The 44,629-nt window shown below is 70.3% G+C and carries 39 protein-coding genes and 1 pseudogene; 23 read left to right on the top strand and 17 right to left on the bottom strand.

Annotation, left to right across the window (positions count from 1 at the left end; genetic code table 11):
- The 3 genes and pseudogenes from LQ326_RS48970 to LQ326_RS42310 all read right to left on the bottom strand — a co-directional run.
- A pseudogene (locus LQ326_RS48970) lies at positions 1-108 on the bottom strand (hypothetical protein); the annotation flags it as partial.
- A 15-nt stretch (positions 109-123) separates the two neighbouring features.
- The gene (locus LQ326_RS42315) at positions 124-798 is read right to left on the bottom strand and encodes a response regulator transcription factor (protein WP_234544408.1); all 675 of its coding nucleotides are present in this window, start codon (positions 796-798) and stop codon (positions 124-126) included.
- Between the two features lie 97 nt (positions 799-895).
- A complete protein-coding gene (locus LQ326_RS42310) occupies positions 896-2,101 on the bottom strand; it encodes a sensor histidine kinase (protein ID WP_234544407.1) in 1,206 nt (401 codons plus the stop codon).
- Between the two features lie 118 nt (positions 2,102-2,219).
- Between LQ326_RS42310 and LQ326_RS42305 the strand changes: the two genes are divergently transcribed.
- The gene (locus LQ326_RS42305) at positions 2,220-3,242 is read left to right on the top strand and encodes an SAM-dependent methyltransferase (RefSeq protein ID WP_234544406.1); all 1,023 of its coding nucleotides are present in this window, start codon (positions 2,220-2,222) and stop codon (positions 3,240-3,242) included.
- A 52-nt stretch (positions 3,243-3,294) separates the two neighbouring features.
- Here the strand turns inward: LQ326_RS42305 and LQ326_RS42300 are convergent, their stop codons facing one another.
- Positions 3,295-4,446 carry an NADH-quinone oxidoreductase subunit D gene (locus LQ326_RS42300; protein WP_234544405.1) on the bottom strand — a complete coding sequence of 384 codons (1,152 nt, stop codon included), beginning with the start codon at positions 4,444-4,446 and terminating at the stop codon, positions 3,295-3,297.
- A gap of 31 nt (positions 4,447-4,477) precedes the next feature.
- Between LQ326_RS42300 and LQ326_RS42295 the strand changes: the two genes are divergently transcribed.
- Positions 4,478-4,981, top strand: coding sequence for a PH domain-containing protein (locus LQ326_RS42295; RefSeq protein ID WP_234544404.1), 504 nt, complete (start codon positions 4,478-4,480; stop codon positions 4,979-4,981).
- Positions 4,978-6,306: a PH domain-containing protein gene (locus LQ326_RS42290; RefSeq protein ID WP_372497102.1), complete on the top strand. Its 1,329-nt coding sequence runs from the start codon at positions 4,978-4,980 to the stop codon at positions 6,304-6,306. Before LQ326_RS42295 ends, LQ326_RS42290 begins: the two co-directional genes overlap by 4 nt.
- A 79-nt stretch (positions 6,307-6,385) precedes the next feature.
- Here LQ326_RS42290 and LQ326_RS42285 read toward each other — a convergent pair whose 3' ends face one another.
- Together LQ326_RS42285 and LQ326_RS42280 are read right to left on the bottom strand one after the other, a co-directional pair.
- Positions 6,386-7,576: a prolipoprotein diacylglyceryl transferase gene (locus tag LQ326_RS42285; RefSeq protein ID WP_234544403.1), complete on the bottom strand. Its 1,191-nt coding sequence runs from the start codon at positions 7,574-7,576 to the stop codon at positions 6,386-6,388.
- Positions 7,577-7,673: 97 nt separating this feature from the next.
- On the bottom strand, positions 7,674-8,801 hold the full coding sequence (locus LQ326_RS42280; protein WP_234544402.1) for an alpha/beta hydrolase: 1,128 nt from the start codon (positions 8,799-8,801) through the stop codon (positions 7,674-7,676).
- 225 nt (positions 8,802-9,026) lie between these two features.
- Between LQ326_RS42280 and LQ326_RS42275 the strand changes: the two genes are divergently transcribed.
- The 6 genes from LQ326_RS42275 (at position 9,027) to LQ326_RS42250 (ending at position 14,141) form a co-directional block, all read left to right on the top strand.
- Entirely contained in the window at positions 9,027-10,838 is a 1,812-nt protein-coding gene (locus LQ326_RS42275; RefSeq protein WP_234544401.1) for a phosphatidylglycerol lysyltransferase domain-containing protein, read from the top strand.
- A 100-nt stretch (positions 10,839-10,938) separates the two neighbouring features.
- Positions 10,939-11,874, top strand: coding sequence for a dihydropteroate synthase (gene folP / locus LQ326_RS42270; RefSeq protein WP_234544400.1), 936 nt, complete (start codon positions 10,939-10,941; stop codon positions 11,872-11,874).
- Entirely contained in the window at positions 11,871-12,374 is a 504-nt protein-coding gene (locus tag LQ326_RS42265; RefSeq protein WP_234544399.1) for a nuclear transport factor 2 family protein, read from the top strand. The genes folP and LQ326_RS42265 overlap by 4 nt, the downstream gene beginning before the upstream one ends.
- Positions 12,375-12,631: 257 nt before the next feature.
- A complete protein-coding gene (gene folB / locus LQ326_RS42260; protein ID WP_234544398.1) occupies positions 12,632-12,991 on the top strand; it encodes a dihydroneopterin aldolase in 360 nt (119 codons plus the stop codon).
- Positions 12,988-13,599 (top strand): 2-amino-4-hydroxy-6-hydroxymethyldihydropteridine diphosphokinase, encoded by a 612-nt coding sequence (folK, locus tag LQ326_RS42255; RefSeq protein ID WP_234544397.1) that lies wholly within the window; start codon positions 12,988-12,990, stop codon positions 13,597-13,599. The genes folB and folK overlap by 4 nt, the downstream gene beginning before the upstream one ends.
- A 50-nt stretch (positions 13,600-13,649) precedes the next feature.
- The gene (locus LQ326_RS42250; RefSeq protein WP_234544396.1) at positions 13,650-14,141 is read left to right on the top strand and encodes a DUF3180 domain-containing protein; all 492 of its coding nucleotides are present in this window, start codon (positions 13,650-13,652) and stop codon (positions 14,139-14,141) included.
- A 31-nt stretch (positions 14,142-14,172) separates the two neighbouring features.
- On the opposite strand, the gene folE is transcribed toward LQ326_RS42250, so the two are convergent.
- From folE to dacB, 6 genes are all read right to left on the bottom strand, one after another.
- Positions 14,173-14,778, bottom strand: a complete 606-nt coding sequence (folE, locus tag LQ326_RS42245) for a GTP cyclohydrolase I FolE (protein ID WP_234544395.1) — start codon at positions 14,776-14,778, stop codon at positions 14,173-14,175.
- A 134-nt stretch (positions 14,779-14,912) separates the two neighbouring features.
- A complete protein-coding gene (gene ftsH, locus LQ326_RS42240; protein ID WP_234544394.1) occupies positions 14,913-16,952 on the bottom strand; it encodes an ATP-dependent zinc metalloprotease FtsH in 2,040 nt (679 codons plus the stop codon).
- A gap of 208 nt (positions 16,953-17,160) precedes the next feature.
- A complete protein-coding gene (hpt, locus tag LQ326_RS42235) occupies positions 17,161-17,721 on the bottom strand; it encodes a hypoxanthine phosphoribosyltransferase (RefSeq protein ID WP_181806860.1) in 561 nt (186 codons plus the stop codon).
- 66 nt (positions 17,722-17,787) lie between these two features.
- Positions 17,788-18,918, bottom strand: coding sequence for a tRNA lysidine(34) synthetase TilS (gene tilS, locus LQ326_RS42230; protein WP_234544393.1), 1,131 nt, complete (start codon positions 18,916-18,918; stop codon positions 17,788-17,790).
- Positions 18,919-19,109: 191 nt separating this feature from the next.
- Positions 19,110-20,243 carry a zinc-dependent metalloprotease gene (locus LQ326_RS42225; RefSeq protein WP_234544392.1) on the bottom strand — a complete coding sequence of 378 codons (1,134 nt, stop codon included), beginning with the start codon at positions 20,241-20,243 and terminating at the stop codon, positions 19,110-19,112.
- Positions 20,244-20,433: 190 nt separating this feature from the next.
- On the bottom strand, positions 20,434-22,092 hold the full coding sequence (gene dacB, locus LQ326_RS42220; RefSeq protein WP_234544391.1) for a D-alanyl-D-alanine carboxypeptidase/D-alanyl-D-alanine endopeptidase: 1,659 nt from the start codon (positions 22,090-22,092) through the stop codon (positions 20,434-20,436).
- A gap of 79 nt (positions 22,093-22,171) precedes the next feature.
- Between dacB and LQ326_RS42215 the strand changes: the two genes are divergently transcribed.
- A complete protein-coding gene (locus LQ326_RS42215; RefSeq protein WP_234544410.1) occupies positions 22,172-22,663 on the top strand; it encodes an inorganic diphosphatase in 492 nt (163 codons plus the stop codon).
- A 178-nt stretch (positions 22,664-22,841) separates the two neighbouring features.
- Positions 22,842-24,500 (top strand): threonine/serine exporter family protein, encoded by a 1,659-nt coding sequence (locus tag LQ326_RS42210; protein ID WP_234544390.1) that lies wholly within the window; start codon positions 22,842-22,844, stop codon positions 24,498-24,500.
- A 124-nt stretch (positions 24,501-24,624) separates the two neighbouring features.
- Here the strand turns inward: LQ326_RS42210 and LQ326_RS42205 are convergent, their stop codons facing one another.
- Complete coding sequence (locus LQ326_RS42205; RefSeq protein WP_234544409.1) at positions 24,625-25,623, bottom strand: DedA family protein; 999 nt, start codon at positions 25,621-25,623, stop codon at positions 24,625-24,627.
- A gap of 156 nt (positions 25,624-25,779) precedes the next feature.
- Here LQ326_RS42205 and LQ326_RS42200 point away from each other — a divergent pair, with 156 nt between their 5' ends.
- Positions 25,780-26,145 (top strand): YbjQ family protein, encoded by a 366-nt coding sequence (locus tag LQ326_RS42200; RefSeq protein WP_234544389.1) that lies wholly within the window; start codon positions 25,780-25,782, stop codon positions 26,143-26,145.
- A gap of 27 nt (positions 26,146-26,172) precedes the next feature.
- Here the strand turns inward: LQ326_RS42200 and LQ326_RS42195 are convergent, their stop codons facing one another.
- Entirely contained in the window at positions 26,173-26,943 is a 771-nt protein-coding gene (locus LQ326_RS42195; protein ID WP_234544388.1) for a MerR family transcriptional regulator, read from the bottom strand.
- Between the two features lie 118 nt (positions 26,944-27,061).
- Between LQ326_RS42195 and LQ326_RS42190 the strand changes: the two genes are divergently transcribed.
- The 7 genes from LQ326_RS42190 to LQ326_RS42160 all read left to right on the top strand — a co-directional run bounded on the left by LQ326_RS42190 (position 27,062) and on the right by LQ326_RS42160 (position 39,455).
- Positions 27,062-28,348, top strand: coding sequence for an ion channel protein (locus LQ326_RS42190; RefSeq protein ID WP_234544387.1), 1,287 nt, complete (start codon positions 27,062-27,064; stop codon positions 28,346-28,348).
- A 95-nt stretch (positions 28,349-28,443) separates the two neighbouring features.
- Positions 28,444-29,853 carry a glutamate decarboxylase gene (gene gad / locus LQ326_RS42185; protein ID WP_234544386.1) on the top strand — a complete coding sequence of 470 codons (1,410 nt, stop codon included), beginning with the start codon at positions 28,444-28,446 and terminating at the stop codon, positions 29,851-29,853.
- A gap of 324 nt (positions 29,854-30,177) precedes the next feature.
- The gene (locus tag LQ326_RS42180; RefSeq protein WP_234544385.1) at positions 30,178-30,852 is read left to right on the top strand and encodes a hypothetical protein; all 675 of its coding nucleotides are present in this window, start codon (positions 30,178-30,180) and stop codon (positions 30,850-30,852) included.
- Between the two features lie 7 nt (positions 30,853-30,859).
- Positions 30,860-33,148 (top strand): N-6 DNA methylase, encoded by a 2,289-nt coding sequence (locus LQ326_RS42175; RefSeq protein ID WP_234544384.1) that lies wholly within the window; start codon positions 30,860-30,862, stop codon positions 33,146-33,148.
- A gap of 105 nt (positions 33,149-33,253) precedes the next feature.
- Positions 33,254-34,903 carry a class I SAM-dependent DNA methyltransferase gene (locus tag LQ326_RS42170; RefSeq protein WP_234544383.1) on the top strand — a complete coding sequence of 550 codons (1,650 nt, stop codon included), beginning with the start codon at positions 33,254-33,256 and terminating at the stop codon, positions 34,901-34,903.
- Positions 34,903-36,108: a restriction endonuclease subunit S gene (locus LQ326_RS42165; protein ID WP_234544382.1), complete on the top strand. Its 1,206-nt coding sequence runs from the start codon at positions 34,903-34,905 to the stop codon at positions 36,106-36,108. Before LQ326_RS42170 ends, LQ326_RS42165 begins: the two co-directional genes overlap by 1 nt.
- Positions 36,105-39,455, top strand: coding sequence for a type I restriction endonuclease subunit R (locus tag LQ326_RS42160; RefSeq protein WP_234544381.1), 3,351 nt, complete (start codon positions 36,105-36,107; stop codon positions 39,453-39,455). Before LQ326_RS42165 ends, LQ326_RS42160 begins: the two co-directional genes overlap by 4 nt.
- Positions 39,456-39,467: 12 nt before the next feature.
- Here LQ326_RS42160 and LQ326_RS42155 read toward each other — a convergent pair whose 3' ends face one another.
- The gene (locus LQ326_RS42155) at positions 39,468-39,689 is read right to left on the bottom strand and encodes a DUF397 domain-containing protein (protein WP_234544380.1); all 222 of its coding nucleotides are present in this window, start codon (positions 39,687-39,689) and stop codon (positions 39,468-39,470) included.
- Positions 39,640-40,476 (bottom strand): helix-turn-helix domain-containing protein, encoded by an 837-nt coding sequence (locus LQ326_RS42150; protein WP_234544379.1) that lies wholly within the window; start codon positions 40,474-40,476, stop codon positions 39,640-39,642. The genes LQ326_RS42155 and LQ326_RS42150 overlap by 50 nt, the downstream gene beginning before the upstream one ends.
- A gap of 170 nt (positions 40,477-40,646) precedes the next feature.
- Between LQ326_RS42150 and LQ326_RS42145 the strand changes: the two genes are divergently transcribed.
- The 4 genes from LQ326_RS42145 to LQ326_RS42130 all read left to right on the top strand — a co-directional run bounded on the left by LQ326_RS42145 (position 40,647) and on the right by LQ326_RS42130 (position 43,560).
- Complete coding sequence (locus LQ326_RS42145; protein WP_234544378.1) at positions 40,647-40,964, top strand: hypothetical protein; 318 nt, start codon at positions 40,647-40,649, stop codon at positions 40,962-40,964.
- The gene (locus LQ326_RS42140; protein ID WP_234544377.1) at positions 40,961-41,296 is read left to right on the top strand and encodes a hypothetical protein; all 336 of its coding nucleotides are present in this window, start codon (positions 40,961-40,963) and stop codon (positions 41,294-41,296) included. Before LQ326_RS42145 ends, LQ326_RS42140 begins: the two co-directional genes overlap by 4 nt.
- A gap of 90 nt (positions 41,297-41,386) precedes the next feature.
- On the top strand, positions 41,387-42,763 hold the full coding sequence (locus LQ326_RS42135; RefSeq protein ID WP_234544376.1) for an AAA family ATPase: 1,377 nt from the start codon (positions 41,387-41,389) through the stop codon (positions 42,761-42,763).
- Complete coding sequence (locus tag LQ326_RS42130; protein WP_234544375.1) at positions 42,760-43,560, top strand: HNH endonuclease family protein; 801 nt, start codon at positions 42,760-42,762, stop codon at positions 43,558-43,560. Before LQ326_RS42135 ends, LQ326_RS42130 begins: the two co-directional genes overlap by 4 nt.
- A 42-nt stretch (positions 43,561-43,602) precedes the next feature.
- Here the strand turns inward: LQ326_RS42130 and LQ326_RS42125 are convergent, their stop codons facing one another.
- Positions 43,603-44,151 (bottom strand): DinB family protein, encoded by a 549-nt coding sequence (locus LQ326_RS42125; protein ID WP_234544374.1) that lies wholly within the window; start codon positions 44,149-44,151, stop codon positions 43,603-43,605.
- Positions 44,152-44,629 lie beyond the last annotated feature (478 nt).

The raw sequence follows: 44,629 nt of genomic DNA, 5'->3' as shown, positions 1-44,629 counted from the left end.
GCAGCGCCCCGTCAGGGGCAGCGCCCCGTCAGGGGCGCGGGGAACTGCGCGGGCAACCACACACAACCCGCACCCGCCCCCACCACACGCACCCGGCACCCCAGTAGGCGCCCGGCCCCCACCTCACCCGTGTCCGCCGCCCGCCCGCACCAGCCCCGTCTCATAGGCCAGCACGACCACCTGCACGCGGTCCCGGAGCCCCAGCTTGGTCAGGATGCGGCCCACATGGGTCTTGACGGTCGCCTCGGACAGCACCAGCCGGGCAGCGATCTCGCCGTTCGACAGCCCCTGCGCGACCAGCACCATCACCTCGCGTTCGCGGTCGGTGAGCCGGCCCAGCTCCTGGTAGCGGGGCTCCTGGCCGGCGGAGGGCAGCATCGGCGCGAAGCGGTCGAGCAGGCGCCGGGTGGTGGACGGCGCGACGACGGCGTCCCCGCTGTGCACGGCACGGATGGCGGCCAGCAGCTCGCCCGGGGGCACGTCCTTGAGCATGAAGCCGGAGGCGCCCGCCTTCAGCCCCGAGAAGGCGTACTCGTCGAGGTCGAAGGTGGTCAGGATGAGCACCTTGGGCGCGTCGGGCTCCGCACAGATGCGCCGGGTGGCCTCCACGCCGTCCAGCTTGGGCATGCGCACGTCCATCAGGACGACGTCCACGGCGGTGGCCTTCAGCACCTGGAGGGCCTCGACGCCGTCGCCCGCCTCCGCGACGACCTCCATGTCCGGCTGGGCCGCGAGCACCATCCGGAAACCGGTGCGCAGCAGCACCTGGTCGTCGACGAGCATCACGCGGATCGTCATCGGGTCCTCTTCCGTTTCCGTTTTCGTCCGTCTGCCAGTGGTCACCCGGGGATTTTCCGGGCGCATGACAGGTGTCAACCGGGGGCGTGCGTCTGCGTCAGTGCGCCGGTTTGAGCGGGAGCAGGGCGCTGATGCGGAATCCTCCGCCAGGGCGGGGGCCCGCGTCGAGGGTGCCGCCCACCATGCCGACCCGTTCGCGCATGCCGATGAGGCCGTGCCCCTGGCCGTCGGCGCCGCCCTCCTCGTACATCTCGTGCGGGGCGCCCTTGCCGTCGTCCTCCACCAGCAGGCCGAGTCCGTCGTCGAAGTAGACCAGCCGCACGCTGGCACCCGTGTTGGGGCCACCGTGCTTGCGGGTGTTGGTGAGCGCCTCCTGCACGATCCGGTAGGCCGTGAGCTCGACGCCGCTGGGCAGCGGGCGCGGGGTGCCCTCGACCTTGAAGTCGACGGGCAGGCCGGAGCTGCGGCACTGCTCGACGAGCTGGTCGATCTGCTCGACGTCGGGCTGCGGGACGTACTCGCCGACCTCCCTGTGCTCGCCGGTGCGCAGCACGCCCAGCAGGCGGCGCATCTCGGCGAGGGCCTGGCGGCCGGTGGAGGAGATCGTCTCCAGGGCCTTCTTCGCCTGGTCGGGTGCGGCGTCCAGGACATAGGCGGCGCCGTCGGCCTGGACCACCATCACGGACACGTTGTGCGCGACCACGTCGTGCAACTCGCGGGCGATCCGGGCGCGCTCGGCGGCGACCGCGACCTTGGCCTGCGCCTCGCGCTCCTTCTCCAGCCTGGCGGCGCGCTCCTCAAGCTGCGCGAAGTAGGCGCGACGGGTGCGCATGGAGTCGCCGAGCACCCAGGCGAACACGAACGGCACCGTCTGGAACAGCACGATCGCGACCTGCCCCAGGAAGGACACCTCCCGCTGCGGCCACCGGATCTCCGCCAGGGGCGCCGCGCACAGCCCGGCGTACAGACCGAGCCGGGACGCCCAGCGCGCGCCGACGGCGGCGTTCGTGCAGACGATCACCAGCATGGCGAAGTTGGCGACGGTCGTCTCCGCGTCCAGCACCAGCTGGGCCAGGCCGGTGGCCGCGGCCAGCAGCAGCATCGGCTCCGGGAACCGGCGGCGCAGCGCGACGACGACGCTCATCACGACGGCCACGGCCAGCAGGACGGCCCTGGGTCCGTGGTGCCCCCGATCCCCGCCGAGCTTCCAGATGCTCGCGCCGGAAATCCCGAGCAGGACGACAGCCCAGAAGATGTCGACCCATATCGGGTGCCTGCGGAGGAAGTCATAGAGGCGCTGCACGTAACCCAGCGTAGGGAAGCGTGATAGGTGCAGGGGTCAACCGGAGGGCCGATCCCTGTTACGCACGCGTACTCCCCAAGGTGGAGAAGGTGATCACCTGTGCGCCTAGTCTGGGCCGGTGACGGATGAGGCGAGGCGAGAGACGGCCGGTGACGCACACGGCTGGCGTGCGGCCACCGAGGCGGCCCTGTACGGCCCCGGCGGCTTCTACCGCCGCCCGGAGGGCCCTGCCGGGCACTTCCGCACGTCGGTGCACGCCTCGCGGCTGTTCGCCGAGGCCGTGGCCGAGTTGCTGTGCCGGGTCGACGAGGCCCTGGGCCGCCCCGAGACGCTGGACTTCGTCGACATGGGCGCCGGCCGGGGCGAGCTGGTCAGCGGAGTGCTCGCCGCGCTGCCCGCGGACGTGGCGGCACGCGCGCGTGCGTACGCCGTGGAGCTCGCCGACCGCCCGCCGGGCCTGCCCGACCGGATCACCTGGCTGACCGAACTCCCGCGCACGATCACCGGACTGCTCTTCGCCAACGAGTGGCTGGACAACGTGCCGGTCGAGGTCGCCGAGGTGGACGCGGCCGGGGTGGCCCGGCTGGTGCTGGTCCGGCCGGACGGCACCGAACTGCTCGGCGAGCGCGTGTCGGGCGCGGACGCGCAGTGGCTCGCACGGTGGTGGCCGCTGGGTACGGAGCCGGGGCTGCGGGCGGAGATCGGGCTGCCCCGGGACCAGGCGTGGGCGTCCGCCGTCACCAGCCTGCAGAGGGGACTCGCGGTGGCCGTGGACTATGCGCACACCCTGACCACGCGCCCCCCGTTCGGGACGCTGACCGGCTTCCGCGACGGACGGGCCACCGCCCCCGTGCCGGACGGGACGCGCGACATCACGGCGCACGTCGCGCTGGACGCGTGCACGGCGCTCGACCCGGCGCTCAGGCTGCCCGAAGCGTCGCTGTGCACCCAACGCGACGCCCTGCGCGCCCTCGGCCTGATCGGCCCGCGCCCTCCGCTCACGCTCGCCTCCACGCACCCCGCCGGATACGTGCGCGCCCTCGCGATCGCCGGAGAGGCCGCCGAACTCACCGCCCCCGGCGGCCTGGGCGACTTCCTCTGGCTGCTCCAGCCGGTGGGCATCAAGGACGCGCTGCTCTAGGGAAGCCCGTGGCGGACGGCCCGGCCGGACGCGCCCCTGGCTCTGCTTGTCTCTACTTGTCGATGTCGCCCACGACGAAGAACATCGACCCGAGGATCGCGACCATGTCCGCCACCAGCGTTCCCGGCAGCAGTTCGGTCAGGGCCTGGATGTTGTTGTAGGACGCCGAGCGCAGTTTCAGCCGGTACGGGGTCTTCTCGCCCTTGCTGACGAGGTAGTAGCCGTTGATGCCGAGCGGGTTCTCGGTCCAGGCGTAGGTGTGGCCCTCGGGCGCCTTGAGCACCTTGGGGAGCCGCTGGTTGATCGGTCCCGGCGGCAGGTCGGCGAGCCGGTCCAGGCAGGCGTCGGCCAGGTCCAGGGCGTTGTGGGTCTGCTCCAGGAGGCACTCGAAGCGGGCCAGACAGTCGCCCTCGACGCGGGTGACGACCCTCAGGGTGTCCTGGAGCTCGCCGTACGCCAGGTAGGGCTCGTCGCGGCGCAGGTCGAAGTCGACGCCCGAGGCGCGCGCGATGGGCCCGCTCACGCCGTACGCGTGCACGGCCTCCGGCGCGAGGGCGCCGACGCCACGGGTGCGGCCGCGGAAGATCTCGTTGCCGAGGACCAGGTCGTCGAAGACGTCCATGCGGGAGCGCACGGCGGCCACGGCCGCACGCGCGCGTGCGGTCCAGCCGGCCGGCAGGTCCTCCTTGAGGCCGCCGACGCGGTTGAACATGTAGTGCATGCGGCCGCCGGAGACCTCCTCCATGACGTTCTGCAGCACCTCGCGCTCGCGGAACGCGTAGAACACCGGGGTGATCCCGCCGAGCTCCAGCGGATAGGAGCCGAGGAACATCAGGTGGTTGAGGACCCGGTTCAGTTCGGCGAGCAGGGTACGCGTCCACACCGCGCGGACGGGCACCTCCATGCCGAGCATGCGCTCCACGGCGAGGACCACGCCCAGCTCGTTCGAGAAGGCCGACAGCCAGTCGTGGCGGTTGGCGAGCATGATGATCTGCCGGTAGTCGCGGGCTTCGAAGAGCTTCTCCGCGCCGCGGTGCATGTAGCCGATCACCGGCTCCGCGGCGACGATCCGCTCGCCGTCCAGTACCAGCCTCAGCCGCAGCACGCCGTGCGTGGAGGGGTGCTGGGGGCCGATGTTGAGCACCATGTCGGTGCTCTCCGCGGCGCCGCCGATCCCGACCGTGGTCTCCGTCGTAGGAGTCATGGACCCAGTCTCTCCTACGTACGCTGGCCTCATGGAGACGGGGAGCCCGGCCGGCGCCGGGACGATGGGGACCGAACCGGCCTGGACGGGGCTGCCGCCCGGCCTGCTGCGGATGCGCCGGCTGCTGCTGGTCGTGTGGCTGGGGCTGGCCGCCCTCGCCGTGGGTCTGCTGCTCAGCCTGCTGGCCGGCCCGGTGTGGGCGGCCTTCGCGCTGCTGCCGCTGGCCGCGCTGGCCTGGGGCTGGGTGCTGCTGGGCCGCAACTGGCGGTCCTGGCGCTACGCGGAGCGCGCCGACGACCTGCTGATCACCCGCGGGGTGCTGTGGCGCCAGGAGACCGTGGTGCCGTACGGGCGGATGCAGCTGGTGGAGGTGACCTCGGGGCCCGTCGAGCGGCACTTCGGGCTCGCCAGCGTGCAGCTGCACACCGCCGCGGCGGCCACCGACGCGACGATCCCCGGTCTCGACCCGGCCGAGGCGGAACGGCTGCGCGACCGGCTCACCGAGCTCGGCGAGGCACGATCGGCGGGGCTGTGACCGCCCCGGGCGTGGAAAGCGCCATGGGGGCGGGCAAGGCCGCGGGCGAGCGGCGGCTGCACCCGGTGACGCCGTTCCGGCGGGCGTGGGCTCCGGTCGCGGTGCTCACCGGCTGGGCGATGCACGACCCGAACCAGGCCCAGGAGCAGCTGACGAGGCTGACCACGACGATGGCCCTGGGCGGGCTCGCCGGCCTGGTCACGGCGGGGGCCCTCTACGGCTTCCTCACCTGGTGGTTCACCTACTTCGCGGTGACCGACAGCGAACTGCGCATACGCACCGGCCTGTTGTTCCGGCGCACCGCGCACATCCGGCTGGAGCGGATCCAGGCCGTCGACGTCACCCAGCCGCTCCTCGCGCGCGTGGCGGGAGTCGCCAAGCTGCGCATAGACGTCGTCGGCACCGAGAAGAAGGACGAACTGGCCTTCCTGGGCCAGGGCGAGGCTCGCCGGCTCCGCGCGGAGCTGCTCGCGCGCGCCGCCGGGTTCGCGCCCGAGACGGCGCACGAGGTCGGGGAGGCGCCGGCGCACGAGCTGATGCGCGTGCCGCCGAACAAGCTCGCCGTCTCGATCATGCTGACGGGTGCCACCTGGGGTTCCCTGGCCGCCGCCCTGGTCGCCCCGCCGTTCCTCTGGCTGGCCACCCACAGCGTGTGGACGGTCCTCGCCACCGCGGTGCCGCTGCTCGGCGCGGCGGCCACGACGAGTGTGGGGCGGTTCGTCGGGGAGTACGACTGGACGGTCGGGGAGTCCCCGGACGGGCTGCGCATCGACCACGGGCTGCTCGACCGCACGCACGAGACGGTGCCGCCGGGGCGGGTGCAGACCGTGCGGATCGTGGAGCCGCTGCTGTGGCGGCCGCTGCGCTGGGTGCGGGTGGAGCTGGACGTGGCCGGGTCGGCGAACTCGGTGCTGGTGCCGGTCGCTCCGCGCGCGGTCGCCGAGTCGGTCGTCGCGCGCGTGCTGCCAGGTGTCACCGTCCCCGGTGAGCTGCTTCGGCCGCCGGGGCGGGCCCGGTGGTGCGTGCCGCTGTGGTGGCGCGGGTACGGGCTCGCGGTCACGGACGCGGTGTTCGCGGCGCGGCACGGGCTGCTGCGCCGGCGCCTCGCACTCGTCCCGCACGCCAAGGTCCAGAGCGTTCGGCTGACCCAGGGGCCCTGGGGGCGGCTGTGGCGGCTCGCGGCCGTTCATGTGGACACGGGGGCCGACAAGACCGTGACGGCCCGTCTGCGGGACGCCGAGGAGGCCGCGGCACTGCTGCGGGAGCAGGCCGAGCGGTCCCGGACGGGGCGCCGGACCGCGCGGCCGGACCGCTGGATGGCCTGACCCCCTGAACGGCCCGGGCCGGGGCACCCGTCGGGTGTCCCGGCCCGCAGTCGCCGCGTGTTCAGGGGGCGGCGGTGTCTCAGGAGGCGGCGCTGCGCAGGCCGCCGAGGTTGATCTGTTCCGTCTCGTCGTGCGCGGTCAGGTCGATGACCTGGCCGACGCCCCGGGCGCGTGCGTCGGCAGGCTTGAACTCGGCCTCGGACTCGGTCTTGTGAAGCGCGAGCGCCTCCTGGCCGACGACGTCCGCGAGGTCCTCGTTGTGCATGGCGTCCAGCCCGCCCGCCGGCGAGCCCTTCTGGGTGCCGAAGAAGTCGAAGCCGCCGGTGACCAGCGGGCGCGGGATCGGCGCGGCCGGCAGGACCGCCACCGCGGTCGGGACCGTGAAGTGGCCCGAGGGCTGAACGGAGTTGGCGGACGGTGCCGTCGAGGGGCGGGCGTCCTGCTCCGCCGCTGCCGGGGTGCCGTCCTGCGGCTCCGCCGTGGTGGTGGCGGCGGCCGCGCGCGCGTGCCCGTCGGCCGCCTCGGGCTGCCCCTGCGCCTCGTCCTCCGGCGCGGTCTCGCCCTTGGGTGCCTCGGGCTCGGCGGCCGTCTCCGCCGTGCCCTCGACGGACGCGTCGGCCTCGGCCGCCGGGGTGTCCTTCTCGTCGAACCGGGCCAATGCCACCTTGGCCCGCAGGAACAGCTTGGAACCCTCCGGCGAGAAGACGGCGGGAGCCGTCTCCTCGACCGCCGGCTCCTCGGCCTTCTCCTCGACGGCCGCCGGCTTCTCAGCCTCGTCCGCGCTCCGGGGGGCCGGCAGCCCGTCCGACGGCGCGGTGGCCTCGATCTCCAGCAGGCGCCGGCCCTCCAGCGCGCTGGCACGCTCGGTCTCGGCGGTGGCGTAGCGGCGCAGCAGGGCCGCGTGCTCGTTGCGCAGTCCGGCCAGCTCCGACCGCTTCGCGCGCAGCCGCTGCTCCAGCTTGGCGCGCAGCTCGCGCGACTCCTCCAGGTCGGTCTCCAGCTCGGCTGTCCGCTCCTCGTGGCGCCACTCGTCGCTCGCACGCGCGCGTGAGAGGTCGGCCACCTGCTTGCCCGCCTCGCTGTCCCAGCGCCGCATGACGGCGGCACCGACGGTCGCGGTGGCCGCGGCTATCGCGGCCAGCGTGCGCAGCGCCGTCGGTTGGGAGAACAGCCAGGGGCCCAGGGCGCAGACGAGGGAGACACCGGCGATCGCCGAAGGAGGCAACAGCCTGTGCAAAGGTGGGGAATGACGGTGGCGTCCACGTGGCATGGCCAGAAACTTACCGCGCGTAGGCGAATCGTGGTGCCCCGGGCCGTAAAAACACAGCGACAACGGAGCCTTCACACGGTATCGGCGGGGCCGGGACTCAGCTGCCGTTCAATCGGCCGCTGAGCCACTGGAGGGTCGCGGGGATCTCGCGGCGCCAGGTATTGAAGTTGTGACCGCCGCTGCCGAGGATGATCGACGAGATCCGGGTCAGCTTCGTGGCCTCCACACTCGCGATGAATTTCAGCGTGGCCTTGTAGTTGGTTTCCCCGACTTTGCTGCTGGTGACCAGCAGGGAGGTGTCCGGGGCGGGCTCGTGCTTCAGGAACCACCAGAGGTTCGCGCGGTTCTCGAGATTCCGGTCGCCCTGGAAGAGGTCGCCGGTCGTGGCGTCCAGCGGGGCCTTGTACGACGGGGAGAGTCCGGCACCGGCCGCGTACACGCCGGGGTGGTGCATCGCGAGCTTGAGCGCGCAGTACCCGCCCGTCGAGTCGCCGACGATTCCCCAGCCGCCCGGCTTCACGGCGGCCCGGTAGTGCGCGCGTACGGCCGCGGGCAGGTCCCTGGCGAAGAAGGTCTCGGTCTGCGGGCCGTGCGGGATGTCCACGCACTCGGTGTCCCGGGGCGGCGCGACCGTGGGCCGCAGCATCACCAGGATCGTCGGCCGCATCTTCCCGGCCCGGACCAGGTGCTGGGCGGTTCGCGGGTAGTTCAGCTTGTCCACCAGCGCCCGCGCGGTGCCCGGATAGCCGCTGAGGACGACCACCACGGGGAACGTACGGGTGCGGTACTGCTGCTGGAAGTACTCCGGCGGCAGGTACACGTACGCGGGCGTGGCGATGTGCGTCGTACGGCCGACGATGCCGACCTGCTGGATCTGACCGGCCGTGCGGGGCAGCGAGCCGCCCATGCCGTGCACCTCGGAGGTGGACACCACGCGGAGCGGAGCACCGGCCGCGGCGCCCGCCGTGTGGTCGACGACGACGCCCTGGTCGGTCTCCGTGCCGAGCAGGTCGCCCCAGCTCGCATAGAAACCGAAAGCCTGGTTGACGGCTATCCCGAGGCATGCGAAGAGCGCCAGCTGGGTGGCCAGCAAAAGGCCGGCGCGGCCAGTGACGGCCCGCCAGTTCCGGCGGGCGAGCCGGGGCCACAGCCACAGCGTGCCTACGAACAGCAGTACGGCGAACAAGATCGCCATTGCCAGCATTTTATCGCTCGTGAGACCCATGAGGTGCTTCCTGCCTGCGCTTTCCCCCGGTGGCCACCGCTGCTTTCAGCGAGGCTTGCCCCGGACTTTCCCTGGCCTTTGAACCGGCTTTCCGGTGGGGAGTGAACCTCTCCCCCCGAGACACCGTCCTAGAGGGCGCAATGTCGCCGGATGCCCGAATCGGGCCCGGATCCAAGGTCTCTCGCAGAACTACGGGATGCGATGTCTGTCAGGATAGATGGGGAAATGTCGGGCGAGGTTCCGAGCCGATCAGGCTGGGCGCGGCGCGTAGTCCGTGGCCCGCGCCCCGAGGCCGCCCCCGCTCTGGTGGGCAGGGCGTGCGCGGGCGTAGGCGTCCTGGACATCGCGGCGGGCGTGTTCCCGCGCTTCCGTCACAGCCGCATGCACGCCCTGGCGGAAGTGCTGCCCGGCTCGCTCGGCCCGTTCGCCGCCGCGCTCTCGCTCAGCGTCGGCGTGCTGTTGCTGCTGCTCGCGCACGGGCTCAAGCGGCGCAAGCGCCGGGCCTGGCGGGCCGCGGTCGCACTGCTGCCGGCCGGCGCCGTCTCGCAGTTCGTGTACCGGCACTCGGTCATCGGCGCGCTGATCTCACTGGCGCTGTTCGTACCGCTGGTGCTGCACCGCGACGAGTTCAAGGCGTTGCCCGACCCGCGCAGCCGGTGGCGCGCGCTCGCCAACTTCGTCCTCATGAGCGCCGGTTCGCTCGCGCTCGGCCTGGTCATCGTCAGCGCCCATCCGGAGCGCACCATCGGCGACCCGAGCCTGGCCGACCGCATCACGCACGTCCTGTACGGCCTGTTCGGCTTCGAGGGCCCCGTCGACTACGAGGGCTCCACCTCCTGGACGGTCGCCTTCTCGCTCGGCGCCCTCGGTCTGATCACCGCGGTCACCACCATCTACCTGGCCTTCCGCCCCGAACACCCCGCCGCGCACCTCACCGAGGAGGACGAGACGCGGCTGCGCGCCCTCCTGGAGAAGCACGGCGCCCGTGACTCCCTCGGTCACTTCGCGCTCCGCCGCGACAAGGCGGTCGTCTTCTCTCCCAGCGGCAAGGCGGCGGTGACCTACCGCGTCGTCTCCGGCGTGATGCTCGCCAGCGGCGACCCGATCGGCGACGTCGAGGCCTGGCCCGGCGCCATCGAACGCTTCATGGACGAGGCGAAGGCCCACTCCTGGACCCCCGCCGTCATGGGCTGCTCGGAGACGGGCGGCGAGGTGTGGACCCGCGAGACCGGCCTGGACGCCCTCGAACTGGGCGACGAGGCGGTGGTGGACGTGGCGGATTTCTCGCTCGCCGGACGCGCGATGCGCAACGTGCGCCAGATGGTCAAGCGCATCGAGCGGGCCGGCTACGAAACCCGGGTACGGCGCATCCGTGACGTCGGCGAGGCAGAGCTCGACCGGATCCGCCGGGCCGCCGAGGACTGGCGCGGCACCGACACCGAGCGCGGCTTCTCGATGGCGCTCGGCCGCATCGGCGACCCCGCCGACGGCGACTGCCTGATCGCCACCGCCCACAAGGCCGAGGACGAGCCCGGCGCGTACGGCGACCTCAAGGCGATCCTGCACTTCGTGCCCTGGGGCACCGACGGCGTCTCCCTCGACCTGATGCGCCGCGACCGCTCGGCCGACCCCGGGATGAACGAACTGCTCATCGTGGCCGCCCTCCAGGCCGCCCCGAAGCTCGGCGTCACCCGGGTCTCGCTCAACTTCGCGATGTTCCGCTCGGCCCTCGCGCGCGGCGAGAAGATCGGCGCGGGACCGGTGCTCCGCGCCTGGCGCGGACTGCTGGTGTTCCTCTCGCGCTGGTTCCAGATCGAGTCGCTGTACAAGTTCAACGCGAAGTTCCAGCCGCGCTGGGAGCCGCGGTTCGTGGTCTACCGGGCCTCCGGGGACCTCCCGCGCATCGGCCTCGCCGCCATGCAGGCCGAGGGCTTCGTCAGCCTCGCCCTGCCGCTGCCGCGCTTCCTGCGCCGCCAGCCGCCCGCCCCCCGCCCGTGCGCCCACAGCCTGGCCGAACAAGAGGTACGGGCCGCCTGACCCCATGACCGGTCCGAGCGGACGCCCCTCCCCCTCCGGCCCGGGGGCGCCGCTCGGGCCACGGGGGCTGGCCACGGGCCCCTGGGCCTACGCTGAACGTATGAGCAACCACAGCGGACGTGGCCAGGTGACAGGGCTTCCGGCATGGGACCGGTGCGCCGTCATGGGGGTGGTGAACGTCACCCCCGACTCCTTCTCCGACGGCGGCCGCTGGTTCGACACGACCGCCGCGGTCAAGCACGGCCTCGTCCTCGTCTCCGAGGGCGCCGACCTCGTCGACGTCGGCGGCGAGTCCACCCGCCCCGGCGCCACCCGCGTCGACGAGGACGAGGAACTGCGCCGGGTCGTCCCGGTCGTCCGCGGCCTGGCCGCCGAAGGCGTCCTCGTCTCCGTCGACACCATGCGCGCCTCCGTCGCCCGGCAGGCCCTCGCCGCCGGCGCCGCCCTCGTCAACGACGTCAGCGGCGGCCTCGCCGACCCCGACATGATCCCCGTCGTCGCCGAGTCCGGCGCCCCCTTCGTCGTCATGCACTGGCGCGGCTTCCTGGAAGGCGGCAACGTCAAGGGGGTGTACGGCGACGTCGTCGGCGAGGTCCTCGACGAACTGCACGCGCGCGTGGACGCCGTCCTGGCCGGCGGCATCTCCCCGGACCGGGTCGTCGTCGACCCCGGCCTCGGCTTCTCCAAGGACTCCGGGCACGACCTGACTCTGCTCGCCCACCTCGACCGGCTGCACGCCCTGGGCCACCCGCTGCTCGTCGCCGCCTCCCGCAAACGGTTCCTCGGCCGGGTCCTGGCCGGACCCGAGGGGGCGCCTCCGCCGGCCCGGGAGCGCGACGCGGCGACGGCCGCCGTCTCGGCGCTCGCGGCGCACGCCGGCGCGTGGGCGGTACGTGTCCACGAGGTGCGCGCCACGGCGGACGCGGTCCGGGTCGCGCGCGCCATCGAGGGGGCGCGCGCAGGGACGGACGCGCCGGGCGCGCAGGCCCCCCAGGCCGCGCGGAACACTCCCCACCGCGCAGAAGGAACCCGGTGAGCGCCCCCCACACCGACGTCGAGCAGGTCGAGGCCGCCAACACCGCCTTCTACGAGGCACTGGAGAACGGCGACTTCGAGACCGTCTCCTCCCTCTGGCTCACCCCCGCCGACCTGGGCGTCGACGAGCAGTACCACGATCCGGCCGACAGCGGCGTGATCTCCTGCGTGCACCCCGGCTGGCCGGTGCTGACCGGCCGCGGCGAGGTCCTGCGGTCGTACGCGCTGATCATGGCGAACACCGACTACATCCAGTTCTTCCTCACCGACGTGCACGTCTCCGTCACCGGCGACACCGCCCTGGTGACCTGCACCGAGAACATCCTCAGCGGCGGTCCGGCCCCCGAGGGCGGCCAGGAGCTCGGCCCGCTGGTCGGACAGCTGGTCGTCGCCACGAACGTGTTCCGGCGCACCCGGGACGGCTGGAAGCTCTGGTCCCATCACGCCTCCCCCGTGCTGTCCGAGACCGACGAGGACGAGGAGGACGACACGCCCTCCTGAGCGCGCGACACCCCACCGGCTCCGCGCGGACCAAGAAGTGGCCGGGATCACGAACTCGCAGGCGGGTACGGCTACCGGCCCATGATCCGCCGGGTTCTCCGGGGGAAACACGCGATGAACCCTGACATGCCCTCCCCGACCCTCACGCCCCGTACCCCTGCTCTGTCAGTGCCCGCAGGTAGATTCGTGTAGAGCCGGTCCATTGCCCGCACCCGGCGCGGCCGGCCGCCACACCGACGATTGCAGGAGTGATTCGCGTGGATCGTGTCACGCTGCGCGGCCTGAAGGCCCGCGGGCACCACGGTGTCTTCCCCAAGGAGCGCGAGGAGGGCCAGACCTTCGTCGTGGACCTCGTCCTCGGCCTGGACACCCGGCCGGCGGCGGCCGACGACGATCTGGCGAAGACCGTGCACTACGGCATCGTGGCCGAGGAGGTCGTCGCCGTGGTCGAGGGGGAGCCGGTGAACCTGATCGAGACGCTCGCCGAGCGGATCGCCCAGGTCTGCCTCAAGCACGAAGGGGTAAGAGAGGTCGAGGTCCAGGTCCACAAGCCGGACGCGCCCATCACCGTCCCCTTCGACGACGTCATCGTCACCATCACCCGGAGCCGTGTATGACCGCATCCTCCCTGCGGGGACCCAGCGACCCGACCGTACAGCCGGTGCCCGCCTCCGTCGTCGAGCAGGTCGACGCCGCCGACACCACCCTGTCCAACCCCAAACGAGCCGTGGTGGCCCTCGGCTCCAACCTCGGCAACCGCCTGGAGACCCTCCAGGGCGCCGTCGACGCCCTGGAGGACACCCCGGGGGTCCGCATCAAGGCCGTGTCACCGGTGTACGAGACGGAGCCGTGGGGCGTCGAGCCCGGCAGCCAGCCCACGTACTTCAACGCGGTCGTGGTGCTCAAGACCACCCTCCCGCCGTCCTCGCTGCTGGAGCGGGCGCATGCGGTCGAGGAGGCGTTCAACCGGGTGCGGGACCAGCGCTGGGGCCCGCGCACCCTCGACGTCGACATCGTCGCCTACGCCGACGTCGTCTCCGACGACCCGCGGCTCACCCTCCCGCACCCGCGCGCCCACGAACGCGCCTTCGTGCTCGCGCCCTGGTACGACGTCGACCCCGAGGCCCTACTGCCCGGCCGGGGCCCGGTCGCGGAGCTGCTGGCCGCCGTCACCCGGCACGGCGTGGAAGCACGCGGGGATCTGGAACTCCGACTGCCCGAGTAGTCGTTAAGGTCGAGACGACCACATCGCTGCGGGGGAGCTGAAGGAACACAGTGAAAGAGCTGCGGATCAGGGTGCTGGCCGGCGTCTTCGTCGTGGCCGGAGTGCTGTCCTGGGCGGGCGCCCGCCTGTGGAACGCGGTGGGGACCCTGCCGAGCGTGCCGGTGGCCGCCCCGATCGTCCTCGCGCTGATCGCCGTGGTCCTGCTCTCCACGGCGCTCTCGCTGCGCGCCCGGCTCAAGGCCCAGCGCGAGCGCCGCCCCGGCGCCAAGGGCGTCGACCCCCTGATGGCGGCCCGCGCCGTCGTCTTCGGACAGGCGAGCGCCCTGGTAGCGGCCCTGGTCGCCGGCATGTACGGCGGCACGGGCGTCTTCCTGCTGGAACTCCTCGACCTCCCCACCCGCCGCGACCAGGCCCTCTACGCGGCCTTCTCCGTCGTCGCCGGCGTCGCCGTGATAGCGGCGGCCCTGTTCCTGGAACGGGTGTGCAAGCTCCCGGAGGACGACGACAACAACAACCACAGCGGGGCCGAGCCGGTCGCCTGACCCCTGACCGCGGCGGCCCGCCCTCGGTGGGTCAGCGCGCCAGTATCAGGCTCATCGCCTCGGCCCGGGTCGTGGCGTCCCTGAGCTGACCGCGGACCGCCGACGTGGTCGTCTTGGCTCCCGGCTTACGGATCCCGCGTACCGACATGCACATGTGCTCGGCCTCGACCACGACGATCACGCCCCGGGCCTCCAGGATCCGCATGAGCGAGTCCGCGACCTGCGTGGTGAGTCGTTCCTGCACCTGGAGACGGCGGGCGAACACCTCGACCAGCCGCGCGAGCTTCGACAGACCCGTGATCTTGCCGGTCTCCGCCGGGATGTACCCGACATGGGCCACCCCGTGGAACGGCAGCATGTGGTGCTCGCACAGGCTGACGATCTCGATGTCCTTGACCAGGACCATCTCGTCGTGGCCGAGATCGAACGTCGTCGTCAGGACCTCTTCGGGCGACTGCCGATTCCCCGCCAGAAGCTCGCGATACGCCCGCGCCACCCGTGCCGGAGTCTCCCTCAGGCCCTCGCGGTCCGGGTCCTCGCCGACCGCGATGAGGAGTTCACGGACGGCGTTCTCGGCGCGCTTCTCGTCGAACTCGCCGACGGTGCCGTCGCCGTCCAGGGTCACGGGGTCGGTCATCTGAGGTGCCTCGTTCCTTCGGGTGAGCGCGCGTGGGCCGCGCCTCATACGCGGGCATACCGAAATGCCGCGCCCCCCAGGCTAGATCCTGGGGGGCGCGGCATCCATTCCGAGCCAGGTGAGGCCGGTGTGAGTCAGCTCTCGGGCCGGTCCTCCGGGGCCTTCTCGACCGCCGGGGCGGGCTCGGCAGCCGTGGCCTTGGCGGTGCTGATCGCCGCGGTAGCGCCGTTCGTCCCGTTGGTCAGCGCGAGCTCCTTGGGGGAGAGCACCGGCGGGCGGGTGGACGGCGTGCGGCGGGAGGAGCCGGTCCAGGCGGGCCGGGCCGGGCGCTTGACGATGGCGGAGAAGATCTCGGCGATCTCCGCCTTGCCCAGCGTCTCCTTCTCCAGGAGCTGGAGCACCAGGTTGTCGAGGACGTCGCGGTTCTCGACCAGGATCTCCCAGGCTTCGTTGTGCGCGTTCTCGATGAGCTTCTTGACTTCCTCGTCCACCAGGGCGGCGACCTCTTCCGAGTAGTCGCGCTGGTGGGACATCTCACGGCCGAGGAAGGGCTCGGTGTTGTCGCCACCGAACTTGATCGCGCCGAGGCGCTCGGTCATGCCGTACTGCGTGACCATCGCGCGGGCGGTGGCCGTGGCCTTCTCGATGTCGTTGGCCGCGCCGGTGGTCGGGTCGTGGAAGACCAGTTCCTCGGCCGCCCGGCCACCCAGCATGTAGGCGAGCTGGTCGAGCATCTCGTTGCGCGTGGTCGAGTACTTGTCCTCGTCCGGCAGGACCATCGTGTAGCCCAGGGCTCGGCCGCGGGACAGGATCGTGATCTTGTGGACCGGGTCGGAGTTCGGGGAGGCCGCCGCGACCAGGGCGTGACCGCCCTCGTGGTACGCGGTGATCTTCTTCTCCTTGTCCGACATGATCCGGGTCCGCTTCTGCGGGCCCGCGACCACACGGTCGATCGCCTCGTCGAGCATCTGGTTGTCGATGAGCTTGCGATCGCTGCGGGCCGTGAGCAGGGCCGCCTCGTTCAGCACGTTCGACAGGTCCGCGCCGGTGAAGCCCGGCGTACGGCGGGCGACCGCCGCCAGGTCGACGTCGGGCGCGACCGGCTTGCCCTTCTGGTGGACCTTGAGGATCTCCAGACGGCCCTGCAGGTCCGGCGGGTCGACCGCGATCTGGCGGTCGAAGCGGCCGGGGCGCAGCAGCGCCGGGTCGAGGATGTCGGGCCGGTTCGTCGCGGCGATGAGGATCACACCGCCCTTGACGTCGAAGCCGTCCATCTCGACGAGCAGCTGGTTCAGCGTCTGCTCGCGCTCGTCGTGACCGCCGCCGAGGCCGGCGCCGCGGTGGCGGCCGACCGCGTCGATCTCGTCGACGAAGACGATCGCCGGAGCGTTCGCCTTGGCCTGCTCGAAGAGGTCACGCACTCGGGAGGCACCGACACCGACGAACATCTCGACGAAGTCGGAACCGGAGATCGAGTAGAAGGGGACTCCTGCCTCGCCGGCGACGGCACGCGCGAGCAGCGTCTTGCCGGTGCCGGGGCGGCCGTAGAGGAGCACACCCTTGGGGATCTTGGCGCCGACGGCCTGGAACTTGGCCGGCTCCTGCAGGAACTCCTTGATCTCGTGGAGCTCCTCGACGGCCTCGTCGCAGCCCGCGACGTCCGAGAAGGTCGTCTTCGGGGTGTCCTTGGTGATGAGCTTCGCCTTGGACTTGCCGAAGTTCATGACCCGGGAGCCGCCGCCCTGCATCTGATTCATCAGGAACAGGAAGACGACCACGATGAGGACGAAGGGCAGCAGGGACAGCAGGACGCTGACGAACGCGTTCTGCTTGGTCGGCGCGACGGTATAGCCGTCGGGGATCTGCTTGTCCTGGTACTTGGTCTGCAGCGTGTTGGCGATGGTGACGCCCTGGTCGCCGATGTAGCTCGCCTGGATCTTCGAGCTGCCGTCGACCTTCTCGCCGTTCTTGAGCGTGACCTTGATGGTCTGCTCGTCACCGGTGGTCAGCTTCGCCGACTCCACCTTGTTGTCATTGATCGCCGCCACGACCTGGCCGGTGTCCACCGTCTTGTAGCCGCCGGACGAGCCGACAACCTGCATCAACACGACCACGGCAAGGACGGCCAGCACGATCCACATGACCGGCCCACGGAAGTATCGCTTCACGTCCATCCATACGGAGCGGTGTCGCCCCGTCCCTCCTGCCATAGTGAGTTTGATAAGACAGTTCTTCTGACGGTACCCCAGCATTGTGGCCCGAAGCCGCACGAAGCTTCTCGGACGGCTGGTGAACCCGCCTCTGCATGCTCCAACGGCGCGAAACCCGCTGGGGTTCCCGATCGTCTTACGTAAGTGGACTCCCCGGCGTATCAGCCGGGGGTCAGCCGCCGTAGACGTGAGGCGCGAGCGTACCGACGAACGGGAGATTGCGGTACTTCTCGGCATAGTCGAGGCCGTAGCCGACCACGAACTCGTTGGGGATGTCGAAGCCGACCCACTCGACGTCGATGGCGACCTTGGCCGCGTCCGGCTTGCGCAGCAGGGTGCAGATCTTCAGGGTCTCGGGCTCACGGGAGCCGAGGTTGTTGATCAGCCAGGACAGGGTCAGGCCCGAGTCGATGATGTCCTCGACGATCAGGACGTGCTTGCCCTTGATGTCGGTGTCGAGGTCCTTGAGGATCCGCACCACACCGGAGGACTGGGTGCCCGCACCGTACGAGGACACGGCCATCCAGTCCATGGTGACGGGGGTGGACAGCGCCCGGGCGAGGTCCGCCATGACCATCACGGCACCCTTGAGGACGCCGACGATGAGCAGGTCCTTGCCCGCGTACTCCGCGTCGATCTTCGCGGCCAGCTCGGCCAGCTTCGCGTCGATCTCTTCTTTGGTGATGAGCACCTGCTGGAGGTCGGCACCCATGTCGTTCGCGTCCACCCGCATCACTTTCGGTCGGTCGTCCCACCGGCCTGCCCAGCCCTCCGGAGGGACACTCCGGGAGGTCGGGACTCAGCCTTGCCGAATCACCAGTCTGCCACCCTGGCGCCGGGCGACGACTTTGCCGGGGAGATTGATGGCCCCCTGGCCTCGCCAGCCGGTGATGAGGCGGTCGACTTCCTCGATGTGCCGGGCGAACAGGGAACCCGCGGGTGCGCCGGCCTCGATGGCGGCCCGGCGCAGGATCCGGCGGCGTACCGCGGGCGGCAGGGCGTAGAGCTTGGCGCACTCCAGCAGGCCCGCGGCGTCCCGCACGGAGGCCTCGGCCTGCCTGGCCCAGGTGTCGAGGGCGTCGGCGTCGTCGCGGGAGAGCCGGGCGGTGCGGGCGAGCGCCTCGACGACGCCCTTACCGAGGGCTTTCTCCAGGGCGGGCAGACCCTCGTGGCGGAGCCGGGAGCGGGTGTAGGCCGGGTCCGCGTTGTGAGGATCGTCCCAAACGGGCAGCGCCTGGACCATGCAGGCCTTGCGGGCGGTCTGCCGGTCGAGCTGGAGGAAGGGGCGGCGGTAACGGCCGCCGGCCCCCGAGACCGCGGCCATTCCGGACAGGGAGCGGATCCCGGAGCCTCGGGCGAGGCCGAGCAGGACGGTTTCGGCCTGGTCGTCCCTGGTGTGGCCGAGCAGGATCGCGGTGCCGCCGTGCCGCTCCAGCGCGGCGTCGAGGGCGGCGTAGCGGGCGTCGCGGGCGGCGGCCTCGGGGCCGCCGTCGCGGCCGACGGTCACGGTGATGGCCTCGACCGGGTCGAGGCCGAGTTCGCGCAGCCGCAGGACGACCTCCTCGGCGCGCAGGTCGGAGCCGGGCTGCAGGCCGTGGTCGACGGTGACGCCGCCCGCGCGGATGCCGAGCCTGGGGGCTTCGAAGGCGAGGGCGGAGGCGAGCGCCATGGAGTCGGCACCGCCGGAACACGCGACGAGGACGAGCGGGGAGGGGGTCCGCTCGTTCGGTGTCCGTTCCGGGGCCTCCGGGGCTCCCGGCGTGCCCGGGACGCCCGGGCCGTCGGCGACGGGGCGCGCGAGACGCACGCCGATACGGCCGCCGACGCGCTCACCGGGGGCAGGGCTGTGGCGGCTGTGGTCGGTAAGGATGTCGTGGAGGACGCGGCGGACCGCCAGGCGTATCGCCGCGACCGCGGGATGGGGACCCATGTCCGGTTCCCTTCATGAAGTTTTCGGGGGGTGAACCCGAGTCCGGTCACTCAGGGTGTGTAGATGGTGACAGAAACGGGCCGTTCCCCGAGCATCGCACGCCTACCCATCGCTCACGGTCCCTCGGACGGGTGATTGGCGGGGCGTTCGCCTGCCGTCGGCCGGTTTCGGTTCACCACGCTTCCCCTGATTCACGACTCGGTCTTGCGATGCACCCGCGCGACCCAGTCCGCCGGTTTGGCGATCTCCGCCTTGGTCGGCAGGGTGTTCGGGGAGGTCCACACCCGGTTGAAGCCGTCCATGCCGACCTGCTCGACGACGGCGCGCACGAACCGTTCGCCGTCCCGGTACTGACGGAGCTTGGCGTCCAGGCCGAGCAGTTTGCGCAGGGTCATGTCGAGCCGGGAGGCGCCCTTGGCGCGCCGCTGCTGGAACTTCTCGCGGATCTCGTCGACGGTCGGCACGACCGCGGGTCCGACGCCGTCCATCACGAAGTCGGCGTGGCCCTCCAGGAGGGACATCACGGCGGTGAGCCGGCCGAGGATCTCGCGCTGGGCGGGGGTCTGCACCAGCTCGACGAACGAGCGTCCGCCGTCGTCCTCCTCGGCCTCGGGGCGGCCGCCGACGAGGGACTGGGCCGCGTCCCGGACGCGTTCGAGGACGGTCATCGGGTCGACGTCGGTCTCCGAGAGGAACGCCTGGATCTCGCCCTCCAGATGGGCGCGCAGCCAGGGCACCGCCGTGAACTGGGTGCGGTGCGTCTCCTCGTGCAGGCACACCCACAGGCGGAAGTCATGGGGCTGTACGTCGAGTTCGCGCTCCACGTGGACGATGTTCGGGGCGACCAGGAGCAGCCGGCCGCCGCCGTTCTCGTCCGCCGGGAGGTCGCGGGAGGAGGGGGCGAAGGTCTCGTACTGGCCGAGGACCCGGGAGGACAGGAACGACAGGAGCATGCCGAGCTCCACGCCGGTGACCTTGCCGCCGACCGCGCCGAGGACCGCGCCGCCGGGGGTGCCGGCCCGCCGCTCCTGCATCTTGTCCAGCAGCGGCTTGAGGAGCTCCCGGAAACCGGCGACGTTCGCCTTCACCCAGCCGGGCCGGTCCACCACCAGGACGGGGGTGTCGTGGATGTCGTCGGTCCCCATACGAGTGAAGCCCCGGACGTGCTCCTCCGAGGCTTTCGCGTGCCGCCGCAGCTCCGCGACGATGGCCCGGGCCTCGTCGCGGCTCACCTCGGGGCCCGGCCGTACGAGCCGGGTCGCGGTCGCCACCGCGAGATTCCAGTCGACCATCCCAGAAGAAGCAGCGCCACCGATGCTCGTCATGCGTCAACCGTACGTTAGCGCTCCCACTTGGGGCAGGCCGTGAGGGTTGGTGAGGTTGGCGTGACTTGTGCGGGGGAGGTGGGGCGGGGGCCGGTGCGGGCAGGGGCCGGGGGGTCGATTTGGCCGGGCGGCGGGCGGCGGGCGGCGGGCGGCGGGCGGCGGGCGGCGGGCGGCGGGCGGCGGGCGGCGGTTACAGGCCCGCCAGGGCGGTGGCGGTCTTGTCCAGGGCCTGCTGGGCCGCTGCCGGGTTGGTCGTGTCCGAGGTCAGGAAGGCGAAGGCCAGCAGGCGGCCGTCCTTGTCGACGACCGTGCCGGCGAGGGTGTTGACGCCGGTGAGGGTGCCGGTCTTCGCGCGTACGACACCGGCCGCACCGTCCGTGTAGCGGCTGGTGAGGGTGCCGGTGAAACCGGCGACGGGCAGGCCGGTGAGGACCGCGCGCAGGCCCGGCCGGCCGGCGTCGGCGGCTTTGACGAGGAGGGCGGTGAGGAGGTTCGCGGTCAGCCGGTCGTCGCGGTTCAGGCCGCTGCCGTCGTGGAAGGAGGCGCCGGTCATCGGCAGGCCCAGCTGGGTGAGTTGGGCGTCGATCGCGTCCGCTCCCCCGTCGAAGCTCGCCGGCCGGCCGCTCGCCAGCGCGGTCTGGCGGGCCAGGGCCTCGGCGATGTCGTTGTCGCTGTTGGTCAGCATGCGCTCGACGATCGAGGACAGCGGCGGCGAGGAGACCGTGGCGAGGGTGTCGGCCCGGCGGCTCGCCTTGGAGGTGCCGGGTGACGAGGTCTTGATGCCGGCGTCCGCCAGGAAGCCCGCGAACTTCCGGGCCGCGTCGGCCGCCGGGTCGCTCACCCGGGTCACCGGTCCCTCGGCGGAGTCGTCGGTGCGGCCCTCGTCGGCCGTCAGGGGGCTCACGCGCGCGAGGTTGTCGTTGACGCCGATGGGGTGCAGGTCGGGGCCGGAGTAGAGCGTGGTGTCGTACGAGAGGGTGATCTGCCTGATGCCCCGCGCGGTCAGCGACTTCGCCGTCTCGGTGGCGAGGGTGCGCAGGCTGGCCCAGCCGGCCGCGTCCTTGCGGGCGGTCAGGGTGGGGTCGCCGCCGCCGACCAGGACGACCTCCCTCGTACCGGGTTCCAGGGCCACCCGCGTGGTGATGCGGTGGTCGGGACCGAGGGCGGAGAGGGCGGCGACGGCCGTGGCGATCTTGGTGGTGGAGGCCGGGGTGAGGGCCGTGTCGGCGCCGGAACCGTACAGGCGCGCCCCGCTGGCCACGTCGACGACCACGGCGGTGCGGGTGCTGCCGAGCGCCGTGGAGGCCAGCAAGGGGCGCAGGAGGTCCGTGACGGCCGTCGTGGAGATGCCGAGGGACTTTCCGGGGGCCGACTTCACGGTGCTCGCGGCGGCGCCCAGGCCGGTCAGGACGGAGCCGGCACTGGGCGCGGCGCTGGGCTCGCCGTCGGCTGTGACCAAGTCCGCACCGGGGCCGTGATCTGTGCCACCCGAGCGCTCCAGGGCGGCCGCCCGGTCCCGCTCGGCCGTACGCTGACCGTCGGCGTCCCAGGGGCCCGCCGCGGTCACCGCACCGGCGGCCAGGGCGAGCCCGGCCGTGGCGGCGCCCGCGGTGTACTGCCAGGTCCTGAGGGTCCGGAATCGAGGTCGAGGGGAGCGGACCAGGGTGGCCAGCCGGGGTCCGGTCGCGCGCGTGGCGCGTGCCAGCTGCGGTCCCACTGCCCCCCGCAACCGTGCGACCTGCGGCTTCGTGGCGGTCACCAGGTGTGCCAGACGCGGTCGTAGGGCGTCCGCGATCTTCCGCACACGCGGTTTCGCGGACTGCCAAGGCCTCAGCTCTGGCACGACCACCAGCCCCTTTCGCGATCACACACCTGCGTGAGGGACACTTAACCACCAGAACTATGTGTTGATCATGGAGGAGCCACCGGTGGAGTTCGACGTCACGATCGAGATCCCGAAGGGTTCGCGGAACAAGTACGAGGTGGACCACGAGACCGGTCGGATCCGCCTGGACCGTCGTCTCTTCACCTCGACCGCCTACCCGACCGACTACGGCTTCGTCGAGAACACCCTCGGCGAGGACGGCGACCCGCTGGACGCGCTGGTCATCCTGGACGAGCCGACCTTCCCGGGCTGTCTGATCCGCTGCCGCGCGATCGGCATGTTCCGGATGACGGACGAGGCCGGCGGCGACGACAAGCTGCTGTGCGTTCCGGCCACCGACCCGCGCGTGGAGCACCTGCGCGACATCCACCACGTGTCGGAGTTCGACCGCCTGGAGATCCAGCACTTCTTCGAGGTCTACAAGGACCTGGAGCCCGGCAAGTCCGTCGAGGGCGCCAACTGGGTGGGCCGCACCGACGCGGAGACGGAGATCGAGCGGTCCTACAAGCGCTTCAAGGAGACCGGCGGTCACTGAGACCACCCCGGTGGGCCGACACCGGGAAACGGGCCGCACGCACGCGTGGGGCCCGTTTTTCGTGTCCTTTCGTGTCCGCGGATCCCTCAGGGCCGGTTTTCGTGTCCGCTGTGTGGCCACGCGCATACTGAGGCTGTCGTGGCGGTAGTGAAGGTGTCGTTCAGGGAGCGTTACGAAGGTGACGGAGGCGGAGCACCGCAGGCCCGGGGCGGACGAGGCGCGGTACGACCCGGAGCTGACGTCCGAGTTCGCCGTGCCCCGGGGCGTCGAGGTCCCCGAGGGCGGCGCGGGTGAGCCGGAGACGACGTCCGAGTTCTCGGTGCCCCAGGGGCTCGCGGCGCCGCAGTCGGTGAGCGCGGAGCTGGAGGGGTCGGCGTTCAGCCTGCCGAGCACCTACAGCGCCCAGGACGCCCCGCCCTCCTTCACGCCCGCCTCCGGGTTCCCCGCGGTCAGCCTCGTCAAGGACGCGCCCTGGCAGGACCGGATGCGCACGATGCTGCGCATGCCGGTGGCCGAGCGGCCGGCGCCGGAGCCGGTGCAGAAGGCCGAGGACGGCGGCCCCGCCGTCCCGCGCGTGCTCGACCTGACCCTGCGGATCGGCGAGTTGCTGCTGGCCGGCGGGGAGGGCGCGGAGGACGTGGAGGCCGCGATGTTCGCGGTCTGCCGGTCGTACGGCCTCGACCGCTGTGAGCCGGGCGTCACCTTCACGCTGCTGGCGATCTCCTACCAGCCGTCCCTGGTCGACGACCCGGTGACGGCGTCCCGGACGGTGCGGCGGCGCGGGACCGACTACACACGCCTGTCCGCCGTGTTCCGCCTCGTGGACGACCTCACCGACCCCGAGACCCATGTCTCCCTGGAGGAGGCCTACCGGCGGCTCGCGGAGATCCGCCGCAACCGGCACCCCTACCCCGGCTGGGCACTGACCGCGGCGAGCGGGCTGCTCGCCGCGGCCGCCTCCGTACTCGTCGGCGGTGACCTGCTGATGTCCGTGGCGGCCGCGGTCGGCGCGATGCTCGGCGACCGGCTGGCCTGGCTGTGCGCGGGGCGGGGACTGCCGGAGTTCTACCAGTTCATGATCGCCGCGATGCCGCCGGCCGCGATCGGGGTCGCCTTCTCACTCGCCCACGTCGACGTCGCGGCGTCCGCCGTCGTCACCGGTGGACTGTTCGCCCTGTTGCCCGGGCGGGCCCTCGTCGCGGGCGTCCAGGACGGGCTCACCGGCTTCTACATCACCGCCGCCGCGCGGCTGCTGGAGGTCATGTACTTCTTCGTCGGCATCGTGATCGGGGTGCTGACGGTCCTGTACTTCGGTGTGAAGCTGGGCGGCCGGCTCAATCCCGACGCGGCGCTGGTCGGCTCCCAACGGCCGCTGCTGCAGATCGCCGCGTCGATGGTGCTGTCGCTGACCTTCGCCGTACTGCTCCAGCAGGAACGATCCACCGTGCTCGCCGTCACCCTGAACGGAGGTGTCGCGTGGTCGGTCTACGGTGCGATGCGCTACGCCGGGGGGATTTCGCCGGTCGCCTCCACGGCCGTCGCGGCGGGGCTGGTGGGGCTGTTCGGGCAGCTGCTGTCGCGGTTCCGGTTCGCCTCCGCGCTGCCGTACACGACGGCGGCGATCGGGCCGCTGCTGCCGGGGTCGGCGACCTATTTCGGGCTGCTGTCCATGGCGCAGAACGAGGTCGACAAGGGGCTGGTGTCGCTGGCCAAGGCTGCGTCGCTCGCCATGGCGATCGCCATCGGGGTCAATCTGGGGTCGGAGATCTCCCGGCTGACCCTGCGGGTGGGGTCGGCCGGGAAGCGCAGGGCCGCGAAGCGGACCAGGGGGTTCTGAGCGCCTTTTCGGGGGCCGGTGCAGGTGCGTCGGCGGGTGCGGTGCGTCGTGGCTGGTCGCGCCCACGCGGCGGAGCCGCACATTTGTCCAGCCTCGCGCCCCCCGAAGGACAAGGCGTTGCCGCTTACGGCGCTTGGTAGTGGTCCTCGGCGTACGGGTTCTGCTGCTGGCCGTAGCCGCCCTGCTGACCATAGCCGCCCTGGTGGTGGTAGCCGTTCTGGTCGTAGTACGGCTGCGGCTGGGCGTACGGCTGCGGCTGCTGGCCGTACTGCTGGGGCTGCGGCTGCTGGCCGTACTGCTGGGGCTGCGGCTGCTGGCCGTACTGCTGGGGCTGCGACTGCTGGCCGTACGGCTGCTGGGGCTGCGACTGCTGGCCGTACGGCTGCTGGGGCTGCGGCTGCTGGGGGGTGTAGGCCGGCTCGATCCGGCGGAGCTGCGTCGTCGCGTCGTCCATCACCGGGGGGACCGCCTGGTGCTGGAGCGGCTGCTCCGTGCGGGCTGCCTTCTTGTCCTTCGCGCGGGCCCGCAGGAACTCGATGATGATCGGAACCACCGAGACGAGGACGATCAGGATCAGGATCGCCTCGATGTTGTTCTTGACGAGGTCGATCTTGCCCAGCCAGGAGCCGAGCAGGGTGACGCCGGCGCCCCACATGACGCCGCCGATGACGTTGAAGGTCAGGAACGAGCGGTACGCCATGCCGCTGACGCCCGCGATGATCGGCGTGAACGTGCGGATCACCGGCACGAAGCGGGCCAGGATCAGGGACTTCGGGCCGTGCTTCTCGAAGAACTCGTGCGCCTTGGCGACGTTCTCCTGTTTGAAGAGGCGGGAGTCCGGGCGGTTGAAGAGCGTCGGGCCGACCTTCTTGCCGAACATGAAGCCCGCCTGGTCACCGAGGACCGCGGCGACGCAGATCAGGGCGATGGCGCCCCACAGCGGGAAGTCCAGCTGGTTGGAGGTGATCAGCAGGCCGCAGGTGAACAGGAGGGAGTCGCCCGGCAGGAAGAAGCCGATCAGCAGCCCGGACTCGGCGAAGACGACCAGGAGCAGGCCCCAGATGCCGAACGAGTCGAGCAGCTTGTTCGGATCCAGCCAGCTCGGGCCGAGGGCGAGCGTCATCGCGGTTCCGGTCGTCACGGTTCCGGGCTCCTGAGGGGTGAGGGCACAGCTGGTTCCTTGTGCGGGCGCACAAAGCTATCAACGTAATGTGTCCGCCCCAGGTTCCACCGGTGGAACCTGGATGGACTGTGCCCGGCCTGGGGAATGGCTGTGGACATGGGTATCGAGGAGTACGGCGGCGGTCAGGGGCCGCAGGCCGATGTGCTGGTCGTCACCACGAACGACGTTCCCGGGTACCGGGTGCGGGAGGTCATCGGCGAGGTCTTCGGGCTGACCGTACGCTCCCGGCACCTGGGCAGTCAGATCGGCGCGGGTCTGAAGTCGATGGTCGGGGGCGAGCTGAAGGGGCTGACGAAAACGCTCGTACAGACCCGCAACCAGGCCATGGACCGGCTGGTGGACCAGGCACGCGCGCGTGGTGCCAACGCCGTACTGGCCTTCCGTTTCGACGTGACGGAGGCGGCGGGCGCGGGGACGGAGGTCTGCGCGTACGGCACGGCCGTCATCCTCGACAAGGAGTAGCCGCAAGGCCCGCTTCCGCCGGTCCGGTCACGCCGTGTGCCGGACCGCGTTCGCCTCGATCGCCTCCTTGAGGTGCTCGGCCAGGCCCGGGGCCATCGAGTCGTAGAAGGCCTTGAAGCGCTCGTCGGAGACGTACATCGCGGCGAGGCAGCGGTGCGTCTCGTGCGGGCAGTCGTAGAACCAGGCCGAGATGTGCCGCCGGTGCTCCTCGGCCATGTCCATGGCCCGTTCGCCGGCCGCCGGCTCGGCCGCGTTCACCAGGGCGGCGTAACGCGCGCTCCAGTCGTCGACCTCGGCCTTCATGCGCTGCCAGTCGGCCTTGGTGTAGCGGGCCGCGCGGCGCTGCGACTCCGCGTAGGCCTCGGTGCCGCCCCAGCGCCGCTCCGCCTCCTCGGCGTACTGCTCGGGGTCCTTGTCGCCGAAGACCTCGAAGCGTTCCTCGGGGGTGAGGTTGATGCCCATCCTGCGTGCCTCCATGGCGTGCTCCACGGCCGCGGCCATCTTCTGCAGCTTCTCGATCCGGGCGGTGAGCAGTTCGTACTGCCGGCGCAGGTGTGCGCGTGGATCTGTTTTTCCGGTGGCCTGGCCGTCGAGCAGGGCCGCGACCTCGTCGAGCGGGAAGCCGAGCTCCCGGTAGAACAGGATCTTCTGGAGCCGGTCGAGGTCGCGGTCGCCGTAGCGCCGGTGGCCCGCGGTGCTGCGCTCGCCCGGGACCAGCAGGCCGATCTCGTCGTAGTGGTGCAGGGTGCGCACGGTGACACCGGCGAACCCGGCGACCTGTCCCACCGAGTAGCTCACTTCCGCTCCTTTCATTTCCGTGCTCCAGACTGGGTCCTCACGCCACGTGAGGTGCAAGCCCGTTCCGTACGGCAGCCTCCAGAGTGTTACGCCGGTTTTGCCCACTTATGGTGGGCCCGTGGCCCAGGACACCGCGCCGCAGGCGCTTCCCACCCCGCCCTCGGCCCCCGCGCGTGCCCTGCTGCCGCTGATCCTGCCCGCCCTCGTCGTCGGTGTCGGCAGCAGCCTGCTGTTCCTGCTGGTGAGTTCGTCGGCCGAACGGTTCCAGCACGTCCTGTGGAACAACCTGCCGGACGCGCTGGGTATCGGGCGGTACTCGGTGCTGTGGATGCTGGTGATGCTGACCGCCACCGGGATCACGGTGGGGCTGGTGGTGTGGAAGGTACCCGGCCACGCGGGGCCCGATCCGGCCACCCTGGGCCTGGAGGCGGTGGCACTGCCGCCCGTCGTGCTGCCGGGGCTGCTGCTGGTGACCGCGCTGATGCTGGCGGGCGGGCCGAGTCTCGGTCCGGAGAACCCGATCATCGCGGTCAACGTCGGGCTCGCGCTGTGGCTGGGGCGGCTCGCGGCGCCCCGGCTGCCGGGTTCGCTGTGGCCCGCGCTGGCCGACGCGGCGACGCTCGGCGCGCTGTTCGGGACGCCGGTGGCGGCGGCGCTGGTGATCTCCGAGGCGCTGGCCGGGAAGCCGTTGAAGGGGGCGCTGTGGGACAACCTCTTCGGGCCGCTGATCGCCGCCGCCGCGGGCGCGATGACGACCGACCTGCTGGCCCGTCCGACCCTGGACCTCGGACTGCCCGCGCTCGGCCGGACGCGCTGGCCGGATCTGCTGGCGGCCCTGCTGATCGCCCCCGCGGCCGCACTGCTCGGCATGGCTGCCGTCCGCGCCTTCCCTTACGTCCACGGCGTCTTCCGGCGCCTGGGGCACCCCATGGTGGCGCTTCCGGTGGGCGGGTTCGTGCTGGGCCTACTGGGGGCGCTGGGCGGTCGCCTGACGCTCTTCAAGGGGCTGGACCAGGTCGCGGAGCTGGCGAAGGACCCGGATGCATGGTCGGCGGGACAGTTCGCCGTGATGACGGCCGTCAAACTGGCCGCGCTGACAGTGGCCGCCGCCTGCGGTTTCCGCGGTGGCCGGATCTTTCCGTCGGTCTTCATCGGCTCGGCCTTCGGGCTGTGCGCCCATGCCCTGGTGCCCGCCGTCCAGCCGTCGGTGGGCGTGGTGGCGGGTGTCCTGGGCATGTTGTTGGCGATCACCCGGCAGGGCTGGGTGAGCCTGTTCACCGCCGCGGTACTCGTGGCCTCGCCGAGCGTCATCGTGTTGCTGAGCATCGCGTCGCTGCCCGCGTGGCTGCTGGTGACCGGGCGGCCGAGAATGCAGTTGCGCGCGGACGGTACGGCCCTGCGCTGACCCTCGGTGAATTCCCTCAAGTCGTCCAAGCAGTTCAAGCAGTTCAAGCAGTTCAAGCAGTTCGAGTCGTTCACGTCGTCCGGGAGGCACTCCTCATGCCGCTGCACAAAGGTCCTCAGAAGCATCAACAGCGACCCATGTCCGTCAACCCGTTCTTCGGTGAGGCGAACCCGGTCGCCGGCATGGCCGAGGCCCCGCCCACGCACCGGCTGCCGGAGGGCCCGCTGCCGCCCTCGACCGCCTACCAGCTGGTTCACGACGAGCTGATGCTGGACGGCAACGCCCGGCTGAACCTGGCCACTTTCGTCACCACGTGGATGGAGCCCCAGGCCGGCATCCTGATGGCGGAGTGCGACGACAAGAACATGATCGACAAGGACGAGTACCCGCGCACCGCCGAACTGGAGCGGCGCTGTGTGGCGATGCTCGCCGACCTGTGGAACGCGCCGGATCCGGCCGACACCATCGGCTGTTCGACGACCGGTTCCAGCGAGGCCTGCATGCTGGCCGGGATGGCGCTGAAGCGGCGCTGGGCGCAGCGCAACGCCGACCGCTATCCGGGCGGCGCCCGCCCGAATCTGGTCATGGGGATCAACGTCCAGGTCTGCTGGGAGAAGTTCTGCAACTTCTGGGAGGTGGAGCCCCGGTTCGTGCCCATGGAGGGTGACCGCTACCACCTGGACCCGCAGGCCGCCGCCGACCTCTGCGACGAGAACACCATCGGGGTGGTCGGCATCCTCGGCTCCACCTTCGACGGGTCGTACGAGCCGATCGCCGACCTGTGTGCCGCCCTGGACGCCCTCCAGGAGCGCACCGGAACCGACGTCCCGGTCCATGTGGACGGCGCGTCCGGCGCGATGATCGCGCCCTTCCTCGACGAGGACCTGGTGTGGGACTTCCGCCTCCCGCGCGTGGCGTCGATCAACACCTCGGGGCACAAGTACGGGCTGGTCTACCCGGGCGTCGGCTGGGCGCTGTGGCGGGACAAGGAGGCGCTGCCCGAGGAACTGGTCTTCCGGGTCAACTACCTGGGCGGCGACATGCCCACCTTCGCCCTCAACTTCTCCCGCCCCGGTGCCCAGGTGGTCGCGCAGTACTACACGTTCCTGCGCCTCGGCCGGGACGGCTACCGCGCGGTGCAGCAGGCGTCCCGGGACGTGGCGACCGGGCTCGCCGAACGCATCGCGGAGCTCGGCGACTTCCGGCTGCTCACCCGGGGCGACGAACTGCCCGTGTTCGCCTTCACGACCGCCGACCACGTGACGGCGTACGACGTCTTCGACGTCTCCCGGCGGCTGCGCGAGAGCGGCTGGCTGGTGCCGGCGTACACCTTCCCGGCGAACCGGGAGGACCTGTCCGTGCTGCGGGTGGTGTGCCGCAACGGCTTCTCCAAGGACCTGGCGGACCTGTTCGTCGACGACCTGTCCCGGCTGCTGCCCGAACTGCGCCGGCAACCGCACCCACTGACCCATGACAAGGGTGCGGCCACCAGCTTCCACCACTGATTTCAGCACACGATTTCATCACCGGAGACCGGCGCCGATTTCGTTTGAATTCGGCGCCGGTCTTTCCGTTGGAAGCGAAGGAGCACACTACTGCCGAGAAGCCCGCTTCTCAGAAGCCACTGGACATCTACTACCCAGCGTCGTACTGTTACGTGCGTTGGGAGTGAGGCGCTCAAGCCATCACGGCGACGGTTCTACGGCATGCCCCTGGGCGGCGCCCTGCGTCCGGACAGAGCTGTGCCCCGGGCTGTGTGCAAAGCAGTGACAGTACTCCGGGGCGCACGTCTCCGAAGGTAACACGGAATCTTTCAGGGGGCGGCGGTCGTGACGGAGGAAGAGGCCAAACGGATCGTGGACGCGATCTCGGCGGAGAGGTTCCAGCCGTTTCTCGACGAGTGCGGTGGCGACCCCGTCGTCGCCCTGCGGCTGTACTGCTGGGACGGAGAGGCGTCGCGAGCGTTCCTCAGCGCCCTGCGCGACTTCGAGGTATCGATGCGCAACTCCTTCCACGCCCGGCTGGCCGGGCGCTACAGCCGTGCCGACTGGTGGGATTCCCCTCGCGTCCAGCTGACCGGCAAGGGTCTCCAGCAGGTGCGCAGTGCCAAGCTGGCCCTCCAGCAGGAGCACGGGCCGGGTTTCACCCCCGGTGACATGGTCGCCAAACTGACGCTCGGTTTCTGGGTTGGGCTGACGGGCCGTGGCCAAAACTACGAGATGCAGTTCTGGAACCCTGCTCTGCGACACGCCTTCGGCGGCTACCAGGGCAGGCGCGGCTCCCTCCAGCAACAGCTGGACCACGTGCGCCGCTTCCGTAACCGCATCGGCCATCACGAACGCATCTGCCACCGCCACCTGGAGAAGGACTTCGAGACGCTGCTTCAGCTCATGGAGTACGTATCACCCGAGAAGGCCGCACTGCACCGGCAGTTCAGCCAGATCCCCGAGGTGCTCGCCCGCAAGTCGCTCGTCCTGACCGGCGCCGAGCCGATCAGGCTGTGAGGCCCCGATGCCCCGCCCCACCCCCACGTTCATCTCATGGGAACGGATCCCCGCTTCCCAGCGGGAGTTGTCGACATCACAGCCCTACGCGCCAGTCTCTCTTGGTGAGATCAAGGAGCTCGCCGGGGTCGGACGCCCCACGGTCAGCAACTGGCGGCGGCGGTTCTCCCGGGAGGCCCTGGGCGGTCCGGGCGACTCCCGCCGTCCTTTTCCCGACCCCGTTCCGGGCGCGGGCAGCGAGAGCAAGCCGCTCTTCGACGCGGCGGAGATAGCGGACTGGCTGGACCTGCGCACCGTCCCGGACGCCGAACCCGACGAGGACGGCCGACTCGAAACCTACGGTGACCGGTTCCGCCGTGCCCTGCGGCTGCGCGGTCTGGTCGCGCTCAAGCACCGGCTGGGCTCGGCGGAGACGCTGATCTCCCAGGCACTCGCCGTCATCGCGATGTCCGCGGAGGGCGGGGACTGGATCACCGAGTACCTCCCCGAGTGCCTCCTCGCGGAATACGACGCGGCCGACCCCGATGTCGTCCGCGCCACTCATGAGCTCATGGACGAGATCGGTGCACCCGGATGGGCGGCCGACGCGCTGCTCGGCCTGGACGACGAAGGCCTTGAGATCGCCAGACGGCTCGAATCCGACCTCGTCATGGACATCACGCCGCGGCCGGTGGTCGCGCTGGTCGCCGCGCTCATCGGCCCCAACGAGGGTGGTCCCGGGCAGCGTTCGACGATCAACCTGTGCGCGGGCCTCGGCGAGCTGTTGCTCGGGATGGGCGGCGGCCCGTACGAGGATCTCAGGGGCCACGGTGAACTGGTGGCCGTGGAATCCGATCCGCTGCTGCGCAAGCTGCTGCAATATCGGCTTCTCAGCTACGAGGCTGGGGCCGTCGACGTGTGCGCCTCCCCTTCGGACCTCGACACTCTGCGCGCCTGGAACCAGGCGCCCGTCGAGCCTCACGACTTCTCGAAGGCCGATCTGGTGCTGGCCGATCCGCCGTACGTGTCGGGGGAACGGGAGCGGGATACCGAGGGCCCTCTGTGGTGGGCGCAGGAAGCTGTACGCCGGCTGCGGCCGGAAGGCCGCGCGTACGTCGTCGTCCCCGCCTGGACGCTGACACGCACGAGCGGGACCGGCCCGGTGTCCGTGCGAACGCCGACGGTCGGCGCGCGCGAGGCGCTGCTGGAACGGGGCTGCGTGGAGGCGGTCATCCAACTCCCGCGCCGTATCCACCCGTTCCGTACGGGTGCCGAGTACGCGCTTCTCGTCCTGCGTCCGCAGACGGCCGCTCCCGGTTCGGTGCTCCTGGTCGACGCCGACCGCATCGCCCAGCGGACGGAGACCAGGGGGGAGGAGTGGATCGGCCCGGCGGTGCAGCTGACGCGCCCCGGCGTGGTTCCCGAGCCCGACGAGGACGGACCGGCCGAGGACAAGGACGCCTACGACCGCAGGGACGCACGCCGATTCCCCGTACGGGCCTCTCGACCGGGCGGTGAGCAGCTGCTCGACAACCGCTCGCTCCTGCCCGCCCACCGGCTGGCGGCGCCCGAGGCACACGTCGACCACTTCGAGGAGACGCTCACCGCGCGCCGGTCCCTTGCCGCGGCCATGCCCCGGCTGAGGGACTGGCTCGGCGACATGAACATCGGCAAGCGGCAGACGCCCGTACGACACCGGAAGCTCGACGAACACCTCAGGGCGGGGCGGCTGAAGCTGCTGACCGGGCACCGTGTGAAGGAGAGCGACATCGGGGACGCCGGGCTGCCGGTCATCGGGCGTGAGGAGATGCTCGGCGAACTCCCGGTCGGGACACGCCGCATCGCCCCCGAGGACCTCGCCGCGTACTCCTCCGCGAAGATCACCGATCCGGGTGACGTTCTGCTGCTCGCCGAGCACGGGGTGCGCTGCCAGGTCGACGCGGCCGGCGGGTGCGTGCTGCTGTCTCCCGTGCAGGGGCTGCGCATCACGGCCTACCGCGGCCACGCCCGGGACCTCGCCCGGGGCGAACCGGTCCGCCCCGACGCGCTGTGGATGCGTCCGCACTCCCTGGCCCGCCTCCTCCAGGCACCGCGCAACCAGCATCGCGGCAGCGGCTCGCTCGTACGACGGATGAGCGTGCGCGACATGGATCTGCCCCAGCTGCCGCCGGACGAGATCGCCGAGCTGGAGAAGATCCTGGCCGAGACGGAGCGACTGCGGGCGGATGTGCGCAGGCAGTTGGAAGCGTTGGACCGGCTCGCCGAGCGGGTGTCGGCCGGGGTCGCCGACGGCGGGCTGGCGTTGCGAAGACGGTGATGGTGACGGGGGTTGGTCGTAGGAGAGTTGGGTCCAGCGCAATTCAGTGCAGTGCAGGTCAGTACAGGTTCGTGTTCGTAGTGCGTCGAAAGAAGTGAGAGTCCCGTGCCGCCACGGAAGAAGAAGGAAACCAAGCCGGAGGACATGAAGTCCATCCTCTGGAAGTCCGCGGACAAGCTGCGCGGAAGCCTGGACGCCGCCGAGTACAAGCACTTCGTGCTGGGCCTCGTCTTCCTCAAGTACGTGTCGGCGGCGATGGAGGAGAAGCGGGCCCAGTTGGAGGAGGGCCTGCGTCCTGGCGGCTGGCTGCTGGCCGACCTCGGCTTCGAGGGGGAGGCCCCGGCGGCGGCGATCCCGCAGATCCTGGAGGACCGCGAGCTCTACACCGGCGCCGGCATCTTCTACGTGCCGCCGACGGCCCGCTGGGAGGTGGTGCTGGAGCGGGCCGTGGGCACGCTGGAGGACCCCACCCTCGGCAAGGTCATCGACACCGCGATGGAGACGATCGAGAAGTTCAACACCTCGCTGAAGAAGGGCACCCTGCCCCAGCAGTACAACAGCGGGCGGGTGGACGAGACGACCCTCGCCGGCCTGGTCAAACTCCTCGACCGGCTCACCTTCCAGGCCCAGGTCGGCGAGGACGGGCAACGGGTCGGTGCGCGGGACCTCATGGGTGAGGTGTACGAGTACTTCCTTGAGCAGTTCGCCCTCCAGGAGGGCCGTAAGGGCGGCGAGTACTTCACCCCGCCGAGCGTGGTGAAACTCCTCGTGGAGATGCTGGAACCGGAGGAGGGCGAGCGCGTCCTCGACCCCGCGTGCGGCTCGGGCGGCATGTTCGTCCAGGCCGAGCGGTTCGTGGAGACGCACGGCGGCGACCGCATGAACGTGGCGGTGTACGGCCAGGAGCGCAACCTCACGACATGGCGTCTCGCCCACATGAACCTCGCCATCCACGGCATCGAGGCCGACCTCGGCGAGGGCCCCGCCGACTCCTTCCGGGACGACCAGCACGGCGACCTCAAGGCGGACGTGGTCATCGCCAACCCCCCGTTCAACATCTCCGACTGGGGCGGGGAGTTGCTGGGGGTCGACGACCGGTGGACGTACGGCACTCCGCCGGTCGGCAACGCCAACTTCGCGTGGATCCAGCACATGGTGAGCCACTTCGCGCCGGGAGGGCGTGCGGGCATCGTCCTCGCCAACGGCTCGATGAGCAGCAAGTCCGGCGGCGAGGGCGACATCCGGCGCGCGATGGTCGAGGACGACCTGGTCGCGTGCATGGTGGCGCTGCCGGGCCAGTTGTTCCGGTCGACGCAGATTCCGGCGTGCCTGTGGTTCCTCGGAGAGGGGAAGGGGCGGCACTCCAAGTGGGTGCGGGGGCGGAAGGGCGAGGTGCTGTTTATCGACGCCCGGGAGATGGGCGTCATGGCCTCGCGTACGGAGAGGGTGCTGACGGAGGAGGAACTGGGGCGGATCGCGGGGACATTCAGGGCTTGGCGGGGAGCGGAAGGGCCGGGTGTCGGGGCGTACGAGGATGTGCCCGGGTTCTGCCGGAGCGTGCCGCTGGAGGAGTTGCGGGAGCACGAGTTCGTGTTGACGCCGGGGCGGTATGTGGGGGTCGCGGAGGCGGAGGTTGACCCGGATGCGGAGTCGGTGGAGGAGCGGGTGGGGCGGCTGAGCAAGGAATTGTTCGGGCTGTTTGAGGAGTCGGGGCGGCTGGAGGCTGTGGTCCGTGAGCAGTTGGGGAGGGTGTGATGTACCAAACACTGAGCGACGTGTGCAATTTGATCGTCGACAGCGAGCACAAGACCGCTCCAGCTGCCAAGCCCGGAGCGGAGTATGGCTACTCGGTTGGCACGCCGCACATCCGAAATGGGCGAATCCTCTTCGACGAGGCGATTCCGGTCGACGAAAAGACGTACTCAGCATGGACGGCACGTGAAGTCCCTCAGGAGGGCGACCTGATTCTCAGCCGAGAGGCCCCTGTGGGCCAGGTGGGACGCATCAACGCGGGTCAGCGAATCTGTCTCAGGCAACGCACCGTCTTGCTTCGGCCAGCTTCGGAATATGTGAACTCTAGGTATCTCCTCTATGCACTTATGGCACCGGCTATTCAAGAGCGCATGCACTCCAAGGCCTCAGGATCAACCGTGCCGCACCTGAACATCAAGGAGGTCCGTTCCCTCCGCCTAGGGCGCCTCCCTGGATTGCCGGAACAACAGGCCGTCGCCGAGATGCTCGGCGCGCTGGACGACAAGATCGCGGTCAACGAGCGGATCGCCGAGACCTCACTCGACCTAGCCGAAGCCCTGTACATCCATAAGTCCTCCTCCAGCCAGGGCTGGCGCGACATCAGGCTCGCCGACACCTCGCGGTGGCTGTCCGGAGGCACTCCGAAGACCAGCGAGCCCAGTTACTGGGATGGGGACATCCCCTGGATTTCCGCCGTGAGCCTCAAGTCACCGTGGATCGACGACTCGGACCGCAAGGTAACGCCCGAAGGCGCTGAGAGCGGAACCCGTCTCGTCCCGGCGGGAACTATCATCTTCGTCGTCCGAGGAATGAGTCTGACTTCGGAGTTCCGGGTTGGCCTCACTCGACGGGAGGTCGCCTTCGGACAGGACTGCAAGGCGCTGACCCCTCATGCCGGAATTGACGCGCCCACCCTTTTCCTGGCCATCAGGTCACGGACGCCGGAAATCCTCGGTTTCGTGGATCTGGCGGGACATGGAACAGGCCGACTCGCAACGGACCGAATCGCAAATCTCAGTGTCAGGCTTCCCGACGGCAGCGCGGCCGCAGAGTTCAGCCAGTTCGTTGCACCGCTCGCCGATCGAGCAAGCGTCACCAAGCGAGAGAACCGTGCCCTCGCCGCCCTCCGCGACACCCTCCTCCCTCAGTTGGTGACCGGCAAGCTCCGTATTAAGGACGCCGTACGAGTCGTAGAGGACGCCGTATGAGCACGGCCCCCGGCGGAGAGCGGTCAGCTGGCGCCCCCGGCCTCGCCCAGCCGTACGACGACGGCACCGGCACCGATCCGCGCCCCATGCCCGGAGCCACCATTCCCTCCCCCGAAGCCGCCGCCACCCACGCCGAAGCCCTCACCTTCTCCGAAAAGGACTGGGAGCACATTGCGCTGGACCAGCTCGGAGAGTTCGGCTGGCTGCACATCGACGGGAAGGACCTCGGGCCGGCCCACGGTCAACGCAAGTCGTGGGATGACCTCGTCCTCTACCCCCGCCTGCGCACCGCCATCGCCACCCGCTACCCCCACCTGCCCGAACCGGCGGTCACGGCGGCCATCGACGAGTTGCTGAAGCAGTCCCCCGGCGCCGACATCCGCCAGAACTGGCTGTTCTACCGGCGTCTCACCGTCGACGCCGTGAAGGTCGCCTACCGGGATCCGCTCACCGACACCGAGAAGCACGAGACCGTCCGGGTCGTCGACTTCGCCAACCCGCACGGGAACGACCTCGTCGCCGCCTCCCAGGTGCGGGTGCGCAGTGACGCCCGGGGCCGGGAGTTCGTGTTCGACATCATGCTGTACGTCAATGGACTCCCCCTGGGCGTCATCGAGTTGAAGAAGGCCAGCGGCCCCGACGACTCGCGCAAGGCGTACGACCAGATCCAGAACTACCGGCGGGAACTGCGCCACGACGGCGTCTTCCGGACGCTCCTCCTCGCTGTCGCGTCGGACGGCATAACCGCCCGCATCGGTACCCCGTTCACGCCCTGGCAGCACATGGCGCCGTGGCACGCCGACGAGGACGGGACCCTCCTCCGCAAGCGCGAGTGGCAGGACGGGCGGGCGCTGGAGCGGATGATCCAGGGCCCGCTGGAACCCGGCCGGTTCCTCGACCTCGTCGGCTCCTACCTCTCCTACTCGGCCGAGAGCACCGGCGACGTCGACACCGTCAAACTCGCCAAGGCCCACCAGTACTTCGCCGTACGAGAGGCCGTCGCCGCCACCGAGGCGGCCGTCGCCACGGACGGCAAGGCGGGCGTCGTCTGGCACACGCAGGGCGCCGGCAAGAGCGAGGAGATGCTCTTCTACACCGGGAAGGTGGCCCGCACCCCCGAGTTGTCGAACCCGACGATCGTGCTGCTCACCGACCGCATCGACCTCGACAGCCAGCTCTTCGGCACCTTCGTCAGGAGCCACAGCCTGCACCGGGTCGTCGGTGAGCCGGAAAAGGCGAACGACGCCAAGCAGCTCAAGGAACTTCTCACCCGGGACGACAACGGCGGCGGAGTCGTCTTCAGCACCCTCCAGAAGTTCCGGATCAGCAAGGCGGAGAAGGAGGCGGGCGCCCGGCACCCCGTCATCTCCCCCCGTCGGGACATCATCGTCATCGTCGACGAGGCGCATCGCAGTCACTACGACTTCGAGGACGGTTTCGCCCGAAACCTCCGGGACGCTCTCCCCAACGCCACCTTCCTCGCCTTCACCGGCACGCCCATCGACAACGGCACAGGCAGCACCGAGGCCGTCTTCGGGCCCACCATCCACACGTACGACCTCACCCAGGCCGTCGACGACGGCGCGACCGTCCCCGTCTACTACGAAGCGATCCTCCACAAGGTCAAACTCAAGAAGCCTCTCCCCGAGGATCTCGACCTCGACGAACTCGACGCCCAAGCCGAGGGTTTGGTCGAAGGACTGTCCGAAGACGAGCAGAAGCGCGCCCGGCGGAAGTTCGCCACCTTCGAGGACATCATCGGCGCCCCGGAACGGATAGAGGACGTGGCCAAGACCGTCCTCGAACACTGGGACAACCGCCGCCGCGAGATGATCAAGCTCACCGGCAGGCCCGGCAAAGGCATGATCGTGTGCTCGTCCCGAGCCATCGCCGCCCGGCTCTTCGAGGCGATCGCCCGCCGCCGCCCGGAGTGGGCCGGTGAGCGGGACGAGACCAGCGGCCTGTATCCCGACGACACCGGCAAGGTGCGCGTCGTCTTCACCGGCAACCCCGGCCACGACGACGCAGAAGTCGCCGACTACGTCCGCACTCCCACCCAGCTCAAGAGGATCCAGAAGCGAGTGGTGGACAAGGAGGAGAAGGACGAACTCGAACTCGTCATCGTCCAGTCCCTCTGGCTGACCGGCTTCGACGCCCCGCCCCTGCACACCCTCTACCTGGACCGCCGTATGCGCGGTGCGGCCCTCATGCAGGCCGTCGCCCGCGTCAACCGCACCTGGGGCGAGAAGCCCTCCGGCCTAGTGGTCGACTTCCTCGGTGTCGCCCAGGACCTCACCGACGCCCTCGCCGAGTACTCCGCCCCCGACCAGGAGAACCGGACCATCGGCGCACCCGTCGAGGAGGCGTGCGCGTCCGTACGGCGCACCCACCAGCGGATCGGGGACGTGCTACGCCCCTGCCCCTGGCGCGAGACCCTCGACGCGCACGGGTACAAGGAAGCCCTCTACGACGTCCTCGAATTCCTCAAGGAAGCCGAACCGGACCTGGAACCCGGCAAGCCCACCCGGCACCAGCTGTTCATGCACTACGCCCAGTTGCTGTCCCGGTCCTTCTCCCTGTGCTCCACGCATCCGGACGTCCAGGACCTGCTGCCCGACATCCGCTTCTACTCATCCGTCCGCACTTCCCGCCAGAAGCTCACCGTCGACGACCGGCGCTCCGACGGACTCGCCACCGAGGCCGACGTGAACCGGCTGATCGAACAGCTCAAGGCCGAAGCAGTCGCCGCGGACGGTGTCGTCGACATCTACGACGCCGCCGGCCTCACCAAGCCCGACCTCTCCCACCTGGGCGAGAACTTCGTCCAGCAGATGAAGGCCAGCCGCCACCCCAACCTCGCCATCGAGGCCCTGCGCCGGGCCATCAAGAAGGAGATCCGGGACGCCCACCCCGGCAACGTCGTACGCCAGCGCACCTTCACCGAGAAGATGCAGGAGGTCATGAACCGCTACCACAACGGTCTCCTCACCTCCGCCGAGGTCATGGACCTCCTCGTGGAGCTGGCCCGCACGATCTCCGCCGACCGGTCGCGTGCCGAGGAACTTGGTTTGACCGAGGACGAGCTGGCCTTCTACGACGCGGTCGCTGCCAACCCCTCCGCACTGGAAATGGGTCAGGGCGTGCTCGCCGAGATCGCCCACAAGCTGTGCGACCTCGTACGAAAGGACGTCACTGTCGACTGGCGCGTCAAGGGCCAGGCCCGCGACCGCATCCGAGGCAAGGTCAAGCTCCTGCTCCGCCTGTACGGCTACCCGCCGGACGAGGCTCCGGACGCGATCGACCGCGTACTGAAGCAGACGGAGGTCAAGGCGGAGGAGTGGTCTTGAGTCACCTGGCGGTCAGGAGGGGAACTCGCCGTTCCTGACCGCTGTGACGAACGACGACCACGCGGACGCCGGGACCATCACGGCAGGGCCGTACGGGTTCTTGGAGTCGCGTATGGGGACGCCGGAGGGCTGGTCGTCGAGGACTTCCAGACAGCTGCCAGCCTGGTCGTTGCTCCAGGAGGACTTACGCCAACCTTTCAGCACCGCCGCGTTCGGGATGGTTCGGTAGGTCATGGCGTTCGTAGTCCCTTGCTGTTGCCCTGAGCAGAGCCAGGGATTCCTTGAGAGGCAGGGCGTTACCCAGCGCGAAATCGTAGCGATGCTGGAGTTCCTGGACGATGGCTGGGGCATCATGGATCCTCCCCATCCACAGACCCTCGCCGTAGGCCATGGGCGGCTGGTCCTCGAACCACATCAGCGTGAGCATGTTGCTCAGCAACGGGTGGACACCCAGTGCGAATGGCAGCACATGTACCTGGATCCGACCGATCTCGGCCAGATGTACGAGGTGGTTGAGCTGCTCCGCCATGATGGCCGGCCCGCCGATCTGGCGCCGTAGCACGGCTTCGTCCAGCAGCGTCCAGAATACGGGCATCTCCGCGTCGTCCAGGAGTTTCGCGCGCTCCAAGCGTGTGACAAGGCGCCTGTCACACTCCTCCTCACTCACCCGGGGGAACGACGTACCCAGAACCGCACGCGCGTACCTTTCCGTCTGAAGGACGCCTGGCACGAACGACAGGGCGAACTCCCTGATCATGACCGCCTGCTGTTCGAGCAGCCGCGCCGCCTCGAAGTAGTCGGCGACCGCCACGTCCTCCTGCGGCAGAAAACTGCTGAGCACGTTCCCCGTGTTCAAGGCGCTGTCCAGCCGCCTCGCGTCCTCCTTGGACGGCACCCGGCGCCCCGCCTCGATGTGCGCGATGTGCGAACGGGTCATGACCGCCATGTCGGCCAGTTGCTGCTGCGTCAGCCGCGCCGATTCACGCTGTTCCCTGAGCCAGTCGCCGTACATGTGTCCCACCGGTTCAACTCCCCTTGTGACAAATGCTCTGTCACATCAGCACCCCTGGCGAGCCTAGCTCCGACCGTCCCACTCTGTAAGCGCATCGCTACTCAAAGCGAGTCCCCCGCGACCGCGCGACCGGTCCGGGGGCATGGCCATCAACCGCACTGCTACATGGAGTTGACGACGTGGTTCACCGTATCGCCCGACCCTTCGCCCCACTGCTGGAACTTCTGTTCCCCGGCACCGGACGTCGCCGTCTCGCCAACGCCGCTCGGACGGGGCCGCCGCCGGCCCCCTCGCACGCCCCCAAGCCGACCGGCCATCGCCCCGGCTCCCGACCCCTGCACGGCGAGGACCACACCCTCGTACGCCCCTACCTCGTCGCCCATGAACGGCGGGAGGAAGCACGGCGCAGGCAGGCACGGCGCCGCACCCTGCGTCTCGCCGTCCACGGCGTTCACGTGGCGCCCGCCGCGATCCACCGAGCGGAGGTGCCCGCATGACGAACGCCGTCGTCACGCACGCACGACTGCTGCCGTGGGCAGGCCCGGAAGGCAAGCCCTGCTACCTGGTCACCGATGGAACCGGGTACCTGTCCCGAGTGGCCGACACCGTCGAGAGCGTCCAGCTCGGCATGGCCGGTGACCTCCTCTGCCACGCGGCCGACATGCTCGCCGACCGGCGGACGACCGCTGACCAACTTCGCTTCGTGCTGGCCCGGATGAGCGAGGCCCTGACCGACGTTCGCCGCATCGCGGAGAGCAGAGGACGCCGTGTCACCGCGCCCGCCTGCCTCGACGCCGACGACGGCACCGATGAGTACGGGCACTGCTGACCCGGCCGCCGGAACATCCCGGTACTCCCCCGTGTCAGACCATCGTGAGAGGCTGACCATGCTCAGCACGGGAGGGTGGGGGGAGGGCAGATGTACGTATCCGGAATCGCTTTCTCGAACGTCAGGGGGTTCAGCGGCGAGCGTTCCGTCAAGGACGAACTGCCGCTGACCGCGCCCCGGGACGGCGGGGGCTGGACCGTGATCGCCGGGCGCAACGGCTCGGGCAAGTCGACGCTTCTGCGTGCCCTGGCCCTGTCCCTGGCCGGGCCTCAGGCGGCGCGCTCCCTCGTCCAGGACTTCGGCGGCTGGATCAGCACCGGTGAACGGTCGGCGTGGGCGCGGGCGTACGTACAGCCCGACCACTCGTTCGACCGGTTCACCGGACGCGGCGCGGCACCAGAGGGCCGGATCCCGCTCGGAATCGACTGGACGGTACCCGAGGACGCGGCGGACAGGCCGCGCTACGGGGTGCCGGCGCAACCGCGGCTGGCCTCGTACGGCGGCGAAGAGGACGCTACGAGAGACGCGGCCCGCGGCCCCTGGGCGCACAACCCCCAGGGCTGGTTCTGCGCCGCGTACGGGCCGTTCAGGCGGCTGGTGGGTGGAAGCGGCGAGGCGCAGCGGCTGATGCTCGCGTCTGGGCCGGTGGGTCGTATGGCCTCCCTCTTTCACGAGGATGTCTCGCTCGCGGAAGGGGTGACCTGGCTCAAGGAGCTGCGGTTGCGCAGCGTGGACGAGCAGCGGGACGCCGGTGAACTGCTCGACGCGGTTCTGAAGCTGCTGTCCGACGGGCTGCTCCCCGACGGCTACCGTGCCCTGCGGGTGAACGCCGACGGGTTGTGGGTGGCCCCGGCCGGAGACCCGGAGCGGGCTTATCCGTTGAGGGAGATGAGCGACGGATTCCGTGCCGTGGCCTCCCTGGTCCTGGACGTCGTGCGGCAGCTGCAGAACACGTACGGAACGCTGGACTCGGGCCCGGACGACGAGGGGCGCCCCGTGGTCCGTATGCCCGGCGTCGTGATCATCGACGAGGTGGACGCCCATCTCCACGTGACATGGCAGCGGCGGATCGGCGACTGGCTGCGCACGCACTTCCCTCGGATCCAGTTCATCGTCACCAGCCACAGCCCGTACATCTGCCAGGCCGCCGATCCCGGCGGACTGATCCGGCTGCCGGGCCCGGAGGAACGGCGCGGGCCGGAGATCGTCGACGACGCGCTGTACCGAAGGATCGTGTACGGCAGCGGCGAGGACGCCGTGCTGTCCGATCTGTTCGGCCTGGAGAGCCCGTACTCCAGGCGCGCGGAGGAGGAACGCCGCAGGCTTGTGCGCCTGGAGAAGAAGGTCTTCGCCGGGGAGGCGAGCGAGCAGGAGGCGCTGGAGTACCGCGACCTGGCCGCGCGGCTCAGCAGCAGCCGTTCGGCCCGAGCCCACGAGGTGGCGGCCCGGCTGGGGAGCGGTCAGTGATTCCCTTACGGCGGCCGCCGGCCAGCGGCGATCTGCTGAGACTTTGCGCTGACCGTACGGAACGGATCCGGCAGCTCGGGGCGACCAGCAAGGCCGCGCAGGAGCAGTGGAAGGCCGGGACAGAGGCCAAGGCGGGGATCCGCGAGCTGCTGGTGCGGATGGCGCCGGGTGTGGAGCGGTGCATGTACTGCCTGGACAGCGTCGGCACGGACATCGACCACTTCGAGCCCAAGTCACGCAGACCGCTGCGCACCTTCTGCTGGCACAACCACCTCCTGGCCTGCTCGCGCTGCAACAGCAACTACAAGCGCGAGGAGTACCCCTGCGACGACTTCGGGCAGTGCCTGCTGATCGACCCGAGCGTGGATGATCCCGCCGATCACCTCACGCTCTTACCGGCGAGTGGAGAGTTCGAGGCCCTGACTCGGAAGGGTGAGGAGACCCTTCGGGTCTTCGGCCTCAACCGCCCCGAACTGCTGCTGGGCCGCCAGGACGCCTATATCGGCTGCTGCGATGTGATGACCGCCTGGCACAAGAACATGCTCATGGACGAGGTCGAAGGGGCACGGCGTCGGGCCTACGCGTTACACCGTGAACCCTTCGCCGACGTCCTGCGCGCGCTGGAGGACCTGGGCCGCCTGCCTCATGCCGCCCTGCTGCTCGGCTCTGCGGAACTCGCCGAGGCCGTGGCAGCCTGGTTGGCCGCGCGGGCGGGATCGGTCCCCTCCGACAGCCTCACTCGAACCCTGCCAGCAACGCGAAGCGAGTTCCCCGCGAACCTGCGCGCGCTTCCCTGACGTCGCGTCGTCACGTGTGCCGCCCGCCGAAGGCCCGCAAGGTCAGCCCCAGGACGTGCCCTGTTCCAGCGCCACCAGTTCGAAGGCCGTCTTCCCGTCCAGGGACTCGCGGATGATGTCGGCGTGGCCGGCGTGCCGGGCGAGTTCACGGATCAGGTTGAGGCACACCCAGCGCATGGAGACCCGGCCCTCCGGCGGGAACCAGGGCTGCGGCGGGAGCGGGAAGGTGTCGTCGAGGCTGGGGACCGAGAGGATGAACTTCTCAGTCTCGGCGGCGACCTGCTCCCAGTGGGCGAGCTGGGAGGCCACCGTCTCGTCGCCGACCAGCTGGAAGGTCTCGTGCCAGTTCGTCTGGTCGCGTTCGATCGCAGGCGGCTCCTGCTTGGCGCGGGCGATCCAGCTCTGCTCGACCTCTGCGGCGTGCTTGAGCAGGCCGGACAGGGACAACTCGCTCGCGCTGGGCTTGCTCGCCGCCTGCTCGTCGGTGAGGCCGAGGAGTGCCCGGCGGATGCCGCCGCGCTGTTCCTCGATGAACGAGAGCAGTGCTCCGCGCTCGTCGCCCTGTGCTTCCGCGGGAACGTGAGTGACCATGTCCGGCCGCCTTTCCTCGGGTCTGTTTCCCTGACCTGACCGAAGCTACGGGCCCTTTAGGACAGATCCCGTCCTAAAGGGCCCGGAGGGCCGAGTTGTTCCACAGGCACCGTTCCTGAACCGCCACACGACACCCTCGAAGTGCGCCCGCAGGTTCTCCGGGTACGGCCCGAACTCACCGACCGGCAGGAACGGGGAGATGAACTCCCACTCGGCATCCGAAAGTTGAGGTCGAGACACCCCACCGTTTTACTCCAAGGCCCCCGGCCCTCCCGGGGCGGGCCCACGAGATCACAACTCCACACAGGCCCAGGCGCTGTTGGCTGGTTGCGTTCGCCAAACCGATCTCGGCCCGCGAAGCCCTCGACGGCCACCCAAGTGTGCAACCGGCGTTCCCCCGACTGGAAAGAACCTGCGCGACCGCCAGTGGAATTTGGCATGGACCTGCCCTTGATCCCCCGCTATGCTCTGCCACGCT

This window comes from Streptomyces shenzhenensis (genome assembly GCF_021462265.1).
Taxonomy (GTDB): Bacteria; Actinomycetota; Actinomycetes; order Streptomycetales; family Streptomycetaceae; genus Streptomyces; species Streptomyces shenzhenensis.
The sequence above is the reverse complement of the archived record's forward strand: the minus strand, read 5'-3'. Positions and strand labels throughout refer to the sequence as shown.

Bases quoted from the DNA above. Each gene is read 5' to 3' on its own strand.
- LQ326_RS42315 (WP_234544408.1), bottom strand. From the start codon at position 798: ATGACGATCCGCGTGATGCTCGTCGACGACCAGGTGCTGCTGCGCACC.
- LQ326_RS42300 (WP_234544405.1), bottom strand. From the start codon at position 4,446: ATGACTCCTACGACGGAGACCACGGTCGGGATCGGCGGCGCCGCGGAG.
- LQ326_RS42295 (WP_234544404.1), top strand. From the start codon at position 4,478: ATGGAGACGGGGAGCCCGGCCGGCGCCGGGACGATGGGGACCGAACCG.
- LQ326_RS42285 (WP_234544403.1), bottom strand. From the start codon at position 7,576: ATGCCACGTGGACGCCACCGTCATTCCCCACCTTTGCACAGGCTGTTG.
- LQ326_RS42280 (WP_234544402.1), bottom strand. From the start codon at position 8,801: ATGGGTCTCACGAGCGATAAAATGCTGGCAATGGCGATCTTGTTCGCC.
- LQ326_RS42275 (WP_234544401.1), top strand. From the start codon at position 9,027: ATGTCGGGCGAGGTTCCGAGCCGATCAGGCTGGGCGCGGCGCGTAGTC.
- folP (WP_234544400.1), top strand. From the start codon at position 10,939: ATGAGCAACCACAGCGGACGTGGCCAGGTGACAGGGCTTCCGGCATGG.
- folK (WP_234544397.1), top strand. From the start codon at position 12,988: ATGACCGCATCCTCCCTGCGGGGACCCAGCGACCCGACCGTACAGCCG.
- folE (WP_234544395.1), bottom strand. From the start codon at position 14,778: ATGACCGACCCCGTGACCCTGGACGGCGACGGCACCGTCGGCGAGTTC.
- ftsH (WP_234544394.1), bottom strand. From the start codon at position 16,952: ATGGACGTGAAGCGATACTTCCGTGGGCCGGTCATGTGGATCGTGCTG.
- hpt (WP_181806860.1), bottom strand. From the start codon at position 17,721: ATGCGGGTGGACGCGAACGACATGGGTGCCGACCTCCAGCAGGTGCTC.
- tilS (WP_234544393.1), bottom strand. From the start codon at position 18,918: ATGGGTCCCCATCCCGCGGTCGCGGCGATACGCCTGGCGGTCCGCCGC.
- LQ326_RS42225 (WP_234544392.1), bottom strand. From the start codon at position 20,243: ATGACGAGCATCGGTGGCGCTGCTTCTTCTGGGATGGTCGACTGGAAT.
- LQ326_RS42205 (WP_234544409.1), bottom strand. From the start codon at position 25,623: ATGACGCTCGCCCTCGGCCCGAGCTGGCTGGATCCGAACAAGCTGCTC.
- LQ326_RS42200 (WP_234544389.1), top strand. From the start codon at position 25,780: ATGGGTATCGAGGAGTACGGCGGCGGTCAGGGGCCGCAGGCCGATGTG.
- gad (WP_234544386.1), top strand. From the start codon at position 28,444: ATGCCGCTGCACAAAGGTCCTCAGAAGCATCAACAGCGACCCATGTCC.
- LQ326_RS42175 (WP_234544384.1), top strand. From the start codon at position 30,860: ATGCCCCGCCCCACCCCCACGTTCATCTCATGGGAACGGATCCCCGCT.
- LQ326_RS42165 (WP_234544382.1), top strand. From the start codon at position 34,903: ATGTACCAAACACTGAGCGACGTGTGCAATTTGATCGTCGACAGCGAG.
- LQ326_RS42160 (WP_234544381.1), top strand. From the start codon at position 36,105: ATGAGCACGGCCCCCGGCGGAGAGCGGTCAGCTGGCGCCCCCGGCCTC.
- LQ326_RS42155 (WP_234544380.1), bottom strand. From the start codon at position 39,689: ATGACCTACCGAACCATCCCGAACGCGGCGGTGCTGAAAGGTTGGCGT.
- LQ326_RS42140 (WP_234544377.1), top strand. From the start codon at position 40,961: ATGACGAACGCCGTCGTCACGCACGCACGACTGCTGCCGTGGGCAGGC.
- LQ326_RS42135 (WP_234544376.1), top strand. From the start codon at position 41,387: ATGTACGTATCCGGAATCGCTTTCTCGAACGTCAGGGGGTTCAGCGGC.
- LQ326_RS42125 (WP_234544374.1), bottom strand. From the start codon at position 44,151: ATGGTCACTCACGTTCCCGCGGAAGCACAGGGCGACGAGCGCGGAGCA.